The sequence below is a fragment of the Steroidobacter flavus genome, from assembly GCF_042651805.1.
Lineage (GTDB): Bacteria > Pseudomonadota > Gammaproteobacteria > Steroidobacterales > Steroidobacteraceae > Steroidobacter > Steroidobacter flavus.
On the sequence record NZ_JBHSDU010000010.1, the window covers coordinates 288022 to 335000 of the forward strand.

Genomic DNA, 46979 nt, shown 5'->3' on the forward strand with positions numbered 1-46979 from the left:
CTGCAACGAAACCCCTGGTCGTACGCGTAGTGTTTGGTACGCGGTAATGCGCCGCCGTTGTCGGAGTAGTAGAAGACGATGGTGTCGTCGGTGAGCCCGGCATCGGCCAACTCCTTCTGGCGTGCGCCGATCTCGCCGTCCATCTTTTCCATGAGGTTGTAATAGCTGGCGAAGTCGCGTCGAACCTCGGGCGTGTCGGGGAGATAGGCGGGAATGCGCACCTGCTCCGGTGTGACCCGGCCCGCGGTCGGCTGGAACAGCTTGCCTTCATGGGTCGTCATCGTATTGAACACGGCCATGAACGGCGCCCCTTGCGGGCGGTTGCGCCAATGCGCCTTGGCGCTCGATTCATTCCAAATGTGCGCGGGATCGACGTCGCAGTTGTAATCGGTCTTGGGATTGTTGGTGCAGTAATACCCGGCGGCGCGCAGATATTCCGGATAGGTGCGCAACTCCGGCGGCAGGTGCGCGTCGGCTCGCATGTGGTTGGCCGGCGCCAGGCTCTCGGCGTAGCACCCGGTCAGGATCGCGAATCGCGAGGGGGCGCAAACAGGTGCGGTCGAGAACGCATTTAGAAACACCACACCGTCGCGCGCGAGTGCATCGATGTTGGGTGTGTGTGCCAACTTATCGCCGTAGGCACCCAGCAATGGATTGTTATCTTCGCTGACCAGCCAAAGGATATTCGGTCGCTTGCGATTGGGGGCATCAGTGCCCGCACTCGCGGTCAGGCTGGCGAGTACAGCGGCCGCGGCACCGATGGCTTCACGTCGAGTCAGTGACATCAGGCGCTCCTCCGCTGAAACAACCGATCGAGCAGCAGAAGATGGCGACGTGCAGTGCCGGTACGCTCGTCGATCGACTGGCCTTCCAGAGCGCCATGCAGATCGATCCAGCACTGGCGATAGCCGCTTTGATACAGAGGCTGCGGCTCGCGACGGCCGACTGCGTCGAACACAGCGACGTCGGCCGGCTTGGCCGTAGCGGCCGGAACGATTCGGATCTCGCGACGGAAAGCGCGGGAGACAGTTCGAAGCGAGATGCCGTCACGCGTGCCGATGCGTGCTGTCAAACGCACACCGCGCCAGGCGCCCTCGAGGGTTGCCGCCGCGATCACGTGAGTGGAATGCACGACCAGCGGGTCGAGCCCGGTGACGCGACCTCCGAGTGTTTCCAGCAGGGTCAACTGTTCGAGCAGGCTGGTTCGAAGCAAGCTCTCGGAGCCGACGTCGCCCGTCGAGTCGACGATGAACGGCGATGTGGACTGATTGCAGTCGAGTATTTGCAATGCGGCTTCGCTGAGCGACGCAGCCGATGCGATACCAAACATCACCGGTCGATCCCCGGCCGCCTGGCAGAGCTCATCGATTCTCGCTGGCGAGAGTTGCGCGGCGGAGGCGATGAAGAGCGCACGACTTCTGCGGTTCAGTGCTTCGAGTGCTTGCGCGGCCGCGGCGTCGCTGCCGGAAACGAGCAGGGCCTCGGCGACGTCGACCGAGCTGACGAGACGGAAGCGCAAGGGCAGGGTGGCAAGCACACTGCGTTGAGCTGCCACATCGGGGCCATCGCCGATCATCATCACGGAGCGTTGTGGGGTCATTGCTCGATCTCCATGACCGCAGCTGCCCGATCCGCAAGCTCCAGTGCGAACAGCAAATCATCGATCGCGCTGCTCAAAGGGATCGAAAGCGGCTTGCGAGCGCAGAGCGCTTCGTGAAGTTGCAGCCACTGCGCCTGATAGCCATTGATTTCGAATTCGAAGGTGCGGCTCGAGTCAGGGTTGCGAACAGTCGCGCGTCCCGATCCTGCGAGCACATACGAAGGCGGAAACTCGATAGCAAGCTCGCCCCCGGCTCCGGACACCTCGAAGGTCCACGAAGTGGGCCACTGGCCGGGCATGAAGCCAAGCAACTCGGCGGAGCGCTCGCCATCGTGCATCAGCAACGAATAGCCGAGCGGCGGCAGCCGTCGCGCACTGAGCACCTTGCCGCACTGAGGAAAGAACGTTCTCACCAGCGGGATGTGATGGATGGCCAAGCCGAGGATGGTTTGTTTCAACGCGGCTCGCTGTTGTTCGGGCGAAGGCTGACCGGGCGCCACGGGCGGCGGCCCGCCGGGCGTCAGCGATTCAGTCGCGAGGCCGACGAATGCGGCATTGGGCGGCAGAAAAATCGATGACTTCACGTGCGTGACGCGCTGACGTTGCTGGGTCCACTCAGCGAGCCCGGCGCGAAAGCCCGGATCGTACGCATGCATGGTGCCGACCATGACTCGAGTTCCCGATTCGGCGGCGGCCTCAGCAACCGCAGCCGCTTCTTCGCGCGTGATTGCCAGCGGCTTTTCACACAGGACCGCACGTTTGCCGGCTTTGCAGCAGGCGATCGTCTGTTCGGCATGAAATGCATTCGGACTGCAGATCGCGACCACATCGATGTCGTCATCGGCGATGATGCTGGCGGCATGCGTCGTGGCGATCGCTGCGCAACGGCTGGCGACCTTCGTGGCCACATCGGCATCGACGTCCATGACTTTGGCGATTTGCCAGCGCTCGCCGAGCGTGCTCAGCGCCGGCAGATGAATGGCTTGCGTGACCGGGCCTGCCCCGATGAAGCCGATGCGAAAGGTATCGTTCACCCCTGATGCCTCTTCCAGTGCTTGGACGCCAAGCTGTCGCCGGGTCCGGTGTCCCGCGAAAACAATGCTGGCGTCCGGATAGGTTTAGCGCTATATCATAGGCACGTCTTGGGGTAGCAGCACAAGTCGTGCGCCAACATCCAGGACTCGCGAGGCCGGATACGGCGGTGCTTTGCGAACGAATGTCTGTGGGGGATGTAACAAAATGGCTGACAACTTGGCCCGGCGCGTGATTCCGGCTGCGGAGAGCGTGCCGACGATGGCTATGGATGCGGAAAAACAGTGGCCGCCGTCGCGCACCGCCTGGTATGTCGCCATCATGCTGATGCTGGCGAACACGCTGTCGTTCGTCGATCGGCAGGTGTTCGCGTTGCTGGTGCAGCCGATCAAGATGGACCTGCAGATTTCCGATACCGCGATCAGCGTGCTGTATGGCCTGAGTTTTACGTTGTTTTATGTGATCGTCGGTATTCCGGTGGCGCGCCTCGCCGACCGTTCCAGTCGCCGCAACATCATCGCGGCCTCGGTCTTTGTGTGGAGCCTGGCTACCGCGCTGTGCGGTGTCGCCAAGAACTTCACCCAGTTGTTCGTTGCGCGCGTCGGGGTTGGCGCAGGCGAGGGCGGCCTCGGCCCCGCGGCGTATTCCATGCTCGCCGACTACTTTCCGCCGCAACGCCTGCCGGCCGCGATGGGTGTGTATCAAGTCGGTGTCTATATGGGCGGTGCCGCCGCGCTGCTACTTGGCGGCGCGTTATCGACCGTGATCCCGCCGGGCGAATCGATCACGTTACCGCTGCTGGGAACGATGAAAGGCTGGCATCTGGTGTTCCTCGCGCTCGGTGTGCCCGGCGTGTTGCTCGCGCTGTTGTTACTTACGGTGCGTGAGCCGCGACGCATGGAACACAAGGGATCGGAAGCCAAAGTGCCGCTGCCGCAGTTCTTTGCGCATGTGAATTCACGCAAGATGGCTTATTTCGGTATCGGGCTCGGCTTCGCGTTGATGATTCTGGTCGGCAACGGCTCGGCCGCGTGGATTCCGGCATTTCTCGAGCGCAAGTATGGTTGGACCACCGCGCAGATCGGCGCGGTGTACGGCCTGATCGTATTTTTCTGCGGCACCAGTGGCACGTTGGCCGGTGGCCTGTTTGCTGCCACGTTGCGTAAGCGCGGCGTCGAGCTCGCCAATCTTTACGCGCCGTTGCTGGGTTTCGTCCTGCTCATTCCCATCACCATCGCCTATCCATTGATGGCCACGGCGCACGCGGCCCTGGTGCTCATCGGCATGATGAATTTCTTTGCCGGATTCAACTTCGGCGGCGGTCTCGCCGCATTACAGGAGCTGACGCCGAATCGGATGCGTGCGCTGGTGTCCGCCGGCTACATGCTGACGATCAATCTCATCGGCGCGGCACTGGGCCCGACCATCATCGCGCTGTGCACCGACTATTGGTTCGGCGATCCGCGTCGCTTGCACGAGGCTATCGCGCTGGTCTGCGCAGTAGCTTCGCCGCTTTCGGTGGTGGCTTTGCTCATCGGTATCCGCGGATACAAGGCCGCGAAACTCCAAGGACTCTGATGCTCGCTTGACAGCCAGGGGCGTCCCGTGGGAAAAATCGCCCCGAAAGATTAGCGCTAAACCCAGCGGACAACATAGTCGAGCGGGTTCGTTATGAAGGGGGAAGTCATGTCGAAGTCTCATTGCTCGATTCGTGACTACGTGGTGCGCACGGGTGGCTGGTCCAGCGCCGTAGTTGTGTTTCTTGGGTCTGCGTCGGCCTTGGCGCAGGACACCGCTGCTGGCGGCGGACTCGAAGAAGTCGTGGTGACGGCACAAAAACGCGTCGAGCGTTTGCAGGATGTGCCGCTGGCCGTGACCGCGCTGTCCGGGGAAACGCTCTCCAACGCAAACGTGAACGACACCGCCGGACTTGCTGGCGTGACGCCGTCGCTGACTTTCACGCAAGGCGCGCAGCCTTCCAACACCAACTTTCGTATTCGCGGCATCGGCACTGCCGTGTTCGGTCAAGGTTTGGAGCCGTCGGTTTCCGTCGTCGTCGATGGCGTCGTGCTGGCGCGCTCGTCGCAAGGATTCGCCGATCTCGCGGACATCGAGCGTGTCGAGGTCCTGCGCGGACCGCAAGGCACGCTGTTCGGCAAGAACTCGGTCGGTGGACTGATCAACGTCGTGACCAAGCGCCCCTCCGATCACTTCGAGGCAGATGTCGACGTTACCGTCGCGGAACAGGAGGAGTACCGGGTGCGCGGCTCGGTATCGGGGCCCTTGAACGATACGATGGGGGCGCGCCTGACCGGCTATTACAACGATGTCGGCGGACACATTCGCAATGTCACGTTGAACGAGGACGTGAATGGTACCGAGGCCCTGGGGGTACGAGGCAAGTTCGAATGGGACCCGACGGACCGCCTGAATCTGTTATTCACCGCTGACTATCGCGAAGCGGATACGAAGTGCTGCTCGAGCCAATACATTCTGGTGGAGAACCCGGTGTTGCAGCAGGCGTTGCTACCGGTCGTGGCGAGCTTCAACAATCGCCAGGAGACCGAGAACGAGATTACGTACTTCAATACCGAACAGGCGACGCTGTCGGTGGAAGCCAATCTGGAGCTCGAGCCGGTGACGCTGACCTCGCTGACCGCGTACCAGGATTTCGCGCTCGAGAACAACCAGCCCATCGACCGCCTGAACACGCCGACGCCGCTGTATTTCCCGGCGACCAATGGTTACTTCGACATCAACGGCGGCACCGTCGATATCAAACAATTCAGCCAGGAGTTCCGCGTGACCTCGCCTGGCAACCAGGCATTCAACTATGTCGCGGGACTGTACTTCCTCGATATGGAGCTGGATCGAGGCTTCCAGCGCCGCACCGGTGGCTGTGCGCCCGGCGGCAATCCCGCGGCGTTCGGGCAGCCCTGCGTCGTACCGTTGTATCGATCACAGGCAGGCTTCCACGCGAATACTGGCAATAGAAACATTGCGTTGTTCGGCCAGGCTGATTTCGACATCGTCGGCAAGCTGTCCGGCCTGGTCGGCGCACGGGCGCAATATGAAGAGATCACGTATGACGGCGTGCGCACCGACACGCGCCTGGTGGCGGGAGACCTGCCATTGCCTGGCATCACGCCCTCGGCGGGCAGCGGCAAGAGCGATGACAGCGTCGTGACCGGCAAGGCCGGCTTGCAATATGAATTCAGCGACCAGGCGCAGACTTATTTGACGTGGTCGACGGGCTACAAGGGCGCGGGCTACGAAGTAGAATTCACGGCAGACTTCGTGGATCAGGTGCCGGTGGAACCTGAGACCGCGGAAGCCTGGGAGTTGGGATTCAAGGCGCAGCTGTTCGATGGCGCGCTGTCGGTGAATACAGCTTTGTTCCATGCCGAGTACGAGGACCTGCAGGTCCAGGCCAATCGCGGCAACCCCGAGCTCGGCATCGTGCGCTTCATCACCACGAACGCGGGCAGCTCGACCACGGAAGGCGTGGAGCTGGAGTTCACCGGGCAACCATTCACGGGCTTCACGCTCACCGGCGGCGTCACCTACATGACGACGAGCGTCGATATCGATGGCTTGAATTGTCCGCTCTCCGATCAGGCCGCGGCGCCTGTGATCACGGGCTCGACACCGATCAACTTGTGTTATCGATCGGTCGCAGGTGCGAGCCCAGTGCAGAACGTGCGTGGCGGCGATCTGCCGAATGCGCCGGAGTGGCGCGGCAGCCTGACGGCGCGCTATGAGTTCGGACTCCCCGGCACGAGCCTCGATAGTTTCATCCAGCTGACCGGCACCTCGCAGACCCGCATGAACTTCGTGATCGAGCAGGATCCGCTCACGGAACAGGACGGCTACACCACCGTCGACGCGAGCATCGGACTGCGCGATCAAAGCAACCGGTATCGGCTGACGTTCTTCGTGAAGAACCTGTTCGATCAGCACTACCTGACCCTCATGGCGCGCTCATCGACGCTGTCGACGGCAACGCTCACGCCGAATCAGCTCACCGGCAACATTCCGAAGGATGCCAATCGTTATTTCGGCGCCACTTTCGGTATTTCGTTCTGACACCATGAACGCAATACGCCACTGGTTGCGAGAGCCGCTCTTGCATTTCGTCGTCGCGGGTTTCGTCCTGTTCGTCGCGAGTGAATTGCGAGGCACGGCGGGCCAGGATGACGCGCGGATCGTGGTGACGCCCGAGCGCGAGGCGAGGCTGGCAACGCGCTATGCGATGCAGTTCGGCGCACCGCCGGATGCGACGAAAATGGCGCAGCTGGTCGACGATGAGATCCAGGAGGAAATCCTGTTTCGACGGGGCATCGAGCTCGGGCTGGATCGCGACGATGAGATCGTGCGTCGTCGCATCGTTCAGAAGATGCAATTCCTGTTGGAGGATCTGTCCGCGCCGGCGGAACCCAGCGAGACGGAGCTCAACGCGTTTTTCGACAAACATGCTGAGCGATACACGACGCCGGCCCGCGCCAGCTTCACCCACGTGTATTTCTCTCTCCAGCAAGGAGAGACGAAGGCGCGATCGCGGGCGCAGGCTGCGCTGACTCGTCTCGAGCATGGCGTCGATCCGATGCAGGTGGGCGATCCGTTTCCCGATCTGTATCACTTCGCGACCTACGAGAGCGAGCAGGTGCGACGTCTGTTCGGTAACAGCGAATTTGCATCGGCGGTGTTTTCGGCGCCGTCGACGCGTTGGGTCGGACCTTATCGTTCGAGTTACGGCTGGCATCTGCTCAAGGTGGACGCAAGACAAGACGCGGCGCGGCCGACGTTGGCCGAGGTGCGCGATCGAGTGCGCACGGATTTCCTTCTGGATGCCCAGGCACGCACCAACCAAGCCGCGCTCAGTGCGCTGGCGAGCGAATATCAGGTCGTTCGCACCAAGCTATGACGCGTTTCCTCGCGCTTTGTGCGTTGCTGCTGACCGGCATGTTCTCGAACGCGCAGGCGCACGAGGTTCGTCCAGCGTTCCTCGAGATCAAGCAGGTGGAAGCCCAACGCTACCGCATCGTATGGAAGCAGCCGACGATGGGCGAGGTGGCGGTCCGTTTGATCCCGCATCTCTCGAACGGCTGGCTCGAGCGCCTGCCCGAGGACCAATATGCCGCGGCGGGCTTTCTGGTTCGTACCTGGAACATCGGCAGCAGCGACTCGCTGGCAGGAACGACACTCAGCATCGAGGGGCTGGAATACACGATCACCGATGTGCTCGTTCAGGTCGAGTGGTTGGACGGTCGCAAGGCTCAGACGCTGTTGCGTGCTGAAGAGCCGCAGCTTGCGATCGAGTCCTCCGCAGGACGCGAGGTCACGATGCCGGTGTTTCTCAACCAGGGCATTCGTCACATCCTGGCGGGCGTCGATCATCTGCTGTTCGTCCTCGGGTTGATTCTCATCGTGCGCAATCGCTGGATGTTGTTGAAGGCGGTCAGCGCATTCACGGTGGCTCACAGCATCACTCTGGCGTTGGCGATGCTGGCGAAGGTCACGTTGCCGGGACCGCTGGTGGAGGCATTGATCGCGCTGTCCATTCTCACGCTGGGCGTCGAGATCGTTCGTTCGCAGCGCGGGCATGCGGGCCTCACCAGCCGTTATCCCTGGGCGGTCGCGTTTGTCTTCGGTCTGTTTCACGGCATGGGATTCGCCGGCGGGCTAGCGGATCTCGGCTTCGCCGGGCGCGACCTCGTTGCCAAGCTGGCCTTGTTCAATGTCGGCGTAGAAATCGGCCAGCTGGGTTTCATTGCGACCGTACTGCTCGTCGGCAACGCGTTGCTGTCGCGACAGGATCTGGGTCGTCGTGCCGCCACGATGCGATTTGCCGCATACGTGGTCGGCATTGCGGGAGCGTATTGGACGTTTGCGACGAGCGCGGCGTTGTTGGGAGTGGCGTAGATGAGTGCAAGGATATTGTTTGTCACGACAGCGATGGCGGGTGTCGCTGCGTCTGTAGCTGGAGTCGCGACAGCAGCGGAGCCGGCTCGTGAGCCTGCGCCGGCGGAGCGCCGGGCATTCTTTGGCGAGCTGCATTTGCATACGGCGCTATCGCTCGATGCCTGGACCTACGGCACGAAACTTCTGCCCGAGGATGCTTACAGGTTCGGTCGCGGCGACACCGTGATGGTTCCGGCCACGCAGGTCGCGAGAGAGCAGGGGGCTGACGGCAAGAAAGAAGTGGCGGCGAAACGCGCGTGGCCGCTGGACTTCATGGCGGTGACCGATCACTCCGAGCTGGTTGGCACGATGCTCGCGCTCGACGATCCCAAGAGCGACTTTGCAAACAGCGAGGCAGGCAAGCGCATCCTCGCCGACCCGCCCTTGGCGCAACGCATGTACATCGTTGCACGACGTGGGCGCGGCGAAGTCCCTCCGCAGATGAAAGATCCCGCTCGCATCCGCGATGCGTGGGAGCGAACCGTGCGTGCCGCGAACGATTTCTATGCGCCGGGCAAATTCACGACCTTCATCGGCTATGAATGGTCGGCCCTGCCGGACGGCAAGAATCTGCATCGGAACGTGATCTTCAACTCGACCAGCGCGCCGCTGCCGTTCGATGCCACCCAGTCGCAGCGTCCCGAAGATCTCTGGACCTACATCGAGAGCGTGCGTGCACGAGGCATGGACGTGATCGCCATTCCTCACAACGGCAACGCCTCGGGCGGCCTCATGTTCGACTGGAACATGAGCGACGGCCGGCCCATCGATCAAGCGTACGCAATGCGCCGCGCCAGTATCGAACCGCTCACCGAAATCGCGCAGATCAAAGGGCAATCGGAGACAGTGCCCATGCTCTCGCCGAACGACGAGTTCGCGAACTTCGAGGTTCTGGATCGATTGCTGGGACCCGCCGGCGTGAAGAGCGCACCGCCCGGCAGCTACATTCGCGATGCTTTCGGACGCGGCCTGGTCATTCAATCCGGCGTCGGCGCCAATCCGTTCAAGTATGGTGTCATCGGCTCGTCCGACATCCACAACGCACTCAGCGCGAGCGATGAAGCGGCGTCGGCCGGCGGACAATTCGGTATCGATCCGCAGACGATGCTGCCGCGAGGCGAGTTTGCGAAGAAGGCGCTCGGCCAGCCGACGACGCCGCAAAAGCTGTCGGCATCGGCGCTGGCATTGCCCGAGGTGGCCGCCGACCCGAAGCGGGCGGAGGAGGCCCAACGCCTGTCGAACGTCGAGCGCAGCTCGGCGGGGCTGGCGGGCGTGTGGGCGAACGAGAACACGCGTGAGTCGATCTTCGCCGCGCTCAAGCGGAAAGAAACGTTTGCTACGTCCGGCACGCGCGTCCGCGTGCGCATGTTCGGAGGTTGGGACTTCGAGCGCGAACTGATGAAACGCAAAGACTGGGTCGCGCAAGCGTATGCCCACGGCGTTCCCATGGGCGCGGATATGCCCGCGAAGCCCGCCGGTGAGCGCGCACCGAAGCTGCTCGTGCAAGCAACCAAAGATCCCGAGGGTGCGAACCTCGATCGGATTCAAGTGATCAAGGTGTGGCTCGAAGGCGGGAGTTATAAGGAACGGATTTTCGACGTCGCTGTGTCCGATGGCCGCAAGATCGACGCCGAGCAGCGTACGACGCCGCTTACATCGACCGTGGACTTGAGCACCGGTGAGTATCGGAACAGTATCGGTGCCGCGGTGCTGGAGACGGTTTGGGAAGATCCAACCTTCGATCCGAAGCAGCCCGTTGTTTACTACGCACGCGTCCTCGAGATCCCAACGCCGCGCTGGAGCACGTTGCTCGCCGTCAAGAACCAGCTGCCGCTATCGAAGGATGTGCCCGCGATCATTCAAGAGCGCGCCTGGTCATCACCGATCTGGTTTACGCCTTGATCCACGGAATGTGACTTCACGGTTGCGATGCGAGATACGCGTCGCTTGACAGTCCAGCGCCGTGTATGGGACAAAGCCGTCATTGAGGATTAGCGCTAAACCTAACGGGCGCTCTGCATCAGGGGTATTGGGGGATTCATGTCACAGTCTCACGTTTCGATTCGTGGCAACGCCTCTCGTGCGTTTGCTGTTTCCAGCGCAATCGCTGTGTTGCTGGGCTCCACGTCGGCGCTCGCCCAGGACGCCGCGCCGCAGGCAACCGATCAGGTCGCGTCCGGCGGACTTGAGGAAATCGTCGTGACCGCGCAGAAGCGCGAAGAACGACTGGTCGATGTGCCGTTGTCCGTGACGGCGGTCAGCGCGGAAACACTGGCCAGCCAGCAAATCAACGACAGCGCGAGCCTGGTGCGGGCGATTCCGTCATTGAGCTATCAGCAGGGTAACGGTCCGAACAACAGCAGCTTCCGTATTCGCGGTATCGGCACTTCCTTGTTCGGTCAGGGTGTGGAGCCTGCGGTGTCCGTGGTGGTCGACGGTGTCGTCGCGGCTCGCGCGTCGCAAGGCTTCGCCGACTTGCTCGATGTCGAGCGAGTCGAAGTGCTGCGTGGCCCGCAAGGAACGTTGTTCGGTAAGAACGCCACCGCGGGCGTGGTGAACATCGTCACCGCCCGGCCCGAGAGCGAGTTCGGCGGCAACATCGAGGTCACTGGCGCGGAAGATAACGAATATCGCATCAAGGGCACCGTGACCGGCGCGCTCAGTGACACCGTCAGCGCTCGCTTCAGCGGTTACTACAACGACGTCGGCGGCCATATCGACAATGTCGCGACGGGCGATGATACAAATGGTTTTGAAAGCTGGGGCGGTCGCGGCAAGTTGCTGTGGGATCCGACCGATACCCTGAGCCTGTTGCTCACGGCGGAATATCGCAAGACCGACGCGGACTGCTGTTCGCGCGTGCCTGTTTCCATCACCACGCCGGCGCTGGCTACGCTGATCTCGCCGGTCGTGGCATCGCCCGACAATCGCTCGGTGTCCAACGATGGCTTGAGCTATTCCAGAAGCGATACCAGCACGCTGTCGTTGCAAGCCGATTGGGACCTCGGTCCGGTCACGCTGACGTCCATCAGCGCTTATCAGCATTATCAGCAGGACGATCAGTTCGAGCCCGATCAGATCGCCTCCGATCCGGTTCTCTACGTGGGCCCCTCGGCCTACTCGCAATGGAACTTCAACGCCTTCGGCATCGAATATTCGCAGCTGTCGCAGGAGCTGCGCCTGTCCTCCAATGGCTCGGGCGACCTGACCTGGGTGGCCGGGCTGTTCTACGCCAATCTCGACATGGATCGCTTCGGCGATCGTCGTCGCGCACGCTGCGGCTCGGGCACGCTCGGGCAGCCTTGCACGGTGGCGCTGACGTACGACTCGTCGGGATTCAACGGCAACTTCAAGAGCGACAACATCGCGGCCTTCGGCCAGGTCGACTATCGCCTCGTCGGCGGCCTGCATCTGTTGGGCGGTCTGCGTACGCAGTACGAAGAACAGAAAGTCACAGGCACCGTGTATGCGCCGATCACCGCGGGCGATGCGCTGTTCCCTGGCATCACGCCCAACTCGGGCACGCGCGAGCGAAACGACTCCGCCGTGACCGGTAAGGCCGGCCTGCGTTACGAGTTCGACCGCAACGCTCAGGTCTATGCGACCTACACGCGCGGCTACAAGTCGTTCGCGCTCGACCTCGACGCGTCGACCGATTTCGCCACTCAGACGGGCCTGGATCCCGAGCACGTCGACGCCTATGAAGTCGGCTTCAAGTGGCGTGCACCGGGCGGCTGGCTGGCCATCGACACCTCGGTGTTCCGCTCCAACTACACCGACTTGCAGGTGCAGTCGATTCAGCAGGATCCGACCACCGGTGTATTCCAGTCCCGCACCATGAACGCCGGCAGCTCACGCACGCAGGGTGTGGAGGTCGAAGCCACGCTGCGTCCGACCGATTCGTTCTCGCTGACCGCGAGCGTCACTTATCTCGATGCGATCATCAGCGTCGACGGTCAGACCTGCCCGCTGCAGTATCAGGCGAACGCGCCGATCCTGACCGACAACTTCCCGGTCAACACTTGTTATCGCCGTCAGCAGGTGGTGAACGGCGTGACGCAGACGTCGAGCCCCATCGTCGACGTGAAGGACGGTGCGTTGCCGGTGGCGCCGGAGTATCGCGTCACGTTGTCGCCGCGTTACGAGCACGAGCTGGGCGGCCTGGGCCTGATGGGCTTCGTGCAGCTCAATGTGAATTGGCAGGACGACTATCAGTTCGCGCTGGAGCAGGACCCGCTGCGCGTGCAGAAGAGCTACGCGCTGGTAGATGCGAGCGTCGGTTTCTCCGATCTCAACGAGCGCTACAAGGTGACGCTGTTCGTGCGCAACCTGTTCGACGAGAACTACTACTCGCAGCTCAACCACGGCACCATTCTGGCGACCACCGCGAGCCCGTACGATTTGTGGGCCAACATCAACAAGGACGCGAATCGTTACTTCGGCGTGACCGCGAGCTATCGGTTTTGATCGAGACGGGGAGGAGTCTTCGGGCTCCTCCCCGAGATGGTCAGAGCGCGGTCCACCCGGCGCGTGCCGCGCTCGCGGCCACCGCTGTCTCAACGAATCTCATGCTACGCACGCCGGCTTCGATGCCGGGCAGATCGCCATCGAGCAGCGCGCGGTTGCCGGCAATGGCCGATGCAAAGTCTCGATACAGCACGCTGAAGGGGGCGATGAGGCCATTGCCGATCCCTGGCGCGAGCGGCACGCGCACCCGCAGATTCGCGGATAACGGACCAAGCACTTCGCGTGAGCCGCCTTTGACCAGATGCAAGGCGTCCGGTTGATCGTACGACCAATGGAGCGCGCCCGCGTCGCCATAGATTTGCAATGACAGTCCATTGCGTTCGCCGAAGGCGACTTGAGATGCCATCAACACGCCGACGCCGCCCTTGGCAAAATGCAACAGCACGTTGCAGTCATCGTCGAGCGCGCGGTCCGGCACGAGAGGATTTACGTCGCAGAGCATTTCCGTCACGACATCGTGCGTCAGATACTCGGCGAGATTGAACGCATGCACGCCGAGATCGGCGCTGCAGCCACCGACACCCGAACGGCTCGGATCGGTGCGCCACGCCGCGCGAGGATGGCCATTGCGCTCGAGCGCCGACGCCATCCAACCTTGCGAGTAAGTGACGATTACTTTGCGCACGCGGCCGATGTCGCCGTTCGCAACGCGAGCGCGAGCCTCGCGAACCATCGGGTAGGCCGTGTAGCTGAAGGTCAATGCATAGGCGCGGTCGCTGGCCCGCAGGGCGTCGCGCAGTTGCACGGCTTCAGCGAGCGTTGCGGTCGCCGGCTTGTCCGAAATGATGTGCACGCCATGCTCGATCGCGGCGAGCGCAATGGGAAGATGCAGATGGTTGGGCGTGGCGATCGCGACCAGATCGATCCCGTCATCGCGCCTGGCTTCGACGGCGAACATTTCCTCGTGACTGCGATAGCAGCGCTCGGGCGCGACGCCGTACTGGGCGGCCGCGGCCAGCGAGCGGTTCGGATCGCTGCTGAAGACACCGGCGACCAGCTCGATCCGTCCGCTCAGTTGGGCGCCGAGCTGATGGACCGGGCCAATGAACGAGCCGGTGCCGCCACCGACCATGGCCATTTTCAGCGTCTGTTGCGATACGTGCATAATCGAGGCCTGAAACGAAGAGTGCCGAAGGCCGCAGTTTATCGCTAAACTCAGCCCAGGTCTCGACCATGTAGAACTGCAGCCGGAGTGACGGATGGCACGCTCAGCCAGACGAAAAAGCCATGGGGTGACGATCGAAGCGGTCGCGCAGCGCGCCGGCGTGTCGGCCATGACGGTATCTAACGTCATCAACGACACGGGCAAGATGTCGGCGGAGACCCGACAGGCCGTGCAGGCCGCCATCGCGGAGCTCGGCTACACACCGAATGCCGCCGCGCGAGCGTTGGCGAGCGCCGGTGCGACCAAGATCGGAATCATCTATCTCGATACGCAGAGTGCGTTCTTGAGTGCGATGTTGGTGGGCGCGCTCGAAGCAGCGGCCAGCGGTGGCGCTCAGGTGACCGTGCGCGTTTGCGCTGAGAAGACGTTCGATGCCGCCACTGACGCGCTCCGCTCTCTCGTGAGAAGCGGAGCGAATGCGCTGCTGATCGCGCCACCGTTTTGCGAGATGATCGGCGGCACCAGCCTGCTCGATGAATTGGCCGTGCCCGCGGCCGCGTTGTCAACGGGCCGGCCGTTGCCGGACATGAAGACCGTTCGCATCGACGATCGAGCGGCGGCGACGGCGATGACCGAGTTGCTGCTTCGTAAAGGACATCGCCGCATCGGCTTCATCAGCGGGCCCGCCAGCCACTCCTCGAGCGCGCCGCGGCGGATCGGTTATGAAGCAGCGTTGCTGGCGCACGGGATCAAGCGCAGTCCGGAGCTGATCGTGCCGGGCGATTTCAGTTTCGAGTCCGGTCTCGCCGCCGCCAGTCAATTGCTCAAACTGAAGGATCGGCCCACCGCGATTTTCGCCAGCAACGATGACATGGCGGCCGCTGTGATTTCGTGCGCTTCGCGTCAGGGCTTGCATATCCCGAGCGATCTCGCGGTCGCCGGCTTCGACGACACGCCGATCGCCGTCAAGATCTGGCCGGCGTTGACGACGATTCGTCAGCCCATCGCGAAGATGGCCGAGCGCTGCGCGGCTTTGTTGATCGCGAACGCGCGCAAGGTACCGCAGGCGCAGTCTTTCAGCGGCGATGAGGTCATCGACTTCCAGCTCATGGAGCGGGAATCCACGTGATGAGCACGAGCGCACGCCGTTCTGGCATGCGCCGGCTGCCGGGCGCTGACTTCGTCATGGGCTCGGAGCGGTTCTATCCCGAGGAGCGTCCGCGTCGATGCGTGCGTGTCGAGGGGTTCTGGATCGATGAAACGCCGGTGACCAATCGCGAGTTCGCGGCCTTCGTGGCCGCGACGGGCTATCGAACCTTCGCAGAGATACCACCCGATCCCGCTCTCTATCCAGGTATGCCGCCGGCCGGCTCGCTCGTGTTTCTGCGGCCGCAAGGGCCGGTGGATCTCAACGATTTCTCGCAATGGTGGCACTTTCAATTCGGCGCGAATTGGCAGCAACCGTTGGGGGAGGGCAGCTCCATTGTCGGGCTGGACGATCACCCGGTCGTGCATATTGCCTACGCGGATGCTGAGGCCTATGCGGCCTGGGCTGGTAAGTCGCTGCCGACCGAAGCCGAGTGGGAATATGCGGCGCGCGGCGGACTCGATACGGAATTTGCGTGGGGCGAGGAGCTGGCACCTGAGGGACGTATGCTCGCGAACTACTGGCAGGGTGAGTTCCCGCACGAGAACCGAATGCTGGATGGTTGGGAGCGAACCTCGCCCGTGCGTGCGTTCCCCGCGAACGCGTTCGGGCTGTACGACATGATTGGCAACGTCTGGGAATGGACGTGCGATGGGTGTGCGCTACCGACCGAGGAAAAGAAACATTCGGGCAGTTGCTGTGGGCAACACAGCGGCGATCCCCCGCGCATCGACCAGAAGGTATTGAAGGGCGGCTCGCATTTGTGCGCACCCAATTACTGCCAACGGTATCGGCCTGCGGCGCGCTACGCACATCCGATCGATACCTCGACGAGTCACATCGGCTTTCGTTGCATCCTGCGGGATGCCGCCCCCTAATCCAGTCCCGTCCTTCCCGGTGCCCAATGGGGCTTTGTCATCAGATGCGACGACGACACTCCAACGTCTTTCAACGCCCGTCGCAGTCCTTGAATGAAATGCGCCCGTCCTGTCAGCACGAAGGCGGTGCCCGCTGTGGCTAGCGGCCGCAGACTCGCTGCTATTTCCTGGACATGAGAGTCGTCGTCTCTCCTGCGCACCAGTGTGGCATCGCCCAGTCCTAGAGGTGTCGTGACCTGCCGCACGCTCTGGACGTCGCTGACCTCGAGCAAACATCGAACCATCCGAGCGGGGGACTCGTGCAGCAACGAGTACGCGAGCCCGATCGAAGTCTCATCTCCAAGTACAGCCAGCGACGGCGCGCTCTCTGTGAGCTTCAGGGACGATCGCGGCCCGAAGACATCGCATTCATCGCCAACGCTCACACGCCGGATCCAGTCGCTTCCCGGCCCGTTACCGTGTGCATAACCGAGGATGCGGGTACAACCCTTGGCCGGATCCCATTCCATCGGTGTGAACGTGCGAGCCATGAACGCCGACCCCATGGCCACCTGCAATTTCTGGCCGGGAACCCAGGTGAGCTCCTTGAACGCCGGATTTTCAAGCGTGACGAGTCGGAACCGCTCGGCCACGGCCGCAACTTCCGTGACGCGCGCCGATTTCATGACCATGAGCCGCAGTGCTTTGCTCAGTCGGGCGGAGAGCGAAGCGCCGGATGTTTGTAGAGTGCTGCTCATCGGGTCACGACCGTGAACTCGTTGCCGCGACCTTCGTTAATCGGCAGCGTTAACGAGAGGTAGCCATTCGCAGGGTCGCGCACGTAGGGCAGGTAGCCGCCGGCCTGCTCGAAGGCGTTTTCCGCAAGGATGATCGCGCCCGTTTTCAGTCGGGGTTCGAGCTGCTTCAACACCGGCAAGTACAGCGTGAAGGCGCCGTCGAGCAGCAGCAGGTCGATATCGCCATCGACATCCTGGAGCGTCTGCCGCGCATCGCCTTCGCGCAGCTCAACCAGATCCGCGAGCCCAGCCGCTTCGAGATTCGCACGGGCTCGCGCGACCTTGCTGGGTTCCAGCTCCGTGCCGATCAAACGTCCTCCGCCCATGTCTCTTAACGCCGCGGCGAGGTGGATCGTCGAGATTCCCATCGAGGTGCCGAACTCGACGATCAGTGTCGCCTTGCGTGCACGGGCGCACTGATACAGGAAGTGGCCGAACTCGGGCGTCACGTTCAGGAAATTGTTGGCATAGGCATGGTACTGGCCGCGCAGATCTTTGTGTTCCGCCTCGATGAGCTCGCCGAGCAGGCGCTCACGATCGGGATCGCTCATGAACGATTCCATGAGCGGTCGGTCGGCGGCCTCGGCCTCTTGGAAAAGTCGTCGTAATGTTTCGGCAACGCGCCCCGTGCTCAGCGAATTCATGCTCATCCTGTCCGTCAGTGGTCATTGCTCACGGCCAGCATAGGCAGGCGGGTGATTGGCGTCAGTCGCAAACCCGGTCAAAATGTTTTGCAATCTTGCCAACCCGGCGTGCAGCGTCAGGACGATTCGAGTCATGCCCATTCTGAGTGAGCCACCCCGTCCCGATAAAACCGGGCCGGGACAATGGATGGATCCCGATGCCATGCCGGGCACGGTCTTCACTGTCGGCGGAGAGATGGACACCCCGGGCCGCTTTGAGCTGGATTTTCACCGGCATCGAAAGGCGCAGCTGTTGCTTTTCTTGCGCGGGGTGCTCACGTGCGAGATCGACGATGGCTTCTGGATCGTGCCGCCCCACAGTGCGCTGTGGATCCCGGGGGAGACGCTGCATGCGATCAAGGTCGCGGGAGTTCTCGAAGGCTACGTCGCCTTCATCGATCCGGCCGTTACAGCCCATCTTCCCTCGACCTGCTGCACGCTCTCTGCGACGCCCTTACTTCGTGAACTCTTGATTCGTTCGGCCAGCTTGCCGGAGCTTTACCCGGAGGGTGGTCTCGAATCGCATCTGGTGGCACTGCTGCTCGGCGAAATCGCGGCTGCACCGGTTGGAAATCTGCACCTGCCGATGCCCACCGACAAGCGCCTGCGCAAGATCGTCGACGGGATGATGGCGAACCCTGCGGATCGTGGCACGATCGAAACCTGGGCCAAACGCGCCGGCTTGAGCGAACGGACGCTGTCGCGCTTGTTGGCTCAGCAAACGGGCATGAGCTTCGGTCGCTGGCGACAGCAGCTGAGTATCATGTTGGCCCTTCAGGGGATGGCCAAGGGCCTGTCCATTCAGCAGGTCGCCGCGAACTTGGGTTACGAGAGCACCGCGAGTTTCGTCACGATGTTCCGTAAGGCGCTCGGTGTTTCGCCGGGACGTTATATGGCCGAGCGACACGCCCGATCTGTACGCTAGTGGCCGATTGTCACTTTCCTGTGAACCCCGGAATATTTCTAGCGTAGTGACTCTTCGCAAGCGGCAGGGCTTGCGCGACCGCCTCCTTGAAATTCTCCCGAACGAGCTCGATGGGAATGGCGCGGCGGAAGAAGTCGGCCCACACGAACTCGGCGAATGCTTCAGGCACCTTCTCGTAGCCGCCCGCGTCGCGCACGTAGCCGGCAAGGGATCGATACATATCATCGACCAGGCCGTTGAGCTGATCGGGAATGCGGGTGCAGTAGTGCCGCACGCCGTTCTCATCGAGCGGATGCACCCAGTGGTTCTTCTCCATTTGTTTCCAGAAGTCGCCTGAGTTGCGATCGGAAAGGTCGCCGTCGATTTCGAAGAAGGCGGTGGCGAGGCCGGCTTCGAGGGCCGCCCGGCCGAGGTGGTGATGATCTGTCACATACAGCCGACCGCCTGGCCCTATGACCGCGGGCATCGCGTGCTCCCGCATGAACTCGCTTTGATCTTTCGGGGATAGCGCTTTGAGACGCGCGCTTTTGTCCTTCACGACGATCATGCCGACAGTCAGTTGCGTCGGGTGGAGCTTATGAAGGCTGGATTCCTCGATCTTGGCCATGGCGGGCTCCCGATTGACGCCGATCGCTACTAGTCCGCGCCGAGATCGAGTACCAGATGCGCCTCTCTGGTGACTTGCTTGGGGTCAATGCCCAGTTGCTCGACGACGATCCTTTTGATTCGCTCCCAGTGCACGGCCTCCTCGATCTCGTCGAACGGTCGTCCTCGATTGAGCTCCAGCCGCGATTGGACATACGCACTGATCTTCCCCACCGTATCGAGCTTCGCCGCATCGGGATTCGGAATCTCTATTCCAAACTCTTCCTCAATGGCCATGACCAGTTCGACGATATCAAGTCCCATGCGTTGTCTCAGCGAAGGTTTCCAACCATTCGACCTGAGCCGGTGTGTCCGGGACTGAAACGCCCCGGCAGCGGCCGATCGAAGGGAAGATGCTATCTGCATCGAATCCAAGTCGAAGCATGGCGCAGGCTGCGATGAGAGAAGATCGACCGATTCCCGCACGACAATGAATCGCCACACTCGAGCCCGACCGCAGCAAACCAACGATATGGTCGACGAGTTGCATGGCCGGGGCCATCGAGGCCGGCACGCCCCGATCGGGAGTCGGTAGCGAAGAGAACTGAATCGCGTTAGCCGTGCACAGCTGGTGTTCATCTACAAGACCAAGCTCATGGATCTCCGATGCTTCCAACAAGCACACAACTGCATCGACCCCAGCGGAGCGCCAGCCTAGAATCTCATCCTGCAGCCAGTCACCCGCGCGCGGCCGGGCCATGATCCCGAGGCGTCCCTGTGTGACATCGCTAATCCAGTAAATTTCCGGAAGCAAAATACCATCCGCTCCTTGGCCATCTAGCTATTCTGCCGGCGTGCACATGAATCGTTTCAGGTCGTTACAGGGAACCGTACCGCCATGACTGCCTGGTTTGAAGTTTGGGCCGATACTGGTCACACGCCACCGTACGTGTTGATAGTGCACAGTGACGGACGGGACATCAATGTCTTTGACCCGCAGGAGAGCCGCAGGAAGGTATTCACTGCGCAGGACTATGACACCGTCCGCTATTGGCTATTGGAGGACGAGTTTGAGATGGTCCGCGGCCGCGAGACTGAGTCGTGATCTCGCGGGCACGTTATTTCTCCACTCTGACCTTCACCGGAAAGCGGCCGCGTTTCTCGACGCGGCGGCCGTTTTCCATGAAGGGTTCGAGTTTGAGATCGTTCTCCGCTCGATTGACTGCGAGGGCATCGACGTGGGCAAGGCCGCTTGATTGGAGCACGCGCGCTTCCTTGACGAGGCCGTGAGTGCCGACCAGGAGCTCGAGCACCACCGTATATTCGGTGACGTTGGGACTGATCGCGACCGGTTCGGGATCGCGTAGACGCACGTCGACCGTCTGACGATCGGCGGAGCGCGTGAGCACGATGGCGTCGTCGCCGAGCAAATAGATGAAGGTGCCATCGGGCTTCCAGTTGTAAGTCTCCCGACTGGGATAGCTGGAGGCCGTGCCATCGGTCACCGTCAACTCCAGGGTGACGGTGTCAGCGCCGATGGCGCCGATGCGAAGGCGGCGCGTGAAGTCGAGGTCGAAATCCACCGGGGCTTCTTCGATTTTGGGCACCGGGCCAGGCATGCCCGTCGGCGGCAGGCCTGGCTGGAACGCAAACTCGCCGACTTCGGATTCGGTGTAACGGGCGCGCTGTTCGTTCTCCCAGAAGATGCACACGCTCTGCGGGCCGGGCTTCTTGTCGTTGATGCCTCGAGGCAGGAACGCGCACCACTCGATGGGATTGATTTCTTGAGCGACGCGTCGCGGGCCGGTGGTCAATGTGAAATTCGTGGCGAACGCTTTCGCGCCTTCGGGAATGATCATCTCGACGCCATAGGGGTTGCGCAGGCGAACGGTTTCCAGGACGAGCCCGGTGCGCTTGAGCTGGGCATCGTGTTCCACGATCACATCGCCAGGCCGCTTCACGCCCTCGTTCACGCGCAGGGAATGAGCATCGACCCGAAACCCGGATTCACCGTCCCACAGCGGCGGAGGCGGGGCTTGCGGCGGAAGATAGTTCGTAGCGCAGCCGGCGCTCCCGAGAACCAGGATCGGTAACAGTCGTTTCAAGTGCATGGGTTCGAGCAGCAGTTCGCGTGCGTTTGTCTTGTTCGCGCCATCTTAGCAGCGGAACACGATCCGGTAGCGATCAGTCAGTTTCTACCGCTGACCTCTGCGGTCTCGATCAGTGGCTTCTGATTCGCTGTACGCGCCGAAGGTCGCGCGTAAGCGTATGAGAGTATGCGGATTTCCGCGCGGGCTCGCGCGAGCATCTGGTACTTTTCTATCACGCTTCAGCTTCGCCCAGCCCCGTCCGAGACAGAGACTTCTCGCTACTCGCATCGCTCGCAGGGATGACTCGCACGTTTGGCACGGTCATATTGCCTAGTAGCTCGTTGACGGTACGGATAGACAATCAATGGCAGTGGATACGCTGGATGCTCTGTTCGAATCGATCGGTGACCTGGTCATGCGCCACTCCCCCAGCGGCGTCGAGCGCGAGGTTGATGAACTACTGACGGCGCGCTTCGAGTCGATGGGTGTGCGGGTGAATAGCGACGCCAGCGGCAATCTGATCGCCAAGATTCCCGGCAGCGGCGGTGGCAGCCTGGGCATCACGGCTCATAAAGATGAGATCGGCACCATCGTCACCGAGCTGAGCGAGGATGGCCGGGTCAAGGTCCGAAAGCTCGGCGGCTCTTTCCCCTGGGTGTACGGAGAAGGGGTGGTCGATCTGCTTGGCGAACATGCCTGCGTGAGCGGTGTGCTCAGCTTCGGCTCGCGGCACGTCTCGCATGCCTCACCGCAGTTCGTTCATAAGGAAAGCACGCCGCTACGATGGAGCGATGCCTGGGTCGAGACCAAGCTCACGCTCGCGGAGCTGAAGCAAGCAGGGATCGGGCCGGGCACGCGCATGGTGATCGGCAAGCATCGCAAGCGACCCTTCAGGCTGAAGAATCATATCGCGAGCTACACACTAGATAACAAAGCCTCACTCGCCATTCTGCTCGAAGTGGCGGCGCGGGTCCGGACGCCGCGTCCCGACGTGTACCTGATCGCTTCGGCCAAGGAAGAGGTCGGTGCCATCGGCGCGCTCTACTTCACGCAGCGTCAGGAGCTGGATGCGCTCATCGCTTTGGAGATATGCCCGCTCGCTCCGGAATACGCCATTGCCGATGGCGTCGCACCGGTGTTGCTGGCCGAAGATAGTTATGGTTTATACGACTGTTCGTTGAACAACGCGATTCGGCGCGCGGCCGAGCGGCGCGATATTCCGCTCCAACACGCTGTGATCAGCGGTTTCGGCAGCGACGGTTCCATCGCCATGAAGGCAGGCAACGTGCCGCGTGCGGCCTGTCTCGGATTTCCTACGCAGAACACTCATGGCTACGAGATTGCTCATCTGGGTGCGATCGCCAACTGCGTCGACATCCTGACCGCGTTTTGTGAAGACGGTCTGAGCTGAGTCCTTTCCATAAGCTGCCCGCCGGACGAGCGCTCGAATCCGCCGTCGGGCTTCACCGATTTTATCTTTGTAGCAAAGGGTAAACCGCCGGACGTAGCCCGGTCATGCTTCATATGAGAGGCACTTTGTCGATGTTTTCAAGGTGTTTTTCGCTGAATCAAACCTGAAGGGGCCGATGATGAAAAAAACAATGTTGGGGAGCGTGGTCCTGTGTGCCGCGACGGGCTATGCCGCGATCGGCGCCGCCGACACAATGGCCCGCGAGTATTCGCTGGACATCCCACCCAAGCCCGTGGCGGCGATGCTTCAGGAACTGTCGGTGCAAACCGGCATCAGTGTCGCGCTCATGGCCGATGACGTCGATCATCGCAATGTGTTGGTCGGCCCGTTGAAGGGCCGTTACACCGTGGATGCGGCGCTCAGTCAGTTGCTGGTGAACAGCGAGCTCACTTTCACGCGAGTGAACGCCAGCATGGTGGTGGTGACTGCGCGTAACAATCATGGCGGGGGGGGCGTCGAAACGAGCGCCGAAGCGAAGGCAAAGTTGCATCAGCTGGCCGACACGCAGTTCATGAATGCCGCCGCGCCGACGAGTGGTACTGCGGCTCAGCCGCTTGTAGCCTCATCAGCGGAGGAAGGTCGCCGGACGAGCGGTGGCAAGATCATGGAAGAGGTGCTGGTCACAGCTCAGAAGCGGGCGGAACGACTGCAGGATGTGCCGGTACCGGTGACGTCGATCAGCACGGACATGCTCTCCGAGCGCGGTCAGCTGCGCTTGCAAGACTATTACAACAAGATTCCCGGCCTCAATCTGACGCTGGTGGGAGATGTAAGCAGTCCCTCGATTGCAATCCGCGGTGTGACCACGGGCGGCTTCGTCAATCCCACCGTGGGTGTGGTGGTCGACGATATTCCTTTCGGGGCATCCACGGCGGCCGGCAATGGCAACAACGGTCTGATCTCTTCCGACATCGATCCGAGCGAGCTGTCCAGAGTGGAGGTACTGCGTGGCCCGCAGGGAACGTTGTATGGGGCAAGCAGCATGGGCGGCCTGCTGAAGTACGTCACCGCCGATCCTTCCACCGAGCGGGTCGGTGGCAATGTGCAGCTCGGCACTAGCAGCGTTCACAACGGCGAGATGGGTTATGTGGCGCGCGGCTCGATCAATATTCCTTTGAGCGATACGTTTGCGATTCGCGCCAGCGGTAACACGCGTCGCGATGCCGGCTACATCGATAACATTCAGACGGGTCAGAACGACGTCAATCGCACCGATTCGTACGGCGGCAGAATCTCAGCGTTGTGGCGGCCCGCGGAGAACTTTTCGGTCAAGCTGAGCGCTTTGTATCAGAACTCGGAACGAGAGGGATCCTCGGATACGCATCTGCCCCCGCCGATCGGCCGGGTCGCAGGATTAAAGGATCTGGAGCAAAGCGCCCTGATCGACAGCGGCGGCTACGAGCAGGAGTTCCAGGCTTACAGCGCGATTGTCACGGCCAAGCTCGGCAACGCGGAATTGACCTCGCTGACCGGCTACAGCACCAGCGATTTGATGACGGCGGTCGATCTCAGTCCCTCGCTCGCCGCGGCTTCGCGAGCGCGCTTTGGCGTCGACGGCATAGTGACTCACGGCGGCGGAGAAACGACGAAGTTCTCTCAGGAGATGCGCCTTGCGATGCCGCTGACCGACACCATCGACTGGTTGTTCGGTGCGTTCTACACGCGCGAACGCTATCCATCGCAACAGCAGATTCTGGCCATCGACACGACTAACGGCGCAGTGGCTGGCACGTGGCTCGTAACGGATCTGGATGGCGCCTACGATGAATACGCGGCCTTCACCGATCTGACCTTCCGACTGACCGAACGCTTCGACATTCAAGTCGGTGGCCGCAGCAGCCACTATGAATATGAGACGGGCTCGTCGACCAGCACGGGGCCCTTCAACCAGCTATTCGGTCCATCCGCCACGGCGACGACGCCGGAGTACAAGGCGAAGGACGATGCGTTCACCTATCTGTTGACGCCGCGCTATCGATTCTCGGATGACCTGATGATGTATGCGCGCTTCGCTTCAGGTTTCCGTCCGGGCGGCCCGAACACCAATCCCACGGCGTTGGCAGCCGGACTGCCGCGCGATTTCGGACCGGACTCGACCGAGAACTATGAGATCGGCATGAAGGGCAGTGTCTTCGATGACTTGCTGTCCTTCGACGCCTCGGTCTACTACATCGATTGGAAGGACGTGCAGTTGCAGCTCCGCGACCCGGCCACCTTTTCGACGTACACATTGAACGCCGGCAAAGCCAAGAGCCAGGGCGTGGAGCTGTCGGTGGACGTGAGGCCGCTGGAGGGACTCACCGTTTCCGCGTGGGGCGTTTATAACAACGCCGAGCTCACCGAAGTGCCGACCACCAGCGACTTGACCGCGCGCGTCGGCGATCGACTGCCGTACAGCCCGGAGTGGTCGGGCAGTATCTCGGTGGACCAGGAGTTTGCGCTCTTCTCGGATGCGACCGGGTTTGTTGGAACCACCTTCGGCTATACCGGCGATCGCAAGGGGCGCTTCTTCCGCGGCTTCCCGCAGGGAACATTCCCGTCGTACACCCAACTTGACCTGCGGGCTGGCGCCACGTTCGACACCTGGATCGTCAACGCCTACGTCAACAATGTGGGTGACGAGCGCGGCGTGCTGAGAAGCGGGCGCGACGCGACGTTTTCCTTTCAGTATGTCGTGACTTACATTCAGCCGCGCACGCTGGGAATCAATGTGAGCAAGGCGTTCTGATGAGGTCGGTCCATGATGAGGAGTCGCTGCAGCGTTTCGACCGATTCATGGACCCGGTGGGGCTGGTTGTCGGTGGCAGGGTTGTGCCGAACTGGCTCAGCGATGGTGCCAGCTTCTGGTACGCACAGGGTGGGCCGAGCGACACGGTGATTCTCCGTGTAGACGGCGCGACGGGCCACGTCGCGCCGTTGTTCGATGTGCATCGAACCCGGCAAGCCTTGGGTGCATTGTTACGACGTGACCTGCCGAATCGAGGTCTGCCTTTCGAGACGGTTGCGGACCTTGGCGAAGACAGATATCGATTCTCCTTCGACGGCGCCGACTACGTTCTATCGACCCGCGACTATTCCATTACTCCAGAGGTCATGCCGTCGCTGGCAGGCACGCCGCGAATGTATGAGCGCCCCAGGTGGCTCACAAAGCCGATTCGGGTGCCGGAGGTGCCCGCGCCCGATAAGCGCTGGTTCGCCTCGATCGCCCAGGGCAACGTGATGTTGCGCAAGCCGGGTTCCGATGAGCTGATTGCGCTGACTACAGACGGTGCCCGCGATTTCGAGTGGGATATCGAGACTGCGGCGTTTCAGCCGGCGACGATGACTTTGCCAGGGCGGGCGCAGACTCCGTGGTCGCCGGAGGGGCGCTGGTTGTTTGCAACCAAAGTCGATCGTCGCGCCGTCCCGGACCTGCCGTATGTCCGATATCGGCATCGGCAGGAAACGACGACGATGAAGATTCAGCGCGCCGGCGGGCCGCTGGATATCGTTCAGCCCTATGTGATCGATGTGTCGGCCCGGCAGGTTCGCGCTCTCGATGTCGGCACTTGCGAGGACCGGTTCTTTACCCTGATCGGCTGGCTGCCGGACGGCTCGGAGGTACTGTTCACCCGTCATTCGCGGGACTTCAAGTCGGTGGAGGTGCTCGCGGCCAACCCGAAGAGCGGCGCTATTCGAACGGTGCTGCGTGAGTCCGCTGCGACGTTCATCGCTATTCAGCACGAGGTGCTCTACGGCGCCAACAACCACGCGACGCTCCTCGAGGATGGCTCAGGATTGATCTGGCGATCCGCGAGCACCGGTTGGAATCACTTTTATCTCTATTCCCTCGACGGCAAGCAGGTACGTGCGTTGACTGCCGGTGAGTTCCCCGCGATCGATGTGGTGGCGGTGGATCTGTGGGGCGGCTGGATTTACGTCACCGCCCATCACGATCAGGAGCGGCCGTATGACACACACCTTTGCCGGGTCGGCCTGAGCGGCGGAACGCTCGAGCGGCTGACGCCGCTCGATGGGGAGAACGTCGTTTACGTTTCCCCGGCCAGGAAAACATTCATCGCCATCAATTCGCGTCCGGACCGGCCATTTCGTACGGATTTCCATGCTGCCGACGGCAGGCACCTGACCACTGTCGAACGCGCGAATGTCGCTGCTCTGGAAGCCATGAATCCCGGCGGCTCGGAGGAATTCAAAGTCACTGCGGCGGACGGCAAGACCGCGCTGTGGGGGGTGATGCACAAGCCCCGGGACTTGGATGCGAGGAAAAAATATCCGGTCATCGTGCGCATCTATGCAGCGCCGTCCACCAGCATCGTCGCTCACGGCTTCGGGCTCGGCGACTGTTCGCATTCTCGGCTCGATCACGCGTTGACCGAACTCGGCTATGTCGTGCTATCGGTCGATAGCCGGGGCACACCGGGCCGTTCGAAGGCGTTTCACGATGTTGTCTATCGCAACTGGGGGCGTGAAGAGATTCCCGATCACGTCGCGACACTGCGGGAACTCGCCCAGCGCCACAGTTTCATCGACCTGGATCGGGTGGGAATATGGGGCCACTCCTGGGGCGGTTACTTTGCGATCCGTGCCATGGCTCAAGCGCCGGATGTGTTTCACGTCGGGGTCGCCACAGCGCCGGCAGTGGACCCGTACGATGCGTTTCTATTCGAGCCGTATCTCGACCTGCCGGCACGCGCGGAGGCGGCTTACGAGTATGCAAGCTTGTACTCGTCGGCCGCCGGTATCGTGGGCAAGTTGATGCTCGTGTGTGGAACGGCCGATCCCATGGTGTGCTCCAACACGTTGCAAATGTCTCAGCACCTGATCCGAGCGCGCATCGATCACGAGCTCGTGGTGTTGCCCGATGCCGGGCATCGCTTCGAGAATGCCGATGACGCCTACTTCGTGCGCAAGCTCGTGGGGCACTTCGAAACCCACTTGAAGCAGCGGAAGCTCGCACTCGTCCCGCCCGCCGTGACGGATCGACGCTCGAGGGATGCGCGGCAGCGACTACTGAGGCGATAAAGAGTGGCCAGCTACACGCCCGCCAGCAATACACCACAGGGAAGAGGCGCTCGGATACTGCAACAGGCGGTGTGCTGCGATCTGCATGGCTGCATGCCGCTACGACCGGGCGACGACAGCTTCCTGCCGCAGTTGGAGCGCTATCGCACGGCCGGCGTGAAGTTCGTGTCCCTGAATGTCGGTTGGGATCGTACTTCCATCGAAGACCACATGCGCATGATTGCGCATCTGCGCGGCTGGCTGACACAACATGCCGACCGCTACGCAATGGTCAGTGACGTGGTCGCTCTGGAGGAGGCAGCCGCAGCGGGCAAGCTGACTGTGGCATTCGACATCGAGGGTATGAATGCCATCGGCGATCAGCCGTCGCTCATCGCTCTCTATTACGAGCTTGGCGTGCGATGGATGCTGATCGCTTACAACCGAAACAACCGAGTCGGCGGAGGATGCCAGGATGTCGATAGCGGGTTGACGGCTTACGGGCGCGAGGTCATCGCGGAGATGGCGCGCGTAGGTATGATGCTCTGCTGTGCTCACACTGGTAAGCGCACCGCGCTCCAAGCGATCGATCTGTCTGCGCATCCCGTGATCTTCTCTCACGCGAATGCTAACGCCGTGTTCAATCATCCGCGTAACCTCGATGACGACGTCATCAAAGCGTGTGCCGGCCGCGGCGGCTTGATCGGCATCAGCGGCGTTGGCACTTTCCTCGGCAACAACGATGTCAGCGCCAGTAACTTCGTCAGGCACATCGACCATGTCGCGCAGCTGGTCGGCCCCGAACACGTCGGGCTCGGACTGGACTATGTTTTCGACCTACGGGAGGTCGATGAGCTCGTCGCGAGCGCTCCGGAAATGTACCCGCCGCATCTGTACGGCTCGGGAATCAAATTCGTGCGGCCGGAACAATTGCCGGAGATCGTTGAGGCCCTGTTGCGTCTTGGCTATGCGCAAGACGCCATCAGGATGATTCTGGGTGAAAACGTCCTGCGCATCGCGCGGGCGGTCTGGCGAAGCTGAGAAGACACACGATGCCACTGAAGGAGGCCGCATACCGGCCCTACATGCTGACGCTGCTTGCGGTGATCCTCGCCTCCAATGGCGTCGATCGGCTCGCGTTGTCGTTGCTTCTGCAGGAGATCAAAGTCGATCTGGCTTTGAGCGATACACAGCTCGGCTTGATGAGCGGGATCGCGTTCGCGATCTTCTATTCGCTGATGGGCATTCCGATCGCACGCTGGGCCGATAAGGGCAACCGCGTGACCATCATCACTGTAACCACGGCGCTTTGGAGCGTTGCGGTGGGCTTGTGCGCGCTGGCTGGCAATTTCGTGCAGCTGTTATTGATCCGAGTGGGTGTTGCGGTCGGCGAGGCCGGTTGTATTCCGCCGGCGCACTCGCTCATCGCGGATCACTTCTCGCGTACCGAGCGACCGCGAGCGCTATCGAGGTATATGTTGGGCGGCCCGCTGAGTGCCGTTTTCGGTTATCTGTTGGCCGGCTGGCTCAATGAGCTCTACGGCTGGCGTTTGACGTTTTTGATCGTGGGCATCCCGGGATTGCTCCTGGCCATCGTGGCGTGGTTTACCCTGAGAGAGCCGCGTCGGCAGGGAATGCTGAACGCACGCGAGCAAGCATCGAAGGAATGGCCGGATGCGCAGGAGTCATCGCCGAGCTTGCGTGAAGTCTTCGTCACCTTGTGGACCATCCCCACCTTCCGCCATCTGATGTTTTCGTTCGCGGCTGTATCTTTCTTCAGCTACGGCATCGGTAAATGGAAACCCGCGTTCTTCATCCGCAGCTTCGGCATGGAAACGGGGGAGCTGGGCGCTTGGTTCACGTTGATCTACGGCGTGGGTGGGCTGCTCGGCATTTATCTGGGCGGCGCGCTGGCATCGCGGTTCGCGGCGAGGAACGAACGCCTGCAGCTCAAGATGATGGCGCTCACATACGCTGCCTTCGCGGTCGTCTCGACGGCGATGTATCTGGTGTCGAACGTATATGTCGCGTTCGCGCTGATGGCAATTGCCACCATCGGCGGCAACAGTGTGGCCGGGCCGGTGTTTGCGACCATTCAAACACTAGTGCCGCCCCGTATGCGCGCCATGTCGATTGCGCTGTTGTACCTGTTCGCGAATCTGGTCGGGCTGGGGCTGGGACCGCTGGGCGTGGGTATGCTGAGCGATGCGATCGCTCCGTGGGCAGGAACGGAATCGCTGCGTTACGTGCTCTTGGTGCTCTCGCCCGGCTATCTGTGGGGCGCCTGGCATCTATGGCGGGCCAGCACGACGGTGGTGCGCGATATGGAAGTCACGTACGAGAGGGAGATGACAAGCAGCGACAGCGCACAGGTGGAGGCCTCCTCGAATGCGCCACGACGAATCCCCGGCGAGACAGTGAGCTCATCGATTTGAGCGATTGGTAGGGCGCGGCCATGGAAATGCGTGTTCAACACGTCGATCGGCTGGACGGTCTCATCGCCGGCATTCTGAAGTCCGCACAAGTGCCGGGTGCCGCGATCGCCATCGTGGCGGAGGGTCGGACCGCGTTCGCCAGGGGCTATGGCTTCCGCAGCCTGCGCCCGAAGCAGCCCATGACTGCGGACACGGTATACCCCATCGCGTCCACCACGAAACCGATGAATGCGATGCTGCTAGGCATGCTGGTCGATGAGGGCAAGCTTGCCTGGGATACTCCGGTGCAAAATTACTTCCCTGGCTTTCGGCTGCACGACCCGATCGCGAGCAGTCGGGCCACGCTTCGCGATCTGGTGACGATGAGAACCGGATTGCCCCGCCACGATTGGGCGTGGGTCGACAGCGGACTCAGTCGCGCGGAGCTGGTGAAACGTCTGGCACATCTGGAGCTCTCGGCCGACTTCAGAGAACGGTTCCAATACAGCAACCTCAGCGTAACCGCGGCGGGGCACATCGCGGAGATCGTGACGGGCAAGCGTTGGGAGGAGCTCATCCAGCAGCGGATCCTTGCTCCCTTGGGAATGCACGAGACGACCTGCCATCGTCCGGTCCGTGGCAAGGTCACCGCCTCATATCATGAGAACGCGCGTCGTAAGCTAGTCAGCGCCTGGCGCTACGGCTCGCAGGCCACTGCGCCTTCCGGAGGTGCCGTTCACTCCACCGTGACAGACATGGCATCTTGGTTGCTTTTCCATCTGGCAGCAGGGAGTGACAAGAAACATCGAGGACTGCTCAAAGCCGAGACGTTGCGTGAGCTTCATTCGCCCCAGGTCATCGTGGGAAAGCGGGCACTGGCCTCGCTGTCGCCGGATGCGACCTATGCGCTGGGTTGGGTCGTGGATTACTACCGTGGCCACAAACGTTTCGGGCACACGGGATATCTGCATGATGTCGATTCCTCGACGGTATTTTATCCCGAGCTCGGTGTCGGCCTGGTGTCGTTCCTCAACAAGGGCGGCTCCATCTCGGCGGAAGTCGTCAATCAGTGCGCTTTCGATACGCTGATGGATGTGCCTTGCGAGCAAGTCATTGTAGAACGGCTTGCTCAATATCGAACGAGACTCGAAAAAATCCGTCAGCGCACCGCCGCCGTGCCACGTACCGCCGGCACGAGGCCCACGCACGCATCCGGCGCATACGTTGGCACATATGAGCACGCGGGATATGGAGCGATCGAGATTCGTCAGCGCGGCCGCAAGCTGATCCTGATACGCGAAAGCTTGAAGCTGGACTTGAAGCATTGGCACTACGATGCCTGGGTTCCGGAGAGCAGCGATGTCTGGTCGGTGCACCAGGTGCATCCATTCGACGGTGCGAGCTTGGTTCAGTTTCACGTCGATGCCAGGGGTGCAATTGGCAGTCTGTCCTTCGCCCTGGACCCGGAAGTTGCACCGATTCGGTTTGCCAGACGCCAGGTATAGGTGCGCGAACATTCCTAAATGGTTCGCGGAGACGATATCGCCGCGGATGCATGCGTTCGTATGTTGTTCGCTCCGGTCGGTATTCACCGACAAGAATCCCATCGGGCGCCCGCATGCGGAAAATGAAGCGCGACGGAATTGGCCAACAATCAAACCCTGTCACATACCCATCGCAGCGGACCGCGTACCCGTTTGAGCGACTGCTGCATCTAGTGCGGTACGGCACGCGCGTGTCCGCAGGGCACTGAATCGGCACTGTTCCTGTCACATTACCCCGATCCCTGATATTCGATAGGGCAACGCAGGCGGCGTCAGATGCCGCCTTCACAGCTCGCCAGTTCACATCTGCGATTGCTCCTGAAGGAAGTTTCTTGGTACTCAGCGTCGCTCACCGGCTCGGCGGCGTCGTTTACCCATGGCTGGGTGTGCCTGGTGCAGGCGGATACTTCGTGAACTATCTCAGGGCAGAGAACCGATGAACGATCATGCGCTCGATCATTCCGATGCGATTGATGGACCCCACAGCGAAGCGAGCCTGCCGTCCGAGTCGACTGGACTCCTCAGCATCCAAGAGCTCAGTCGGGAGCAGTGGGGAGCGATCGCACGCGTCGTGTCTGACGGCCCGGACAATATCCAGGACATCTACCCACTCTCGCCGTTGCAGGAGGGAATCCTCTTCCATCGGCTGCTCAACGAGGCCTGCGACACTTACGTGCTCTCGACTTTGTTCGAGGTGCGCAGTCGTGCCGACGCGGAGCTGCTCGCCGAGGCATTGCAGAGTGCGATCGATCGACACGAAAGCTTGCGCAGCGCGGTGCTATGGAAAGACTTGCCGCGACCGGTGCAAGTTGTATGTAAACGCGCGCGTTTGCCCATAGAAGAACTGACGCTGAAGGGCGGATTCGACTCGAGGGAACAGCTGAACGAGCTGATGCGGCCGGGCCGGCCAGCTTTCGAGCTCGGCGCTGCACCGCTGGTTCGACTGCTGCTGGTGCAGCCTTCGGACGCCACTCGAGGCTTCGCGCTGCTTCAGGTGCATCACCTCATCTGCGATCACCAGTCGCTCAGAATGCTGGTCGATGAAGCGATGATGACCGCAAGCGGACGCTCATGGCAGCTGCCGCCGGCGATGACGTATCGGCAGTTGTTTGCGGAAGCCGGCACCGACGAGGCGGCTGCCGAGGAATTCTTCCGGAAGAAGCTGGCCGGAGTCGATGAGTCCACGGCGCCCTTCGGGCTCATCGATATTCACGGCGATGGCAGCGGAATCGATGAGGCGAGCGCGACGCTCGACGTTGAACTTGACCGACGCATTCGTGAGCAGGCTCGCCGCGCCGGCGTTACCGTTGGCAGGTTCTTCCATGCCGCGTGGAGTCTCGTGGTCGCTCGAACGAGCGGCCGCGATGACATCGTGTTTGGCACGGTGCTGTCGTCGCTAAGGCGGCAGTCCGCGGATGAGCGCGTGCTCGGTATGTTTGTCAACACGCTGCCGTTGCGACTGCAGCTGCAGGGGATGACTGCACAGCAGTTGGTGCGGACGATGGCTGATGAGCTCGGAGAGCTGCTGAATCATCGCCGAGCCCCTTTGCCGCTCGCTCAGCGGTGCAGCGAGATCGGTGGCACGGCACCTCTGTTCACGTGCATCTTGAACTTCAGGCACACGGCGCGAGATGCCGACGCGCCGCCCAGCGAGACGGCGGGTATCCGCGTGCTCGCACGAGGCGAAGCGTGGACCAACTATCCGATCGCGATGACGATCGACGATCTCGGCGATGGTTTCACGCTCACCGCACAGGTCGACAGGCGGATCGGACCGGACCGGATCATGGGCATGCTGCAAATTGCCCTAGGCTCGCTGGTCGATGCTCTGGAGCATGCTCCAGAAACGCAAGCGTCGTCTCTGTCGATTCTGACGGATCTCGAGCGAGACCGGACGCTCCGCGCTTTCAATGCGACGCGAGCGATCTATCCGAGAAACAAGCGGGTCCATCAGCTGTTCGAAGATCAGGTGCGGCGTACGCCTGAGGCCGTTGCGCTCGTGTACGAGCAGGCTTCGCTCACCTATCGTGAGCTCAATCGACAGGCCAATCGCCTGGCGAACTACCTGCGCCGGCACAACGTGGAGGCGGCCGACTATGTGCCGCTGGTAATGGGGCGATCGCCGCAGCTGATCGTCGCGCAGCTTGCAGTGCTCAAGTGTGGCGGCGTCTATGTACCGATAGATCCTGAGCAGCCCGCCGAGCGACGAGCATTCATGATCCGCGATTGTGGCGCTCGTGTGGTGCTTACCGATGCTGCCAATTCAGCTGCGCTCTCCGGCCAGCCCATGCACTGGATCGATTGCTCGTCATTGCCGCTTCAAGATGAATCTGCCGAGAATGTGGAGACTGAAACTGGCAGCGTTGCTGCCGCTTACGTGATGTACACCTCAGGGTCCACCGGCGCGCCCAAGGGTGTCATCGTTCCACATCATGCGGTGAACCGGCTGGCGATCAACAACGGGTATGCGCGCATCGATGCCGACGACTGCATCGCTCACTACAGCAATCCCTCGTTCGATGCGTCGACCTTCGAAGTCTGGTGCGCCCTGCTGAACGGCGCCAGAGTGGCGGTGGTGCCGCACTCGGTGGTGTTGGAAGCAGATCAGTTTGCCGAGCTGCTCGAGCGACAGCGGGTCACGCAACTGTACATGTCCGTCGGCTTGTTCAACCAATACGCGGATGCTTTGACCGACGTTTTCGCCCGATTGCGCTATCTCATGGTGGGCGGCGATGCATTGGATCCAAGGACCGTTCGACGCGTGTTGAAGGCCGCGGCGCCGACGCGTTTTCTCAATGTCTATGGCCCGACCGAGTGCACCACCTTCTCAACGGCTCACCTCGTCGAGAGTGTCGATGAGGGCGCCACGAGCATTCCCATCGGTCGGCCGATCTCGAACGCGCAGATATACATTCTCGATCGTCATCGCGAACCGGTGCCGATCGGCGCTATCGGGGAAATCTACATCGGCGGCGATGGCGTGGCATTGGGCTACCTGAACCGCGACGACCTCACTGCCGAACGATTCGTGAGAGATCCCTTCAGTGCGGATCCAAGCGCGCACCTCTATAAGAGCGGCGATCTTGGTCGTTGGCGCGAGGACGGATGTATCGAGTATCTGGGCCGCGACGATCACCAGGTGAAGATCCGCGGATTTCGTATCGAGCTGGAAGAGATCGAGACCCAGCTCGCCCGGCACGAGCAGGTCAAAGACGTCGTGGTGATCGCGCGGGAGGATCGGCCCGGCAACAAGCGGCTGATCGCATACGTGGTGCCACGTGAGCCCGAGGCTGCCGAAGCGGGCCTCACAGCAGAGGCTTTGCGTCTTCATCTGAAGACGCTGCTGCCGGAGTACATGGTGCCCAGTGCATTCATGATACTGAAAACATTCCCGCTCACATCGAATGGAAAGATCGATCGGCGGGCGCTGCCGGCGCCGGATGCGGGCGCGTATGCCAGTCGCGAATATGAAGCGCCGCGGAGCGAAACGGAACGAACGGTTGCGCGGCTCTGGCAGGAGCTGTTGCAGGTTGCGCAGGTGGGCCGCGACGACGATTTCTTTGAGCTCGGCGGACATTCGCTTCTTGCCATGCAAGTCAGCTCACGACTGCGACAAACGATGGCAGTCGAGCCGCCGATCCGACTGCTGTTCAAGTGTCCTGTCTTGAAAGACCTTTGCGAGCAGATCGACGGGCTCCGTAGCAATCGAGCCGCCGCTGAGTCGATCCCCGTGTACCGCCGTCGTGACGGCTTGAATGCCGAGGTGATGCCAACCTGCGGGGCCCAGCAACGGCTTTGGTTCATCGATCGGCTGGAAGCCGGGAGTGCGGCGTACCACGTGCCTGTCGCTGTCAGATTGCGCGGCGACCTCGATTGCGCGGCGCTGCAAGTCGCATTGAATGCAGTGATCGCCCGGCACGAAGCGCTGCGGACGACCTTCATCGAGCTGGAAGGTGAACCGGTCCAGAGGATTGCTCGCGAGTCGAGCTGCATCCTCGACATCACGGTGCTTTCCGCAGACAGCGAGCAGGAGAGGGAAGGTCTCGTTCTGCAACACTCTCGCGAGGAGTTGCTTCAGCTATTCGACTTGAGCTCGGGGCCGCTCATCCGAGGACGCCTGCTTCAGTTGGCCCGCGATGAGCACGTGCTGCTGATCACGATGCATCACATTATTTCCGACGGTTGGTCCGTTGAGGTGCTGCTTCGGGAGTTGGCTGCCCTCTATGCGGCGAGCCGCCGGGGCGTCGCCCATTCATTGCCAGACTTGCCGATTCAGTATGGCGACTACGCACTGTGGCAACGGCAATCGATCGCCACGCTGCCCCCCGAGCAGCTCGAATACTGGCGTGAGCATCTGCGTGGGGCGCCGGAAATGCTGGAGCTGCCAACGGACCGGCCCCGCCCGGCGACGCAGAGTTATCGGGGAGCGACAGCGAAGGTCCAATTGGGAGAAGAGCTCACCGCGCGAGTGAAGGCACTGTCACGCCAGTACAACCTGACTTTGGCGATGACCCTCTACACGGCGTGGACCGTCGTGTTGGCCCGACTCAGTGGACAGGAAGACGTCGTGGTCGGCTTGCCCGTGGCGAACCGCGGTCGAGTCGAAGTCGAAGGGCTGATCGGCTTTTTCGTCAATACGCTGGCAGTGCGAGTGTCACTGCCGGACGACCCTACGGTCAGCGCTCTCTTGCACCGAGTGAAAGAGACGATGCTAGGAGCCTACGCTCACCAGGACGTTCCCTTCGAGCGCGTTGTCGAAGCGTTACAGCCCTCGCGCAGGTTGAGCCACAGTCCGATCTTCCAGGCAATGTTTGTATTGCAGAGTGCGGCTCGCAGCGTCATGGAGCTGCCCGGCCTGACGATGGTCGAGCAGGAGGTGCCGCTGCATACCGCCCAGTTCGATCTGTTGCTGTCGTTGCAGGATGGGCCGGAAGGCATCAAGGGAACGCTGAACTACGCAACCGATCTGTTCGATGAGTCGACCATCCGCCGCTGGGTCGGGTATTTCAAGTCAGTGCTCGAGAGCATGACTCGCCTGCCGGAACTGCCGATCAGCCGGTTGCCGTTAATGGGCGAGAACGAGCGCCACCAGGTACTGCGTCAGTTCAACGCGACACAGGCGGACTATCCGAAAGCGTCGCTCGTTCATGAGCTGTTCGAGGACCAAGTACATCGCACGCCGGATGCTGTGGCCGTCGTCTTCGAAGAACGATCTCTGAGCTATCGGCAGCTCAATGCGAAGGCGAATCAGCTGGCTCATTACTTGAGGGCTCGCGGCATCGGACCGGATCGCCTGGTGGGCATCTGTGTCGAGCGCAGTTTGGAGATGGTGGTGGGGCTGCTGGGTATTCTGAAGGCGGGGGGCGCCTACGTTCCGCTCGATCCCGCCTATCCAGCGGAACGGCTCGAGTACATGTTGCAGGATGCCGCTCCCGGACTATTGCTCACGCAGGAGAGACTGCAGCAGCTGCCGGTTGTGGATGTGCCGACACTCCGGCTCGATGCGGACTGGGCACAGATCGACACCCAGCCGGTAGAGAACATTCCGGTCATGAACCGGGAGTCGGCGCCCCGTCGCCTCGCGTATGTCATCTATACATCGGGTTCGACCGGCCGACCCAAGGGCGCGATGAACGAGCACCGCGCGGTAATCAATCGTGTGCAGTGGATGCAGAGCGCGTACCGCCTGGGCCCCTCCGACGCAGTCTTGCAGAAGACGCCCTTCAGCTTCGACGTCTCGGTCTGGGAGTTTTTCTGGACGTTGATGAGTGGGGCACATCTGGTCGTGGCACGTCCGCAGGGACATCAAGATCCGGAGTATCTGCGTCGACTGATTCAGCAGTCCGGGGTGACGACGGTGCATTTCGTGCCATCGATGCTGCAGATTTTTCTGGATCAGTATCGGCTCGGCGATTGCCCGAGTCTGCGACACATAGTGTGCAGCGGCGAGGAACTGCCCGCCAGCTTGCAGAAGAAGGTGCACGAGTGTCTGCCCGAGGTGCAGCTATCCAATCTCTATGGCCCCACGGAAGCGGCTGTCGACGTCACCGCATGGGAATGCTCGCCTGACGCGGTGGGGACACGCGTGCCGATCGGCCGGCCCATTGGAAACATTCAGATGTATGTGCTGGATCGTCATCTGCAGCCCGTGCCGGTCGGGGTGAATGGCGAAATATATATCGGGGGCGTCGGGGTCGGGCGAGGTTATCTGAATCGTGCTGAGCTGACGGCGCAGCGGTTCGTCGCCGATCCGTACAGCACCGATCCCACAGCGCGCTTGTACAAGACGGGCGACGTGGGGCGCTGGCGTGCCGATGGCGCGATCGAGTATCTGGGACGCAACGATCATCAGGTGAAGATCCGCGGTTTCAGGATCGAGCTGGGCGAGATCGAAGGGCAGCTGCTTCAGCACGAGCACGTGAGAGAAGCGGTGGTGCTGGCGCGAGAGGATGTCCCCGGCGACAAGCGATTGGTTGCGTATGTCACGGGCCGCGATGGCTGCAGTCCGAGCGTCGATGCACTTCGCACGCATTTGAAAACGGCGCTGCCGGAGTACATGGTGCCGAGTGCGTTCGTGCTGCTTGCGCAGTTCCCTCTTTCACCGAACGGAAAGCTGGAGCGTCGCGCATTGCCGGCGCCCGATCTGCGGGCGTATTCCAGCCGCGAATACCAAGCTCCACAAGGCGAGGTCGAGGAGGTCCTGGCCGGCATCTGGCAGTCGCTACTGCACGTCGATCGGGTCGGACGACGCGATAACTTTTTCGAGCTTGGCGGGCATTCCCTGCTCATCGTACAGATGATCGAGCGCCTGCGCAGAGTGGGCTTGTCAGCCGAGCTGCGTCGAGTCTTCGACAGTGCGAGTCTTGCCGATCTTGCCAAAGTGCTTCGAACCGACGCCGTTGTTCAGTTCGAGGTGCCGGCAAACCTGATCCCTGAGGAGTGCGAGACCATCGTTCCGGAAATGTTGCCTTTGGTGGAGCTCACCACGCAGCACATCGAACGAATCGTCAATGGCGTTCCGGGTGGCGCAGCGAACGTCCAGGACATCTATCCGTTGGCCCCGTTGCAGGAAGGGATCCTGTTTCACCATCTTTTGAGTGCGCAGGGCGCAGACACGTATGTGTTGCCGACGCTGCTTTCGATCTCATCCCGGGAACGTCTGGCGGAATTGATCGCTGTCCTGCAGGCGACCATCGATCGTCACGACGTATTGCGCACGGCAGTGATATGGGATGGTGTGCCTCAGCCGGTGCAGGTCATCTATCGCACGGCGATCCTGCCGGTCGAGGAGATCGACCTGGATCCAGAGCGCGAGGCGTTGGCGCAAGTTGAGGAATGGATCGCGCCGGATCGACAGAAGCTCGATCTACGGCAAGCGCCGCTGCTGCGTCTGCGGATCGCCAGCCATCCAAGCGGCAGCTTGTTCGCGCTTCTGCAGCTTCATCACATGACGATAGATCACGTCACGCTTGAAGCGCTGACGGCTGAGATCGTCGCGCGGCTCGAGAAGGTCACCGAGCAGCCGCTGCCTGCCGTGCCCTATCGAAATCATGTCGCGCAGGCATTGGCATATGCCCGGACGCGAGAAGCCGAACGGTTTTTCAGTGAAAAGCTGGGACACATCACTGAAGCCACCGCGCCTTTCGACCTGCTGGATGTTCGAGGCGACGGCAGTGAGATCGACGAGGCGCGCCAGGAATTCGAGCCCGAGCTGGCAAGACGTGTGCGAGCGCAGGCGCGACGCCTCAGTGTGAGCGCGGCGACATTGTTTCACGCCGGTTGGGGGCTGGTCGTTGCCCGCACCGCCGGACGCGATGAGGTTGTGTTCGGCAGCGTGCTGCTCGGTCGAATGCAAAGCCATGCCAGCACGCAGCGGATGCTTGGCATGTTCATCAACACACTTCCTTTGCGATTGCAGCTGCATGGAACGACGGCTAGAAGCCTGGTTGAACAAACGCAGCGAGAGTTGATCGAGCTGCTGGCTCACGAGCAGGCATCGCTCGCAGTCGCTCAACGTCAAAGTGGCATCGTGGGCTCGGCACCGCTCTTTACCGCGCTGTTTAACTATCGTCATAGCGTGCCGGATCGCGAGGCAGCGTGGTCGAACGCCACCGGCATTCGCGCGCTGGCGGTCCAGGATCGAACCAACTATCCGGTCACGGTATCGGTCGACGATCTCGGCGAAGAGTTTGCGCTAACGGCGCAAACACATCGGCGCGTCAACCCGCGGCGCGTGTTGAGCTACCTGCAAACCGCGGTTCGATCTCTGGTGACGGCCTTGGAGCAAGCTCCGCAGACGCCGACAGCGCAGCTGTCCATCCTCCCAGATGAAGAGCGTCGCCAAGTGATGGAGTTATTCAACCCGCATCGAAGCTTTTCGAGCGACCAGCTGATCAATGAGCTATTCGAGGCGCAAGTACGCCGCGCGCCGCATGCCACAGCCGTCACGTACAACGCGCACGCTCTCACGTACGCGGATTTGAACGGGCGAGCGAACCGACTCGCTCATTACCTGTGCGCGCATCGCGTGGGGCCAGATCAGCTCGTGGCCATTTGCGTGGACCGAAGCGTGGAGATGGTGGTCGGGCTGCTCGGGATTCTCAAGTCCGGGGCGGCGTATGTTCCCATGGACCCGACATATCCTCGAGAGCGGCTTCAGCACATCCTGGAGGACGCCGCGCCGCGAGTCGTGCTCACCCAGGCGAAGCATCGCGACATCTTTCAGGGGCATCCGGCAACTATCATCGCCTTGGACGACGACTGGAGCGATGTTTCTTCGTACCCGGCGACCGATCCGGATCGGCAGACGACCGGGCTGCAGCCGCATCACCTGGCCTATGTCATCTATACGTCGGGCTCCACGGGCAAGCCGAAGGGCGTCATGGTCGAACACCGGAACGTGACCCGGCTGTTTACCGCCACCGAGCATTGGTTCCAGTTCGGCGAGCGGGATGTATGGACGCTGTTCCACTCGTTCGCTTTCGATTTCTCGGTGTGGGAGCTGTGGGGGGCGCTGTTCTACGGTGGACGGCTGGCGATCGTGCCGTATCTGACCGCGCGATCGGCGGACGATTTCTATCGACTGCTCTGCGAGGAAGGGGTGACTGTGTTGAACCAGACGCCCAGCGCGTTCGTGCAGCTGATTGACGCGCAGGCTCGCAACGCGCAGTTGAAGCACTCGTTGCGTGTCGTGATCTTCGGCGGTGAAGCGCTGGAACTGAGATCGCTGCGACCCTGGATAGAGCGCAACGGAGCGGAGCGGCCGCATCTGGTCAACATGTATGGCATCACCGAGACGACCGTGCACGTGACCTATCGGGATCCGCTCACCATCGAGCAGATTTTCTCCGCGCGTGACAATGCGATTGGTCAGCCCATTCCCGACCTGCGTGTCTATATCCTGGACCCGGATCGGCAGCCGGTACCGATCGGAGTCGCCGGCGAGATGTATGTGGGCGGCGCCGGCGTTGCACGCGGCTATCTGAATCGAGCCGAGCTCACGGCGGAGCGATTCATCCTCGATCCTTTCCGGGGCGAGCGCCTCGCTGTCGAGTTCACGGAGCGTTTGTATAAATCCGGCGATCTCGGCCGATGGCGGCCGGACGGATCGATCGAATACCTGGGGCGCAACGACCATCAGGTGAAGATCCGAGGGTTTCGCATCGAGCTTGGAGAGATCGAGGCGCAGCTGGCCCGACATACGCAGGTAAAAGATGCGATCGTGCTGGCGCGAGAGGATGTCCCGGGGGAAAAGCGGCTCGTCGCTTATATCGTGCCGAGCACCGAGGAGGGCGCTATCGCCCCTTCGCCGGAGCAGTTGCGCACGCACCTGCGAGAGATGCTGCCGGAGTACATGGTGCCTAGCGCGTTCGTCGTTCTGGAACGGCTGCCACTCACCTCGAGCGGCAAGCTGGATCGGCGGGCGTTGCCTGCACCTGAGCTCACGGCATACACCAAGCGCCAGTATGAAGCTCCGCAAGGTCCGGTGGAGACGGCACTGGCGGGTATCTGGCAGGAACTGCTGCGCGTCGAGCGCGTCGGGCGGCAGGACAACTTCTTCGAGTTGGGTGGTCATTCCCTGCTGATCGTGCAGATGATGGAACGCCTGCGTCGCGTCGGTCTTGCGACCGACGTTCGCCGGGTGTTCGACAGCCCGGCACTGACGGATCTCGCGCGCGTCGTTCGCACGGAGGCTCGCGAGGAGCTCGCGATTCCCCCAAATGCGATACCGGAGGGCTGCGTCGATATCACGCCCGAGATGTTGCCGTTGGTGGAGCTGTCGCGCGACGACATCGTGCGGATCGCTCGAGCGCTGCCCGGCGGATTCGCGAATCTCCAGGATATCTATCCGCTCGCGCCGCTGCAGGAAGGCATTCTGTTTCATCATTTGCTGAGCGCGCAGGGCGGAGATATCTATCTTCGTCCCACGTTATGGTCGTTTGCCTCACCGGAAAAGCTGCAGCAGTTCATCGAGGCCTTGCAGCGAGTCATCGACCGGCACGACATTCTGCGAACCGCGATTCTTTGGGAGCAGCTGCCCAGGGCAGTGCAGGTCGTCCAGCGAAAGGTGAGGCTGCCGGTTGAATCGCTGGTGCTGGATGCCAATCGCGATCCCATAGAACAGCTGCAAGAGATGATGACGCCGGCAGGCCTGAAGCTCGATCTACGTACCGCGCCGTTGATGCGTTTGTATGTGGCACAGCCCGAGCCGGCTAATGTCTGCTATGCGATCCTGCAGTCTCATCATATCACTTGTGATAACCAGTCCTTGGGCGCCATGTTTGCGGAGGTGGCAGCCTGCCTGCGCGGTGCCGCCGACGGGCTCGGTGAGCCGGTGCCGTATCGGAACCACGTGGCGCAGGCATTGGCACGTGCGCAAACCAACGATGCAGAAGCATTCTTTCGCCAAAAGCTCGCGGATGTCGAAGAGCCCACCGCGCCGTTCGGCGTCCTGGAGGTGCGTGAGAGCGGTCAGCTGAGCAACGTGCGGCAACGGCTCGAGCCGAAGCTGGCAAGTCGCATTCGCTTGCAGGGGCGACGATTGAACGTCAGCGCGGCGACGCTGTTTCATGCGGCCTGGGGTGTGGTCGTGTCGCGCACGAGCGGCCGGGACGATGTGGTGTTCGGAACCGTGCTGCTCGGACGGCTGCAAGGAACCGCGGGCGCACAGCGAACTCTGGGAATGTTCATCAACACGCTGCCGCTGCGCTTGCGTCTGACGGCTGTCACGGCAGCGGCACTGGTCGATCTGACGCAGCAGGAGCTGATCGGGCTGTTAGATCATGAGCAGGCACCGTTGGCGGTGGCTCAGCGATGCAGCGGGATCGACAGTTCGGCGCCGCTGTTCAGCAGCCTGATGAACTACGTGCACAGCGCGGTGGATGTGCGCTCGGAGCTCATCGATACCGGCGTGAGTCTGCTCGGTACGGAGGGCGGAACGAACTATCCGCTGGCGCTTACGGTGGAAGACCAGGGTGATGCGTTCTTCCTGGAACTCAAATCCGCATCAAGTATCGATCCGACGCGTGCGCTCGGACACATGCGCGCGGCGCTGGAGTCGCTGGTGCAGGCACTGGAATCCGCCCCCCATACGCCGGCACTCGAGCTGGAGGTCCTGCCCGCTGCCGAACGTGAGCAAGTGATCGCGTCGTTCAACGCATCTGAGCGAAGAGTTGCAAGGAACGAGCTGGTTCACGAGCTGTTCGAAAAGCAGGTCGCACGCACACCCGGCGCGACGGCGATCGTTTACGAAGGAAAGTCGCTGACCTATTCGCAACTCAACGCCGCCGCCAATCGGCTCGCCCATCTCCTGCGTGCGAACGGCGTTGGACCGGATCGGTGTGTTGCATTCTGTTTGGATCGCAGCTTGGACCTGGTCGTGGCCTTACTGGGTATTCTCAAAGCCGGTGGCGCCTACGTGCCCCTCGACCCCGTACACCCGCGCGATCGACTGTCTCACATGCTTCGGGACAGCGAGGCCGTGGCGATCCTGACACAAACTCATTTACGCGATCGGTTCGAGGTGCCCGGGGCCTGTCTGGCCGTAGTGATGAACGATGTTTCCTACGAGCAGATGGCGACGGCCGTCGGCGCGTCCTCGGAGAATCCTGACAGTCGCACAGTGGGGCTGACTCCGTCTCATCTGGCGTATGTCATCTATACCTCGGGATCCACCGGTCAGCCCAAGGGCGTCATGGTGGAGCACGGCAACGTGCTCTACTTCCTGCGCGGCATGGAAGAGTGTATCCACGGGATCGCTCCCGATTGCCGACGCATCGCGTGGAACTCGTCGGTCGGGTTCGATATGGCGGTCAAGGCGTGGGGCCAACTCACCCAAGGCCGTTCGGTGTACTTGTTGTCCGAGGCAACACGCTTCAACGGGGAGCAGTTGCTGGCATATATCGAGGAACATCGGATCGAGGCAATGGAATGCACACCATCGCATCTGCGCATGCTTCGAGAAGGCGGCTTCATGCAAGGGCGCGCGTCTTCGCTACGGAAGCTGTTGATCGGCGGAGAGCCGATCGACGTTGCGGCCTGGCGAGAGCTGGCGGCAGCTAGCGATGTGTCCTTCTTTAATATGTACGGTCCGACGGAGTGCACCGTCGATGCGACCATCGGGCGCATCGCTGCTGAGACTCCGAACATCGGCAGGGCGATGCCGGAGAGCCGGATCTACATTCTGGACCGCCAGAAGCAACCGATGCCGATCGGCGTGACGGGCGAGATCTACATCGGCGGTGCCGGTGTGGCGCGCGGATATTTGAATCGTGAAGCGTTGACAGCAGAACGATTCGTTCGCGATCCCTTCAGCGCCGATGCGCAGGCGCGGATGTATAAGACCGGCGATCTGGGTCGGTGGCGCTCGGATGGCACGATCGAGTACCTGGGGCGCAACGACGATCAAGTGAAAATCCGCGGCTACCGCATCGAGTTGGGCGAGATCGAAGCGCAGTTGCTCGAGCAGCCGCACGTCAAAGAAGCGGCGGTGATTGCGCGCGAGGATACGCCCGGCGAGAAGCGACTGGTTGCGTACTACACGGTGGATGAGGCGGTGGATCTCGAGACGCTGCGCACTCATCTCAAAGGCTCCTTGCCCGAATACATGGTGCCGAGCGCCTTTGTGGCACTCGAGCGATGGCCGCTGACCCCGAACGGCAAGCTGGATCGTCGCGCCTTGCCAGCGCCGGACGTGGGTGCCTACACCACTCGGCAGTACGAAGCGCCGCAAGGGGAGGTGGAGGAGATCCTCGTCGGCATCTGGCAATCGTTGCTGCAAGTAGAGCGGGTCGGACGACAAGACAACTTCTTCGAGCTCGGTGGTCATTCGCTGCTGATCATGCAGATGATGGAGCGGCTGCGTCGCGTCGGCCTGTCGACCAACGTTCGCCAGGTCTTTGAGACGCCGGTCATATCGGATCTCGGCGGTGCCATTCGTGCCGGTGCGGAGGAAGAGTGGATCGTACCCGCGAACGGCATACCGCACGATTGTGTCGCGATCACGCCAGCAATGCTGCCGCTCGTGGCGTTGTCAGTTGAGCATCTCGATCGAATCGGCCAATCGGTCGGCGGCGGCTCAGCAAACATCAAGGACATCTATCCGCTCGGTCCGCTGCAGGAAGGCATCCTGTTTCATCACCTGATGAACGAGGAGGGCGGCGATCCGTATGTCGTGCCGACGGTGCTGTCGGTGGCCTCGCGCGAGCGGCTGGATGCATTGATCGAAGCGCTGCAGGGAGTGATCGATCGTCACGACATCCTGCGCACGGCGGTGCTGTGGGAGCGGCTGCCCCGACCGGTGCAGGTCGTCTATCGACACGCTCAGCTGCCGGTGGATGAGATGGTGCTCGATCCGATACGGGCGCTGGACGAACAGCTTCGGGAGTGGCTGCAGCCGGAACGGCAACGGATGGATCTGCGCCAGGCGCCGTTGTTACGGCTGCAAGTGGCACGCGATCCACGCAGCGAGCGGTGGTTTGCGCTACTGCAGCTGCATCACATCATCAGCGACAACACCTCTCAAGGGATCGTGATCTCGGAGATCATCGCCCATCTGGAGGGTCGGGCGCAGCTGCTGCCGCCCTCGGTGCCATATCGCAATCATGTGGCGCAGACCTTGGCGTATGCGCGTCGTCACGATGCCGATGCCTTCTTCCGGGAGAAGTTATCGACGGTGGAGGAGCCGACGGCGCCGTTCGGCCTGCTGGATGTGTATGGCGATGGCACGCAGATCCGGCAAGCACAGCAAGTGCTGGAGCGGACCTTGGCAGCGCGTGCCCGGGATCAGGCGCGTCGATTGGGCGTGAGTGCGGCGACGTTGTTTCATGCCGCGTGGGGGTTGGTGGTTGCGCATACCAGTGGCCGCGATGATGTGGTGTTCGGCACGGTGCTGCTCGGTCGACTGCAGGGCAGTGCCGGGGCTGAGCAGATCCTGGGATTGTTCATCAACACACTGCCGCTGCGGTTGCAGCTGGATCAAGTCAGCGCGAAGGAACTGGTGGAACGCACGCAGCGGGAGCTGGTGGGACTGCTGGGCCACGAACAGGCCTCGCTCACCGTGGCCAAGCGTGCGAGCGCCGTGTCGGGGTCGACACCGCTGTTCAGTGCATTGTTGAACTTCCGTCACGGGCTGCAGCGAGCACGAGGCGGCTGGTCGAGTGCCGAAGGGATCGAGGTGTTGGCGGGGCGCACCGGCACGAACTATCCGATCACGCTGTCGGTGGACGATCTGGGCATCGAGGGCTTCCGACTCACGGCGCAGACCGATCGACGCATCGATCCGCAGCGATTGACCGATTACCTGCACACCGCCCTGCAGTCGTTGGTGGAGGCGCTGGAGAGGTCACCGCAGACGCTGGCGCTCACCTTGCCGATGCTGCCGACCATCGAACGCCGCCAGTTGCTGGAGGAGTTCAACGCGACTGCGCTGCCGTATCCGCAAGCGCAGTTGATTCACGAGTTATTCGAAGCGCAGGTGTCACGAACGCCAACCGCCCTCGCGGTGATGTACGAGACACAGTCGCTGACGTATGAACAGCTGAACGGGCGAGCCAATCAGCTTGCCCGGTATCTGCGTGCGCGGGGCGTCGGCCCGGACCGACGGGTCGGCATTTGTATCGAGCGCAGTCTCGAGATGGTGATCGGAGTGCTCGGGACGTTGAAAGCAGGCGGGGCCTATGTGCCGCTCGATCCGAACTATCCAGCCGAACGCCTGCGGTACATGATCGAGGACGCCGCGCC

27 protein-coding genes (1 of these 27 running past the window's edge) are annotated in these 46979 nt (G+C 61.7%); 17 read left to right on the top strand and 10 right to left on the bottom strand.

What is annotated here, in order from left to right:
• The 3 genes in view from ACFPN2_RS22660 to ACFPN2_RS22670 are tightly spaced (each overlapping or abutting the next) and all read right to left on the bottom strand, a layout consistent with a single transcriptional unit that may run on beyond the window.
• On the bottom strand, positions 1-785 hold the start of the coding sequence (locus tag ACFPN2_RS22660; protein ID WP_380600841.1) for a sulfatase-like hydrolase/transferase. Its footprint begins 1108 nt before the window's first position; only the first 785 of its 1893 coding nucleotides appear in the window; its start codon is at positions 783-785; its stop codon lies beyond the left edge, outside the window.
• Complete coding sequence (locus tag ACFPN2_RS22665) at positions 785-1600, bottom strand: hypothetical protein (RefSeq protein ID WP_380600843.1); 816 nt, start codon at positions 1598-1600, stop codon at positions 785-787. Before ACFPN2_RS22665 ends, ACFPN2_RS22660 begins: the two co-directional genes overlap by 1 nt.
• A complete protein-coding gene (locus ACFPN2_RS22670) occupies positions 1597-2634 on the bottom strand; it encodes a Gfo/Idh/MocA family protein (RefSeq protein WP_380600845.1) in 1038 nt (345 codons plus the stop codon). The genes ACFPN2_RS22665 and ACFPN2_RS22670 overlap by 4 nt, the downstream gene beginning before the upstream one ends.
• Before the next feature lie 205 nt (positions 2635-2839).
• Between ACFPN2_RS22670 and ACFPN2_RS22675 the strand changes: the two genes are divergently transcribed.
• From ACFPN2_RS22675 to ACFPN2_RS22700, 6 genes are all read left to right on the top strand, one after another.
• A complete protein-coding gene (locus ACFPN2_RS22675; protein WP_380600847.1) occupies positions 2840-4210 on the top strand; it encodes an MFS transporter in 1371 nt (456 codons plus the stop codon).
• Positions 4211-4318: 108 nt separating this feature from the next.
• Complete coding sequence (locus ACFPN2_RS22680; RefSeq protein WP_380600849.1) at positions 4319-6718, top strand: TonB-dependent receptor; 2400 nt, start codon at positions 4319-4321, stop codon at positions 6716-6718.
• 4 nt (positions 6719-6722) lie between these two features.
• Positions 6723-7556 (top strand): peptidyl-prolyl cis-trans isomerase, encoded by an 834-nt coding sequence (locus ACFPN2_RS22685; RefSeq protein WP_380600851.1) that lies wholly within the window; start codon positions 6723-6725, stop codon positions 7554-7556.
• Positions 7553-8554: a HupE/UreJ family protein gene (locus ACFPN2_RS22690; RefSeq protein WP_380600853.1), complete on the top strand. Its 1002-nt coding sequence runs from the start codon at positions 7553-7555 to the stop codon at positions 8552-8554. The genes ACFPN2_RS22685 and ACFPN2_RS22690 overlap by 4 nt, the downstream gene beginning before the upstream one ends.
• Complete coding sequence (locus ACFPN2_RS22695) at positions 8555-10495, top strand: DUF3604 domain-containing protein (protein ID WP_380600855.1); 1941 nt, start codon at positions 8555-8557, stop codon at positions 10493-10495. It abuts the gene before it with no gap.
• Between the two features lie 138 nt (positions 10496-10633).
• A complete protein-coding gene (locus tag ACFPN2_RS22700; RefSeq protein ID WP_380600857.1) occupies positions 10634-13060 on the top strand; it encodes a TonB-dependent receptor in 2427 nt (808 codons plus the stop codon).
• Positions 13061-13100: 40 nt separating this feature from the next.
• On the opposite strand, the gene ACFPN2_RS22705 is transcribed toward ACFPN2_RS22700, so the two are convergent.
• Complete coding sequence (locus tag ACFPN2_RS22705; protein WP_380600859.1) at positions 13101-14225, bottom strand: Gfo/Idh/MocA family protein; 1125 nt, start codon at positions 14223-14225, stop codon at positions 13101-13103.
• A gap of 127 nt (positions 14226-14352) precedes the next feature.
• Between ACFPN2_RS22705 and ACFPN2_RS22710 the strand changes: the two genes are divergently transcribed.
• Positions 14353-15354, top strand: coding sequence for a LacI family DNA-binding transcriptional regulator (locus ACFPN2_RS22710; RefSeq protein ID WP_380600860.1), 1002 nt, complete (start codon positions 14353-14355; stop codon positions 15352-15354).
• Positions 15355-15380: 26 nt separating this feature from the next.
• The gene (locus ACFPN2_RS22715; RefSeq protein WP_380600895.1) at positions 15381-16250 is read left to right on the top strand and encodes a formylglycine-generating enzyme family protein; all 870 of its coding nucleotides are present in this window, start codon (positions 15381-15383) and stop codon (positions 16248-16250) included.
• Here ACFPN2_RS22715 and ACFPN2_RS22720 read toward each other — a convergent pair.
• A complete protein-coding gene (locus ACFPN2_RS22720) occupies positions 16247-16987 on the bottom strand; it encodes a siderophore-interacting protein (RefSeq protein ID WP_380600861.1) in 741 nt (246 codons plus the stop codon). The genes ACFPN2_RS22715 and ACFPN2_RS22720 overlap by 4 nt on opposite strands.
• Positions 16984-17670, bottom strand: a complete 687-nt coding sequence (locus ACFPN2_RS22725) for an O-methyltransferase (RefSeq protein WP_380600863.1) — start codon at positions 17668-17670, stop codon at positions 16984-16986. Before ACFPN2_RS22725 ends, ACFPN2_RS22720 begins: the two co-directional genes overlap by 4 nt.
• 133 nt (positions 17671-17803) lie before the next feature.
• On the opposite strand from ACFPN2_RS22725, the gene ACFPN2_RS22730 reads away from it, so the two are divergent.
• Positions 17804-18634 carry an AraC family transcriptional regulator gene (locus tag ACFPN2_RS22730; RefSeq protein WP_380600865.1) on the top strand — a complete coding sequence of 277 codons (831 nt, stop codon included), beginning with the start codon at positions 17804-17806 and terminating at the stop codon, positions 18632-18634.
• A 10-nt stretch (positions 18635-18644) separates the two neighbouring features.
• On the opposite strand, the gene ACFPN2_RS22735 is transcribed toward ACFPN2_RS22730, so the two are convergent.
• From ACFPN2_RS22735 to ACFPN2_RS22750, 4 genes are all read right to left on the bottom strand, one after another.
• A complete protein-coding gene (locus tag ACFPN2_RS22735; protein ID WP_380600867.1) occupies positions 18645-19241 on the bottom strand; it encodes a ParB-like protein in 597 nt (198 codons plus the stop codon).
• 29 nt (positions 19242-19270) lie between these two features.
• Entirely contained in the window at positions 19271-19543 is a 273-nt protein-coding gene (locus tag ACFPN2_RS22740; RefSeq protein ID WP_380600869.1) for a phosphopantetheine-binding protein, read from the bottom strand.
• Positions 19533-20033, bottom strand: a complete 501-nt coding sequence (locus tag ACFPN2_RS22745) for a phosphatase domain-containing protein (protein WP_380600871.1) — start codon at positions 20031-20033, stop codon at positions 19533-19535. The genes ACFPN2_RS22740 and ACFPN2_RS22745 overlap by 11 nt, the downstream gene beginning before the upstream one ends.
• Before the next feature lie 304 nt (positions 20034-20337).
• Positions 20338-21330, bottom strand: a complete 993-nt coding sequence (locus tag ACFPN2_RS22750) for an energy transducer TonB (RefSeq protein WP_380600873.1) — start codon at positions 21328-21330, stop codon at positions 20338-20340.
• Between the two features lie 343 nt (positions 21331-21673).
• On the opposite strand from ACFPN2_RS22750, the gene ACFPN2_RS22755 reads away from it, so the two are divergent.
• The 8 genes from ACFPN2_RS22755 to ACFPN2_RS22790 all read left to right on the top strand — a co-directional run.
• On the top strand, positions 21674-22720 hold the full coding sequence (locus ACFPN2_RS22755; RefSeq protein ID WP_380600874.1) for a M42 family metallopeptidase: 1047 nt from the start codon (positions 21674-21676) through the stop codon (positions 22718-22720).
• 175 nt (positions 22721-22895) lie between these two features.
• Complete coding sequence (locus tag ACFPN2_RS22760; protein WP_380600876.1) at positions 22896-25508, top strand: TonB-dependent receptor; 2613 nt, start codon at positions 22896-22898, stop codon at positions 25506-25508.
• Entirely contained in the window at positions 25508-27802 is a 2295-nt protein-coding gene (locus ACFPN2_RS22765) for a S9 family peptidase (protein WP_380600878.1), read from the top strand. Before ACFPN2_RS22760 ends, ACFPN2_RS22765 begins: the two co-directional genes overlap by 1 nt.
• Positions 27803-27871: 69 nt before the next feature.
• Positions 27872-28822, top strand: a complete 951-nt coding sequence (locus tag ACFPN2_RS22770; RefSeq protein WP_380600897.1) for a dipeptidase — start codon at positions 27872-27874, stop codon at positions 28820-28822.
• Between the two features lie 11 nt (positions 28823-28833).
• Positions 28834-30216, top strand: coding sequence for a spinster family MFS transporter (locus ACFPN2_RS22775; RefSeq protein WP_380600880.1), 1383 nt, complete (start codon positions 28834-28836; stop codon positions 30214-30216).
• Positions 30217-30236: 20 nt separating this feature from the next.
• The gene (locus ACFPN2_RS22780) at positions 30237-31700 is read left to right on the top strand and encodes a serine hydrolase (RefSeq protein ID WP_380600882.1); all 1464 of its coding nucleotides are present in this window, start codon (positions 30237-30239) and stop codon (positions 31698-31700) included.
• A gap of 315 nt (positions 31701-32015) precedes the next feature.
• Positions 32016-32153, top strand: coding sequence for a hypothetical protein (locus ACFPN2_RS22785; RefSeq protein ID WP_380600884.1), 138 nt, complete (start codon positions 32016-32018; stop codon positions 32151-32153).
• Between the two features lie 22 nt (positions 32154-32175).
• Positions 32176-46979 (top strand): amino acid adenylation domain-containing protein (locus ACFPN2_RS22790; protein WP_380600885.1); only part of this gene is annotated, 14804 nt, incomplete at its 3' end.

Excerpts from the sequence above, each read along its gene's own strand:
- ACFPN2_RS22730 (WP_380600865.1), top strand. The coding sequence starts at position 17,804 with ATGCCCATTCTGAGTGAGCCACCCCGTCCCGATAAAACCGGGCCGGGA.
- ACFPN2_RS22740 (WP_380600869.1), bottom strand. The coding sequence starts at position 19,543 with ATGGGACTTGATATCGTCGAACTGGTCATGGCCATTGAGGAAGAGTTT.
- ACFPN2_RS22785 (WP_380600884.1), top strand. The coding sequence starts at position 32,016 with ATGCCGCCTTCACAGCTCGCCAGTTCACATCTGCGATTGCTCCTGAAG.
- ACFPN2_RS22725 (WP_380600863.1), bottom strand. The coding sequence starts at position 17,670 with ATGAATTCGCTGAGCACGGGGCGCGTTGCCGAAACATTACGACGACTT.
- ACFPN2_RS22755 (WP_380600874.1), top strand. The coding sequence starts at position 21,674 with ATGGCAGTGGATACGCTGGATGCTCTGTTCGAATCGATCGGTGACCTG.
- ACFPN2_RS22700 (WP_380600857.1), top strand. The coding sequence starts at position 10,634 with ATGTCACAGTCTCACGTTTCGATTCGTGGCAACGCCTCTCGTGCGTTT.
- ACFPN2_RS22695 (WP_380600855.1), top strand. The coding sequence starts at position 8,555 with ATGAGTGCAAGGATATTGTTTGTCACGACAGCGATGGCGGGTGTCGCT.
- ACFPN2_RS22715 (WP_380600895.1), top strand. The coding sequence starts at position 15,381 with ATGCGCCGGCTGCCGGGCGCTGACTTCGTCATGGGCTCGGAGCGGTTC.
- ACFPN2_RS22705 (WP_380600859.1), bottom strand. The coding sequence starts at position 14,225 with ATGCACGTATCGCAACAGACGCTGAAAATGGCCATGGTCGGTGGCGGC.
- ACFPN2_RS22675 (WP_380600847.1), top strand. The coding sequence starts at position 2,840 with ATGGCTGACAACTTGGCCCGGCGCGTGATTCCGGCTGCGGAGAGCGTG.
- ACFPN2_RS22680 (WP_380600849.1), top strand. The coding sequence starts at position 4,319 with ATGTCGAAGTCTCATTGCTCGATTCGTGACTACGTGGTGCGCACGGGT.
- ACFPN2_RS22665 (WP_380600843.1), bottom strand. The coding sequence starts at position 1,600 with ATGACCCCACAACGCTCCGTGATGATGATCGGCGATGGCCCCGATGTG.
- ACFPN2_RS22775 (WP_380600880.1), top strand. The coding sequence starts at position 28,834 with ATGCCACTGAAGGAGGCCGCATACCGGCCCTACATGCTGACGCTGCTT.
- ACFPN2_RS22690 (WP_380600853.1), top strand. The coding sequence starts at position 7,553 with ATGACGCGTTTCCTCGCGCTTTGTGCGTTGCTGCTGACCGGCATGTTC.
- ACFPN2_RS22765 (WP_380600878.1), top strand. The coding sequence starts at position 25,508 with ATGAGGTCGGTCCATGATGAGGAGTCGCTGCAGCGTTTCGACCGATTC.
- ACFPN2_RS22720 (WP_380600861.1), bottom strand. The coding sequence starts at position 16,987 with ATGAGCAGCACTCTACAAACATCCGGCGCTTCGCTCTCCGCCCGACTG.
- ACFPN2_RS22780 (WP_380600882.1), top strand. The coding sequence starts at position 30,237 with ATGGAAATGCGTGTTCAACACGTCGATCGGCTGGACGGTCTCATCGCC.
- ACFPN2_RS22735 (WP_380600867.1), bottom strand. The coding sequence starts at position 19,241 with ATGGCCAAGATCGAGGAATCCAGCCTTCATAAGCTCCACCCGACGCAA.
- ACFPN2_RS22685 (WP_380600851.1), top strand. The coding sequence starts at position 6,723 with ATGAACGCAATACGCCACTGGTTGCGAGAGCCGCTCTTGCATTTCGTC.
- ACFPN2_RS22760 (WP_380600876.1), top strand. The coding sequence starts at position 22,896 with ATGATGAAAAAAACAATGTTGGGGAGCGTGGTCCTGTGTGCCGCGACG.
- ACFPN2_RS22750 (WP_380600873.1), bottom strand. The coding sequence starts at position 21,330 with ATGCACTTGAAACGACTGTTACCGATCCTGGTTCTCGGGAGCGCCGGC.